The sequence below is a fragment of the Peptoniphilus sp. SGI.035 genome, from assembly GCF_050315115.1.
In the GTDB taxonomy this organism is placed as follows: Bacteria; Bacillota; Clostridia; order Tissierellales; family Peptoniphilaceae; genus Peptoniphilus_A.
The window spans coordinates 57,672-115,342 of sequence record NZ_JBNPOJ010000003.1; the positions used below are offsets into that span (position 1 = coordinate 57,672).

Below are 57,671 nucleotides of genomic sequence, written 5' to 3' on the forward strand. Positions count from 1 at the left end.
TCAAGCACGTAAATAACTCCTACGAGCTGTGAACCAATTTGTGTTGCTAGCCTAATTCTTTGAGCTTCTCCTCCAGAAAGAGTTCCTGCCATTCGTGAAAGTGATAAATATTCAAGACCAACATTTATCAAAAATTCAAGTCGTGATTTTATCTCCTTCAATAATTCTTCGGCAATAATCATTTCGTTTTTTGTGAGTTTTATATTTTCGAAAAATTGCAATGCTTTGTCAATAGAAAGTTCTGTAAGTTCAAAAATATTTAATCCGCCAACTTTTATGGCAAGAGAAGAAGCTTTAAGTCTTGTTCCATGGCATTTTGGACAAGGCACTTCTTCCAAAAATTCATCTATTCTATCGAGCATTTTGTCCGAACTTGACTCCGTATATCTCCTCTTTAAATTTTTTAAAATTCCTTCAAAACCTCCAGAGTATTTCTTTTCTCCCGAAAAAAATGAATTAAAAGAAAAGCTCAATTTACCACTATAACCATTAAATATTGCATCTAAAAATTCTTCTGGTGCATTTTTTATTGGTTCCTTCGTTGAAAATTTAAACTTCTTTGCAATTCCAGAAATTATTTCATAATAATAAGTTCCCTTGGAGTTTGAATAACAAGCAATGGCTCCTTCATCTATTGAAAGTTCCTTATTGGGAATTACTAAGTCCCTTGAAACTTCCTTAGAAAATCCAAGCCCTTTACACTCGTCACAAGCACCAAGAGGCGAGTTAAAGGAAAAGGACCTTGGAGTAACTTCTTCTATTATAATATTGCAGTGGGGGCAGGCAAATTTTGTTGAGAAAATTAAATCTTCCCCATCAATTACATTTATTTTTGCAATGCCGTCGCTTAAATTTGTTGCAATTTCAAGTGAATCCGCAAGTCTGGACTCAATTTTTTCCTTTATAATAATTCTATCGACAACAATTTCTATGTCGTGGTTTTTATTTTTATCCAATTCAAATTCTTCAGAAATATCATACATTTCTCCATCGACAATTACTCTTAAAAAGCCTTCTTTTTTTATCTTTTCAAAAACTTTTTTGTGTTGTCCCTTTCTATGCCTTACAACTGGTGAAAGAATTTGAATTTTAGTTCTTTCATCTAATTTCATAATTTCATCAACCATTTGGTCAATTGTATAGGAGGAAATTTCCTTGCCACATTCAGGACAATAGGCATGTCCTACTCTTGCATAGAGCAATCTTAGGTAATCGTAAATTTCTGTAACTGTACCCACAGTTGACCTTGGGTTTTTTGATGTAGTCTTTTGGTCAATGGAAATTGATGGACTCATTCCCTCTATATAGTCCACTTCTGGTTTATCCATTTGTCCCAAAAATTGTCTCGCATAGGAAGACAATGACTCAATATATCTCCTCTGACCTTCAGCATAAATTGTGTCAAAGGCAAGTGATGACTTCCCTGAGCCAGAAAGTCCAGTGAAAACTACAAACTTATTTCTTGGGATCTTCAAATCAACATTTTTTAAATTGTTGACTCTCGCTCCCTTTACTATTATTTCATCTTTCAATATAACACCTCATTAAAGAAGGGCAGTCTTTTTCTTTTCTCTTAAATCTTTTATCTTATCCCTTATTTCAGCGGCTTTTTCAAAGTCTAATTCCTCTGCCGCCCTATACATTTCAGGCTTTAAAGCATTGATCATTCCATCAATTTCATCTTTTGTAAATTCATCTTCTTGATCTTTAATATTTTTAAAGTCCACAACATCTTCTGCTGCAATAGTTGTATTTATTACTTCACGCACACTTTTTACTATTGTCTTTGGAGTTATGTTATGCTCCTTGTTGTACTCTTCTTGGATTTTTCTCCTTCTAGAAGTTTCATCTATTGTTATCCTCATTGATTGGGTAATATTATCGGCATACATTATAACTTTTCCACCTGCATTTCTTGCAGCTCGACCTGTTGTCTGAATAAGAGAAGTTACAGAACGAAGGAAACCTTCCTTATCTGCGTCAAGTATACAAACTCTTGAAACTTCTGGGAGGTCAAGCCCTTCTCTAAGAAGATTAATCCCAACAAGGACGTCCACTTTTCCAAGTCTTAAATCTCTAATAATTTTCATTCTCTCTAAAGTATCAATATCAGAGTGCATGTAGGTTACATTATACCCAATTTCTTTTAAATGTCTCGATAAATCTTCGGACATTCTCTTAGTGAGAGTTGTAATTAAAACTCTTTCCTTTCTCTCGATAGCTTCATTTATTTCATTTATTATGTCATCAATTTGATTTTTTATTGGTCTAACTTCAATTAACGGATCAAGAAGTCCAGTAGGTCTAATAATTTGTTCTACTTGTTGCTCAGTATGTTCAAGCTCATAGGGTCCTGGAGTTGCAGAAACATAAACGCATTGGTGCATCATCTCTTCAAATTCCTCAAACCTAAGAGGTCTGTTGTCAAGAGCAGAAGGAAGTCTAAATCCATATTCTACAAGAGTTTCTTTACGAGATCTGTCCCCGTTAAACATTCCTCTAATTTGAGGAATAGTTTGGTGAGATTCATCTATTATGGTCAAAAAATCCTTTGGAAAATAGTCTATTAAAGTGTAAGGTCTTGAACCTGGAGCTCTTCCAGAAAGATGTCTAGAATAATTTTCTATTCCCGAGCAAAATCCCATTTCAGAAAGCATCTCCAAATCGTATCTAGTTCTTTGTTCAAGTCTTTGTGCTTCCAAAAGTTTTTCTTGATCCTTTAAAACCTTTAATCTTTCTTCAAGCTCCTCTTCTATTGTTACAATTGCCTTTTTTACCTTTTCTTCTGAAGTTGCAAAGTGAGATGCAGGAGTGATATAGGCGTGATTTAAGTATGCAATTACTTGACCAGTTAGAGCATTTACTTCCGTAATTCTATCTATTTCATCTCCAAAAAATTCAACACGAATTGAATTTTCAGATGAAGCTGCCGGAAAAATGTCTAAAATATCTCCACGAACCCTAAAAGTTCCACGCTTAAATTCATAATCATTTCTTACATATTGAATATCGACGAGTTTACTCATTACATCATTTCTATCTTTTATCATTCCCGGTCTAAGTGAAATGGCAAGTTTTTCGTAATCAATTGGATCTCCCAAACCATAAATGCAGGAAACTGACGCAACAATAATTACATCTTTTCTCTCGAAAAGTGCCATAGTTGCAGAGTGGCGAAGTTTATCTATCTCATCGTTTATAGAAGAATCCTTCTCTATAAAAGTATCTGTACCCGGCACATAAGCCTCTGGCTGATAATAGTCATAGTAGGATACGAAAAATTCCACAGCATTTTCCGGAAAAAATTCCTTTAATTCAGAACAAAGTTGGGAGGCAAGAGTTTTATTATGTGCAATGACAAGAGTTGGTTTTTGCACTCTTTCAATTACATTTGCCATGGTAAAAGTCTTGCCAGACCCAGTAACTCCCAAAAGATTTTGGTGCTTATATCCCCTTTTTATACCTTCAACTAATTTATCTATCGCCTGAGGCTGATCTCCCGTTGGCTTATAATCCGAATGAATTTTAAATTTCACTTAATCACCTTCTAAAAAGCAAAAATATTGGAGTCCGTCCTTTTTTCTGTTCCACCAATATATACATCATCTTTTTTCAAAATAATTTGTCCACGACCCATGTCTTTAAAATCGCTTACTACATTCACATCATGTCCTAGTTTCTTTAGACCATCAATTATATCACTATCAAAGTCGCATTCAACATCAATTTTTTTATCATTAATCCACATAATTCTCGGTGCATCAAGTGCAGCTTGTGGATTTAAGTCAAAATCAATCATATTCATAAGAACTTGTACATGAGCTTGTGGCTGCATAAAAGCTCCCATTATCCCAAAAGCTCCAAGAGCTTTACCATCCTTTGTCAAAAATCCTGGAATAATTGTATGATAAGGAAGCTTTCCTCCTTCAAGAGAATTTGCAAGTCCTTCTTCAAAATAAAAATTTTCCAGGCGATTATTTAGTGCAATGCCAGTTTTTGGCACAACTATTCCTGAACCAAAGTCCGAATAATTTGACTGAATCATGGAGACCATGTTTCCAAATTTATCCGCAGTTGCAAAATATACTGTATCCGATGATTTTATTGCATAGGATTTTGGCAAAATTGCAAAATCTTCTATATCCTTTCGCCTTTTTCCTGCATATTCATCTGATAAAAGCTCTTCTATTTTTATCTTCATAAAATCTTTATCTGCCACAAAAGTTTTTGCATCAGTTAAAGATATCTTTATAGCCTCAATAATTTTGTGAATAGTTGACACATCACTTCTATCTTTTATTTCCATTTTACTTAAAATATTTAGTGCCATTAAAACAGAAATTCCATGACCATTTGGAGGTATCTCCCATACATCTATTCCCCTGTAATTTGTTGAAATTGGATCCACATATTTAGGCTCAAAATTTTTTAAGTCCTCTGCACTTAAAAAACCTCCAAGCCTTTCTACTTCTTTTGAAATTTTTTCCGCAATACTTCCCCTATAAAAAGAATCTCCCTTTGTGTCACGGATTTCTCTTAAAGTCTCTGCCATTTCTGGACATTTAAAAACTTCTCCAGCCCTTGGCGCTCTTTTATCAATCGTAAAAGTTTTAAAAAATTCCTTGAACTCATCTCTATCTAATTTTTTATATTTTTCTACGCTTTCTTTCCAAAGCTTTGCAATTTGTGGAGTTACTGCAAATCCCTCTTCCGCATAAGAAATTCCAGGTTCAAAAATTTTTTCAATTGGCATTGTTGCAAAGTCACTATAAAGTTTCATTGCTCCGCCAATTAGTCCCGGTGTGTTAATTACATTTACACCACAGTTTGGCATCTTGCTATGTCCTTTATTTTTCAACGCATTAATAGAAATACTCTTTGGACTTCTACCACTTGCATTCATTGCATAAAGTTTCCCTTCAAAGTAAATAATTGCAAACATATCAGAACCAAGACCATTTCCAGTTGGTTCAACAACTGGTAGCGTCATGGAAATTGCTAAAGCAGCATCAATTGCATTCCCACCATCAAGTAAAATTTTTGCGCCTGCACTTGTTGCATAGGGAGATGATGTAGCAACCATTCCATTTTTCCCAAAAATCACTCTTCTCGTTGAAGGGTGAGGATAATCATTATAATCAAAATTCATTTTTTTACCTCAAATATTCTATAACAAATAAAATTTGTAGCTTCCAACTTATATTATTTAACTAAAGATAATTCTATAATTAATCGTAAAATAATTCAACTTTTACATATTTACAAAAGAATAAATAATTAATAAAAAAAGTGATGAACAAAATAGAATTCTATTTTGCAACATCACTTTTAATCTTTAATAGTTAATAATAAGGAAGTTAATTCCCTAAAAATTTAATTTTATGATAGTACTACTGCGCCAATAACTCCGCCAATAACTAGGAATATGTCAAAGGCTATAAATGTTGGAACGCAAGTGTCCCAAATGTGATCATGTTGACCATCCGCATTAAGTCCTGAAGTAGGTCCCATAGTTGAATCTGAAGCTGGTGAACCTGCATCTCCAAGAGCTGCCGCTATACCTATTAATAAAATAATAGCTGCCTTACTAAATCCTAATTGTTGTGCTAATGGAACATAAATTGCAGCAACTACAGGAATAGTTCCAAAGGAAGTACCTATTCCCATTGTAATTACAAGACCAATTGCTAAAAGAACAATTGCTGAAACTACAAGAGATGCACCATCCATTAGTGCAGCTGTATCATTTACCAAGTGAACTACTGCGCCTGATGTATTAAGAACATTTGCATATCCACCTGCAATTAACATTACAAAAGCAATAAATGCCATTAAATCAAGTCCACCATCGACCATTTCGTCAATCTCTTTCCATTTAATAGAACGAGTGATTAGCAAGAAAATAATACCAACTAAAGCTGAGAATGGTAAACTTTTAGTTATGATTTGTGCAATAAGCATTGCAAGAGCTGCTACAAGAGCACCCCAAGCTTGCGGTGTCATGTGAACTTCTGCATCTAGCGGAACAACACCTGGGATTTCTACGTCTTTATATTCTCTGTCCTTTCCATAGAGAACAAATACAACAAAGATTAAACCAATTAACATGGAAAGTCCACCAATCCACATTACCTTTTGTGTGTCTGCCACAGTTGTAGGCATGCCTGCATCTGTCATATTTGACGCGATGATTTTGTGGAATATAAGTCCGAATCCTGCTGGGATAGAAATATAAGGTGCTTTTAATCCAAAGCAAAGAGCTGAGGCAACAGCACGTCTATCAATCTTTAACTTATTCATAAGTCCTAGAAGTGGTGGAATTAGAATAGGTATAAAGGAAATATGCACTGGTAAAAGGTTTTGAGAAAATATAGATATAAATGCTATTAAGAAAATTAAATAAAATTTATTTTTTCCTACAATTTTAGAAATTTTTTGAGCAAGTATAGTTATAAGTCCTGATTTACCAATTGCATAAGCGAACATACCAATTAATATATAGGCAAGCGCTGTTTCTGCCATTGTGCCCATGCCGCCGATTATAGTTGATATAATTCCGTCGCCTTCAGTGCCAAATCCTGGCAAATTACCTAAAATATTTGCTTGCCAAGTTCCTTGTTCAAAAACCCATATTGGCATTCCTGCAACAAGACCTGCAACAAGACCTGCAACAAGTAAAGAAAGTAGTACATTTAATTTAAACATACATAATACTACAAGTAGTAATACGGATACTACTACGGGGTTAAATAATAACATATTATTCCTCCTTTATGAAAATGTTTTCTTAATTATCTCATAATAATTTATTTTTGTCAATGAGTTATTGTAAGAATATAAAATATATTCTATGATACCAAAAATACTAAATATCTATTTACCATGATAAATCGTTACTTTGTATGTTGTTTTCCCAATTTTATTATTTGCAACTTTCTCTGTAAATCTCTACTTTTATAAATAAATATATTTGTGGAATAAATTAAGTATATATAATTATTAATAATGTCCTTTAATATTATCTTTAAAGTTCAATCTTTATTGCGACTTTTTAAATTTTTAAGAAAACTTAAATTTAGACAAAAAAAAGACAAGATTTACTCTCGTCTTTTGATTTTAAATATTTGGGAAATAAAAACTATTTCTTTTTATTTTTGCGACTTATTCTGTTAGAAATTTTCATTTCTTTTTTAAATTTCTTGAGATTTTGTTTGTATTCCCAAGCATCGTAAATTTTTATCTTTTTATTGTGTTTGCGAGCTAGTTCAAAAACTCTTTCTTTATCTTCTTCAGAAAAGAAAAATCTTTTTGTAACATCTCCCTTTGTGAAATACAAAAGTATCAAATTAGGCTGTTCATGTTTTTTCTCATAAGTAATTGCCTCAATTTCTGACCAATCCCAAATGTTATAGGTCTTTGTAATCTTCATATCTGTGTACATTTCAAGTCCCTTTGCACTTGCTGCCACATATCTTTTAGTTAGCAACGATAAAAGTAGAAGTGCCGCAAGAACAACTGTAAGCCTATACTTTGTGAAAATACCTAACAAAATCAAAATAGAAGTGATTATGTAGGCATATTTTTCAGAAAACTTTTTTCTAGGATTAACATATACATATTTAATTGCTTCGCTGTCATCATCCCAAGGTAATTTTATATCTGACACATAATCACTTCTTTCTAAATTTTTAATCTATTAATTTTTATTAGCTAATTAAGCTGTAACCTTTGGTGCTTTTCCTTCAGTCCTTAATTTTTCAAGTTGAGAAACAGCATATTTATGTGCTTCTTCAGGAGCTGCAGCAGCTTTCTTCATAACAGTTTTGCCAAAAATATTTGTGTAAGCACCGTCAGCCCAGAAGATATTTCTGCCCATATATGCAGTTACGCAAGCATAAATTGGGTTTAGTAAGTTAACAAATGCAAATCTGAAATATACAAATGGATTCATTCCAAGTACGCCACTTTGGTAAGCTCCACAAGCTGTCCAAGGGAACATACACGCCCAAAGTGTACCAGCGTCTTCAAGTGTTCTTGAAAGCATATTTCTTGCAAGTCCAAGTTCATCATATTTGTCATCATAAAGTGGAGCAGGAACGCCAATTCCTAAGAATTGATCACACATTGCTGCATCACAGAAAATGGATGTAAGCATTGTAGCCAAAACAAGTCCTCCAACAGAATTGATTTTATGTTTAATGTTTCCAAAGATTCTTTCAACAGTACCACATTTTTCAAGAGCACCACCGAAGGACACTGCAAGTAAAATTAAGTTGATTGTCCACATTTGATGGTCCATGCCGCCCTTAGCAAGAGCCTTATCTACAAATTCGTTTCCAGTTTCAATAGATGGTCCATAGTGAAGAATACTAAAGATATCTGCAACATTATGTTGTCCTTGGAAAATAACTGCAAATATTACACCAGTTATAACTGAGATAATAACTCCTGGAAGTCCAGGAACTCTTAGAATACATACTACAACAATTACGATTATTGGTAGAAGTACAAGTGGGTTTAAGTTAAAGTTAGCTGCAAGTGCCTCTTCAATACCTTGTGCAATTGTAGGGTCATAATTTACAACATTAATTCTTGATCCAAGAATTGCGTATATAATAAGTGAAATTAAAAATACAGGTCCCGTAGTAGAAACCATAGCCGTTACGTGATCAAATAATCCAGTATTTGAAACACCAGCTGCAAGGTTTGTAGTATCAGATAGTGGAGAGAATTTATCTCCAACATATGCTCCAGAAATTACCATACCAGCTGTAAGTGCAGGGTTAATTCCTAGGCCAACGCCTATTGTCATAAAAGCAATACCAATTGTACCCGTTGCTGTCCATGATGAACCACAAGCTAGTGAAACAATTGCTATAAGTATACAACCTACAGGTAGAAATAATTGTGGTGTAAGTAATCTCAATCCATAATAAATAACTGCAGGGATTGTTCCTGAAATCATGAAAGATGAAATTAAAAGACCTACTGTAAGTAAAATTAAAATTGCTTCAAGAGTAGCTGTAAGTCTTTCGATCATGCCTTCTAGCATTTCAGAAAAACTGCGTCCACATGCTGCTCCAACTCCACATGCAACACAAATTGCAATGATTAGTGGCATATGAGCTGCGTCATATTTTTCGTCACTAAAGTTGAAAACATATACCATTAAACAAACCATTGTAATGATTGGCAAGAATGCCTCAACAAAACTAGGTAGTCTAACAGTCTTTTGACCATCGTTCTTCATATAAATACCTCCTCGACATATCATTAAAGCATATTAACTTTGCATAAAAATTTTTAATATGCCTACGATACAATCTTTAAAAATTTTTGTATCGTTGAAAATGTTTTCTAAGTGAATTTTAACTCTGATTAATAAACAAGTCAATCAATTAATTAAAAAAACGGCATAATTACTAAAAAAAATACAATTTATTAATATCGTTACATGATAACTCATTACCATATGCAATAATTTTGTTTGTGAAAAATTGTTTTATTTACGTTCCCTAACGCTTTGATTAAAAGTATTAAATAATTGAATTTTTATAATGATTTTTGAGAAAATAAAATTTCAGACAACATATTTATAAATTTTAGAAAAATTTGAATTTCTATCTTATTAAATGAAAAATGCAAGTAGAATTTTCCACCTGCATTTTATAAATTATACTTCTACAAGAATTATTTAACTAATTTTCTATCTTCTACTACAAGTTCTCCATCTATATAAACTTGTTTACACAAATTTGTCGCAAAGAAGTAAAGTGTATAGTCAATATTATGAGCATCAAAAATTGTTATATTTGCTCTCTTTCCCTTGTCAAAAGAGCCAATAGTCTTTGCTCTATCAACTGAATATGCAGCATTAATAGTTACTGCGTTAAATACTTCAATTGGAGTTAATTTCATTTCTAGGCAACCAAGTTGCATAATGAATTGTAAATTTGCCGTAGGACAAGATCCTGGATTTGAGTCTGTACAAAGTGTAATAGCCATTCCCTTGTCGAGCATTTTTCTTGCCGGAGCATAAGTGTCAAGCATTAGTGAGAAAGTTGTTCCTGGAAGCAAGTTTCCAATTACATTTGCTTTTGAAAGTGTTTCAATTTCTTTTTCATCTACTACCATTAAATGTTCAGCAGAAACAGCTCCAACTTTTGCAGCAACATCTACTCCACCAATATTTTCAATTTCATCAGAGTGAATTCTTAATTTAAAACCTTGTTTTTTTGCAGCTTCTAAAATTCTTTCAGATTGCTTAGCAGTGAATACTCCCTTTTCACAAAATACATCACAAAATTCTGCAAGATTTCTTTTTGCAACTTCTGGCATCATGTCTATTACAACGTCAACATATTCGTCAGAATTGTCTTTATATTTTTCATGAATTACGTGAGCTGCCATAAAAGTTCTCACAAGTTCTATTGGGAAGTCTTTGTTTAGCTTTTCAAGAACTTCAAGTTCTTTAAGCTCAGTTTCAAGAGTAATTCCATATCCACTTTTTGCTTCAACAGTAGTTACTCCGTGAACTAGCATATGTTCAAGTAAGTCTCTTGTCTTGTCATAAAGTTCATCAAAACTTGCAGATTCAGTTGCCTTTAATGTAGAAAGAATACCACCACCTGCTTCAAGAATTTCAAGATATTCCATTCCATTAAGCTTCATTGCAAATTCATTTTCACGACTTCCGCCATATACTAAGTGAGTGTGAGCGTCAATAAGACCTGGAGTTGCAACTTTTCCTTTAAGATCAATTATTTCCGTATTGTCGTCTTTTAGTTTCTCGTAGCCCTTGCCTTCGCCAACTTCTAAGATTTTCCCATCTTTAATTGCAATATAAGCATTTTCCAAAATATCAGCTTCATTCATTTCTTCGCCTCTTAAAGGTCTGCCAATATCCTTAGGCGAAAAAACTTGATTTAGATTAATTAATAATTTATCCGCTTTCATAAATCCTCCTTTTATTTTACAAACATCGTATTTTTATTATACCCTAGTTAATTTTAAAATAAAGAAAAACTATTTCTCAAAATTTTATGAACTTTAAAATTTAAAATGTTTGTATTTTAACTTTAATATATTTTATTATAAATCAATATAATCAATCGTCAAATTCTTGCAAAGGTTTTATTTTTTTGATTTATCTTGATAAACTTGTCCATTGTTAATTTAGTTTTTAGTTGCTCTATATGCTTTAAATAATAAATTTCTCTATTTTTATTGAATTTATTAGTAATTTTTATTTTTTTAGGAAATTAATTTCCCTATGTATTTACATTTTAAAAGTTTTAATTTATAATGACTTATAAATGGAGGTTGATAAAAGTGATAAATAATCATAACGCAGAAGTTCAAAAGATCATGAAGGTACAAATTACAAACCTTCCAGAAAAAAAATCTTTTGAACAAGGAATTAGGAGAGCTCCCGATAGAGGATTTAGACTTTCAAAGGACCAAACTAAAATTGCCCTTAGAAATGCCCTAAGATATATCCCAGAAGAATATCACGAAGAACTAATTCCTGAATTTTTAGAGGAACTTACTACTAGAGGAAGAATCTACGGATACAGATTTAGACCAGAAGGAAGAATTTACGGTAAACCAATTGACGAATATAAAGGAAATTGCTTAGCTGGAAAAGCTTTCCAAGTAATGATTGATAACAACCTAGACTTTGATGTTGCCCTTTATCCATACGAACTTGTTACTTATGGAGAAACTGGTTCAGTTTGTCACGACTGGATGCAATATAATTTAATTAAGCAATATCTTGAAATTATGCACGATGACGAAACTCTTGTAATGGAATCTGGACACCCACTTGGGCTATTTAAATCAAGAAAAAATTCTCCAAGAGTTATAATCACTAATGGACTTATGGTTGGTGAATATGACAATCTTGACGATTGGGAAATTGCAGAAGAAATGGGCGTTGCTAACTACGGACAAATGACTGCTGGTGGTTGGATGTACATTGGACCACAAGGTATTGTTCACGGAACTTACAACACTATATTAAACGCTGGTAGACTAAAATTAGGTCTTAGCGAAAAAGATAACTTAGCTGGAAAATTATTCGTTTCATCTGGACTTGGTGGAATGAGTGGTGCTCAAGGTAAAGCTGGAGACATCGCTGGTGCTGTTTCTATAATAGCTGAAGTTGACATTTCAAGAATAGAAACTAGACTTGAACAAGGATGGATTAAGAAGCTCGCTGAATCTCCTGAAGAAGCTTGCGAACTTGCTAAAGCCGCTCTTGAAAAGAAAGAAGCTCTTTCAATTGCCTTCCACGGAAATATTGTTGATCTTCTTCACTATATGGATAAAAATAACATCCACATTGACCTACTTTCTGACCAAACTTCTTGCCATAATGTATACAATGGCGGATATTGTCCAGTAGGTATTACTTTTGAAGAAAGAACTGAATTATTAAGAACTGACATCAAAAAATTCCGCGAACTTGTTGATAAGACTCTTAAAGAACACTTTGAAGTTATTAAAAATCTTACTGATAAGGGAACTTACTTCTTTGATTATGGTAACTCTTTCTTAAAAGCTATTTACGATTCTGGAGTTAAAGAAATTTCTAAAAATGGCAAAGATGACAAAGACGGATTTATTTGGCCTTCTTATGTAGAAGACATTATGGGACCACTTCTATTTGACTATGGATATGGACCATTTAGATGGGTTTGCCTAAGTGGTAAACACGAAGACTTAATTGCAACTGACCACGCTGCAATGGAATGTATAGATAAAGACAGAAGATATCAAGATATGGATAACTACATCTGGATTAGAGATGCTGAAAAGAACCAATTAGTAGTTGGAACTCAAGCAAGAATCCTTTACCAAGATGCTAAGGGTAGAGTTGACATTGCTCTTAAATTCAACGAACTTGTTAGAGAAGGAAAAATTGGTCCTGTTATGATGGGTCGTGACCACCACGATGTATCTGGTACAGACTCTCCATTTAGAGAAACTTCTAATATCAAAGACGGTTCAAATGTAATGGCTGACATGGCTACTCAATGTTTTGCAGGAAACTGTGCTAGAGGTATGTCACTTGTTGCTCTTCATAACGGTGGTGGAGTTGGTATTGGTAAATCAATCAATGGTGGATTTGGTCTAGTTCTTGACGGATCTGAAATGGTTGACGAAATCATCAAGCTTTCACTTACTTGGGACGTAATGAGTGGTGTTGCTAGACGTAACTGGGCTAGAAATGATCACGCAATCGAAGTAACTAAAGAATTTAATAAAGACAATAAATACGGACACATTACAATTCCTTATCTTGTAAAAGATGAATTAATTGACAATGCTGTTGACGCACTTAACATTGACTAAATTTAAATAAAAATGGGATATTGCAAAAGTCCCAAATAAAAAAAGGCGAGGATAATAAAAACCTCGTCTTTTTTTGCATATTAAAATTTTCTTGATTATTATCTATTATAGTAATAACTCTTCATACATAAACTATTTTACAGACAATTCATATATTTAAGAAAAAGTGATGAACAAAATATGATAATCTATTTTGCATCATCACCCTTAAACTATTTTATATTTGTCTTTTACATTTAGTAATTTTATAATAATATGCTCTTAAAACTTAATTATTAATTTCAAAATCTTTTAAAATAACTTCGTTATAAGCATTAATTACTTTAAAAAAAGATAAAATGTCATTTTTACTAACTTTTTTTTGCAAGCTATTTAATGTTTTAGAGACATCAACTATATCAAATTTTCTATGTTCGTCATTAACCTTCTTCCCTTTTTCCGTAACATATAGTAATTTAAAGCGTTTATTTTCAATAGATGCTTCTTTTCTAATAAGATTATGTTCTTCTAATCGTTTTAATATTTGAGAAATAGAACTTTTACTCTTGTGCCAATATTCAACTAATTCTGTAGAAGTAATTCCAGGATTATCTTCAATATATGTCAAAGTATGAACTTCAATCATTGAAAATTTGATATCTACTCCATAAGAATGAGTTGAAAATATATAATCATTATATAAAAGAACAAATTTATACATTTCTGAATAGACATTATTTATAGAGTGGAAAACTTCATTGATATTAAAATCACTAAATTCAAATTTTTTGGAGTTAATGTCCGAAATATTATTAAATAATATTTTTAATAATTCATTAAATTTATCATTATCCATAAACTGCCCACTTTCTAAGTATTATAAGAATATTTAAGTAATTTAACATGGATATAAATAAAAGTCAAGGAAAAGAAAATAAGCATTGACAAAATAAAAAGATTTGTTAAAATTAAACCATAGTATAGTTTATTAACTAAACTATTATAAGGAGGTTTATATGAAAAAATATAATTTTGACGAAATAATTGACAGAAGAGGAACAAGTTCTTTAAAATACGATTTTGGTATGCAGAGAAAAGGAAGAGATGATTTACTACCTTTGTGGGTTGCTGATATGGATTTTAAACTTCCCACTGCTATTTTGGATGATCTACATAAAAGAATTTCCCACGGAATCTTTGGCTATACAGATCCAAATGAAGAATATTTTGAAGCTCTAAATTATTGGTTTAAAAAATATCATAATTATACTGTTGATCCAAATACAGTTACACTAGGATGTGGTATTGTATATGGAATTGCAACCGCTGTAAAATCGTTTACAAATAAAGGTGATTCTATTATTATTCAACAGCCTGTATACTATCCTTTTAGAGAGTGTATAGAAGACAATGATAGATTGTTTATCAATAATCAATTAGTATTAGAGAATAATAGATATAAAATTGATTTTGAGGATTTTGAAAAAAAAATTATAGATAATAATGTTAAGATGTTTATCTTATGCAACCCTCATAATCCTGTTGGTAGAGTTTGGAGTAGAGATGAATTAACAAAATTACTTGATATTTGTTACAAGTATAAAGTTATTGTTGTCTCTGATGAAATTCATTGTGATTTAATATACAAGGGAAATAAATTTACTTCAGTATTTAATTTAGAGGATAAATATAGAGAAATACTTGTTTTAATGACGTCTCCTTCAAAAACTTTCAACATTGCAGGATTTCAACCATCTAATATAATTATCCCCAATGAAAATTTAAGGATGAAATTCCGCAAAGAAAAAGCTAAAACAGGATACAGTCAAGGTTCTCTTATGGGCCAAGTAGCATTAACTACTTGCTATAAAAATGGTGAGGATTGGTACTTAGAGTTACTTGATTATTTAGAAGATAATTTGAATTATTTTAGAAAATTTATTAAAGAAAAATTACCTATGGCAAATCTAATTGAACCAGAAGGCACTTATTTATTATGGGTGGACTTTTCAAACTATAATTTTACTGCCGATGAATTAGATGACATTATAATTAATGATGCTAAATTATGGCTAGATTCTGGGAAAGTTTTTGGATCTGAATCCGAGAAATTTCAACGCTTTAATATCGCTTGTCCTCGTTCTATTCTCGAGGATGCACTTGAAAGACTTCAAATTGCAATTAATAAAAAAAATAATATTTAATTATGTTTTAGGAGATAAAAAATGAAAAAAATATGGAGTGTATATGGTTCTTCGTTAATTTTACTCTTTTCAATGGTATTTGGAGGTATTATTGGATATTTTGTTGGTCCAGAGATAAAATTTCTACAACCATTTGCTGATATTTTTCTTAATTTATTATATGTAAGTGTAGTACCACTTATCTTTTTTTCTTTGACAACTTCTATTGCAAAGATGACAGATATGTCAAAATTGAGAAAAATACTAGTCTATTTTATTATAGGTGTATTCATTACAGGAATATGTGCTTGTTTGTCAATGATTATTCCAATGATGTTTATAGATCCTGTTGGGAATGCTGAAATCTCATTAACTCAAAATAACATTGATTTAAATGCTTCATTTAACGTATTATCAATGTTTACCGTTAATGATTTTCCATTACTTTTTTCAAAAAATAATTTAATGGCGTTAATTGTATTTTCAGTAATTTTATCTTTTTCATTAATACGTTCTGGAGATAGAGGGAAAAAAATTATTGCATTATTTGATGATGCAACTGAAATAATTTCACAATTCATAAGCATTATAATGAAAATAGCTCCAATAGGATTAGGATCATATTTTGCAATATTAATAGGAGAAAACGGATCAAAATTAATTGGTCCTATGACAAAGGCTATTTTAATTTATTCAGTAGTTGTTATTATATATTATATAATTTCTCAAACATTATATGCCTATATTGGTGCTGGTTCTGAGGGAGTCAAAGCTTGGTGGAAAACTGGAATTACACCTACATTAACAGCACTTGGAACTTGTTCCTCTGCTGCAACATTACCATCTAATTTAAATCAAGCACGACAACTTGAAATCCCTGATGAAATAGCAGATTTAGTTGTTCCACTAGGAGCTAACCTTCATAAAGATGGTGCTTGCATTATACAAATTTTAAAAGTTGCATTTCTCTGCTCATTATTTGGTGTTAATTTTGTTACAATTGACAATATTCTTTTATCTATATTAGTAGCTGTTATTGCATCCATTGTAATGGGAGGAATACCTGCTGGAGGTTATGTAGCAGAAATATTTATTATATCAGCTTTTGGATTTCCACAATCTGCAATACCGATTATGGTATTAATTGGAACGATAACAGATGCCCCAGCAACAGTTATAAATGTAACAGGCGATACAGGCTTAGCAATGGTAATAGCAAGATTAGTTGACGGTAAAGACTGGTTTTCAAAAAATTATGATAATAAAAAACTATAAACTTTATATAATATGTACCCTTTTTACTGGATAAACCAGTAAGAAGGGTGCTTTGTTTTACAAAAATTTTTTATCAGTTAACTTTTTTCTTTATTTTTTTATTTTTTCAATTATTTCTCTCACATTTTTTCTACTTCATTTTCATTTATAGAAAAAATCCCCTTAGACATACAAAGTCCAACTGGAATATTTACAAAGGAAAAAACAATTCCAATAGCAACAAAAAGAGCTGTCGAGGAAGCTCTATACTCTCTCGGCTTAACTTTATCAAGGGCAATGTCAAACATTCCTTCCCAATCAATTTTTGCTACTTTCACTTAAGTAGATTACTTCATAAATAAAAAACCTACTATAAAATTATAGGAGTAGAATTACTTTTCCCTGTCAAGGCATTATCCTAACAGGTAGAAAGGTCGAGTCTAAACTCCTCTCAGCAATTTACTCCCATAAGTTTAATTATAAAATTATTATATCATAGTGAATTTTCAAATCAAATATATCCAATAATTTTCAAATTGAAATTATGCCTCAATATTTTATAATTGATTCCACTCTTGTGCCTTTTAGAGCTTCTCTTCCATTTAAATCTACTAGCTCAATTAAGAAAATTACAGAAGACACTTCGCCCTTTAATCTTTTTACAAGATCTATACATGCCTTAGATGTTCCGCCAGTTGCAAGAAGGTCATCTATTATTACAATTTTTTCTCCTGGCAAAATTGCATCCTTGTGAATTTCAATAGAATCTTCTCCATATTCAAGTTTATAGGATTCTATCAGTTTATCATAGGGAAGTTTGCCTGGCTTTCTAGCTGGCACAAAACCTTTATTTAATTTATAGGCAAGTGCTGCACCAAAAATAAATCCCCTTGCTTCCACACCAATAATTTTATCCACATCTTTGTCAATTTTTGCTGCCATTTCATCAACTGCTTTTTTAAAAGCATCTTTGTCCTTTAAAAGAGTGGTAATATCCCTAAAGACGATTCCCTCTTTTGGATAATTTTCTATTGCACGAATTGTATCTTTTAATTCCATAATTTCCTCCATTCTTTTATAGTATAACATCTTTATTAATTAACTAAAACTTTTATTATTTTTATTTTAATGATATAATATGTTAAATTTTTGAATTGTACACGAGGTGTTAAATGGATAATAAAAATATAAAAAAATACGATAAATATATTAGAAAAGCAAATTTTGGCGAAGCAATTTTTACTTTTCTTTCTCTTGTAATAATTATGTTTATAAGTATTATAAAATACAAAGAAAGCCCTCATATTCCTATGTTAATTGGTGTTTTAATAGCATCCCTTGTTGCATTAAAAATTGGTTATAGCTGGAAATTTATTGAAAATGCAATGATAAAGGGAATCTCTCAAGCTATGCAATCCATTATAATTTTGGCAATCATTGGAGTCCTAATTGGAGTTTGGATTTTAGCTGGCGTCGTTCCAACTATGATTTATTACGGACTTTTAATTTTAAAACCATCAATTTTTCTTGTGGCTACAGTTTTAATAACTTCTATAACTTCACTTGCTACGGGAACTAGTTGGGGAACTGCTGGCACAATGGGCATTGCCCTTATGGGAATTGCAAATGGTCTAGGCATACCTGCTCCAATAACTGCAGGTGCAGTTTTATCTGGTTCTTACTTTGGCGATAAAATGAGTCCCCTATCTGACACTACAAATCTTGCACCAGCAATGGCGGGCACTGATGTATTTACACACATCAAGGCAATGTTTAAGCCAACTATTATAACATATTTCTTAACACTTGCAATATTCGGATTTTTATCAATGAAATACAGTGGAAGTTCTGCTGATTTATCCAGCGTAACTGTAATTACCAATGGTTTAAAAAATAATTTTAATATATCTCCAGTGTTATTAATTGCACCTCTAATTGTAATACTTTCCATTGCAAAAAAGGTGCCTGCAGTCCCTGGAATAAGCCTTGGCATAATTGCAGCTGCTATCTTAGGACCAATCTATCAAAATATAAACTTTGGCGATATTTTGTCTGCTGCCTTAAATGGATTTGTTTCAGAAACTGGAGTTGAGTCAGTGGATAAACTTTTAACAACTGGCGGACTTAACAACATGATGTCTTCAATTTCACTTACTATTATCGCCATGATGTTTGGTGGTATTGCTGAAGAAACTGGAATACTTGAAGCCATAGTAAAAAAATTCCTTCACAAGATAAAGTCAACTGTTGGAATAGTAACAGCTACGATTTTAACTTGCTTTTTTACAAATGCAACTATGCCCGAGCAGTACATCTCCATAGTTGTACCAGGAAGAATGTTTAAGAATGAATATAGAGATAGAAATTTAGATCCAAAACTTTTATCTTCAACTCTTGAATCAGGTGGAACTGTTACATCTGCCATGATACCATGGAACACTTGCGGCACTTATATGACATCTGTACTTGGAGTTTCAACAGTGCATTATCTTCCTTTTTTGTTCTTCAATCTACTAATGCCAATTGTGCAAATAATAATTACAGCGATTGACGCAAAGAAATTCAAACTTCCTGATGATAAAGATACTTTCACCAATTGAAAAACCGCCTCTTTTTGATATAATGTTTAGTGAAATTAAAAAAGAGGTGTAAAATGTATAAAGATATAATAACTGGACTTACAAATTCTGCAAACACGAAGAAAAACTTACTTGAAGACTCCTTCTTTAAGTACATAGTATCTTCAATGCTTGCAGGATTTTTTATTGGAATGGGAATACTCATAATGGTATTATCGACAAATGTGTTTTCTCCACTTCCAATTGCAGCTGTAAAATTTATTAACGGCTTTTTCTTCTCTCTTGCATTATCCTTTGTAGTTTTTGCTGGAGGCGAACTCTTCACTGGAAATGTCCTCATAACAACTGTGGGAAGGCTAAATAAAAAAATTGAAACAGCTACACTTTTAAAAATTTTAATATTTTCTTATTTTGGAAATCTTTTAGGCTCAATTTTAATCGCATACTTATTTAAAATGACTGGCGTATCTCCTGAATATAATGAAACTCTATTAAAACTTGCAACTGGAAAAACAAATTTTGACTTCACTGCACTTTTATTTAAGGGAATTATGTGTAATATCTTAGTATGTACAGCAGTTTTAATGTCCTCAAGAAAAATTTCAGATTCAGCAAAATTAATTTTAATTTTTTGGTGTATCCTAGCCTTTGTAAGTCTTGGCTTCGAACATAGCATTGCAAATATGACTTGCTTTGCCCTTACAAAAATATTAAATCCAGAATTTAGCTTTGCACTAATTCTCAAAAATTTAATACCAGTTACAATTGGAAATATTATTGGCGGTGTACTAATTGCAGTAACTTATAATACTCTAGGTAAGGACAAATAAATAAAGAAAGACAGGATTTTTGTTATCCTGTCTTATTTTTGTATCTTTAATCTTAAAATTAATTTGTAAATAAAAAAGGTCATAACCATTACAAATATTGTAACTATAAAAAGCCCCAAAATATAATTTGGAAAAACATTTTTTATCACTTCAAGAGGAGAACCAATATAAGGTTCTTCAATAAAAAAGTAATTTGCACTTAGCTTTTTATTTAAAACTTTTATAATAGGCAATATGACAATAATAAAAATTACTGGATAAATAATATCCTTAAGACTTGGTTTGTATTCCTTTGAAATCACGAGATATATGGGATAAAAGGAGTTAACGCCGTGAATTATCCACGAAACAATCGCAACATAGGAATACTTATTTACATTATTCCACCCTGGTGTAATTAGACTTAAAATACCAGCAGGCATAAACAAAAAGAAAAGCGATGCCTTTATAAATTTGCTTTCAAAAAAGACATCTAACGCCATAAACTGTGCCCCAAACAAACAAAGGTGAAAAGGCAAATAAGAGCTGTCGTAATGTCCCGTTATTAAAACCATAATAAGCCTTATAATCTCCAGTGCAATTGGCATAATGGCAAAAACTTTTCTAAAATTTTTATTGTTATTCCATGGTTTATATAAAATTATTGCAAAAATAAAAATAATAAATATGCAGGCGAAGTGATACCTTCCATAAAACTCAAAGCCAACTTCACCATAATTTAAATCCCAAAAATTTCTCATAAAATTAAAATCCTTTATCTTTTTCTTTAAAATATTTTATCATAATAAATTATATAATTAAATGCTATATACAGAAAACACTATAAATTCATTTAAGTGTTTTATATAAATATTTGTTATATTATTCTTTTAAAACAATAAATAATAATAATAATAATAATAATAAATTATGTATCATATAGCATTCGTTTAAATCCTTGAGTAAATATTATTTGTAATACATAACTTAAAGTTTGCGTTAAAAATGATAAAAAGGTCATATACAAAACAGTATTGTACATAACCCTTTGAATTTTTTTGCTTTCAATCTTTATTTTTATTTTACCCTATTATTAAATCAGCTAATCTTAGAATAATCGGCATAGTGACTAAAGATAAAACAGTGCTAACACTAACTAACTCAACTGAATATATATAGTCTTTATCTAGCTTTTGAGCATATACAGCCAAATTAGAACCCACAGGAGCACTTACACAAATAATTAGTGGTAAAATTATCTCTTTACTAACATTTAACAATTTAAAAATGAATATTGTTATGATTGGTATAATTACCAATCTAACCATTGAACTAATTACTAGATTTTTATTCAAAAATGAGCTTACTCCTCGCACTTGAGCTATATATGCACCTAATAGAATCATAGCTAGCGGTGAATTAATACTAGCTAATGATTTACTAAGCGAGTTAAAAACATCAGGTACTTGATATTGGAAAACATATATTATAACACCCAAGAAAAAACTTATAACTAAAGGATTCTTAATTATATCCCATTTGTTTTTTAAAATAGTCTCTCCTAATAATAATTTTTGTCCATAAAAATACTGTAAAATATTTAATAAAGCAATATAGCTAGCGGCATAAATTAGATACTTTTCATCTAAAACAGATGTTATTATTGGTATTCCCATAAATCCTGCATTTGAAAATGAAACACCAAAATTATCAATTGCTTTATTTTTAAACAATAAAGAAGATATAGATATTGAAATCATTAAACATAATAATGACAGTGCTATTGAACCTAAAAATAATTTAGATGGTATTTCCATATTGTTATTAATAAAAGATGTTAAAATCGAACAAGGCAATACAATGTATATTAATAAGTTAGCAATACTTTTTGATCCATCATTATCTATTTTTTTATTTTTATATAATAAAAATCCCAGTAGCATAAACAAGAACATTATTAACAGTTGTTTCAGTATTATATACAAATTACTCATTTTATATTATATTTCCTTTAATATCTTTTCTAAATATTTTTCGAATTTGATTACAGATACATAATCTAATACTTCACTCGGTGTATGATAATACAATCTTGTAGGTCCAATTGCTATTGCATCCTCTAAATTTAACAAGTCTTTCAAGATAGCTACTTCGTTACCAGAATGAGATGCAGTTATAATTGGATTTTCATTATAAATACTCTTAAAAATTTCTTTAACTTTGCATGAAAGCTTAGAACTTTTATCTGAAGTCCAACCAGGATATTTGCTATGCACTCTTATATCACAGTTATAAATATCTGATAATATTTTAATTTTTTCTAAGATCATTTCTCCTGATTCTTTATAAGCACTTCTTATCTCTTCTGTAAGTATAACCTTGTCGTCTTGAGTTTTTACAACACCTAGATTTGATGAACTTTCTACTAAACCATTAAACTTGTTATCCATCTCAAATATACCATTAGGAATCAAACTGATGAGATTAATTATTCTTAATTCATCAATTTCACTAAAAACTAAACAATCATCAATTTCACTCAATGATAAATTTAACTTTTTCTCCATTATGTTATATTTTTTAGATAAAAAATATAAATATTTATTAATAATATCTTTGCAGTATTCTGCAGTATTTTTATTACTTAGTCCAAATTTTATAGATGCCTCTCTTGGTATAGCAAGTCTAGAATTCCCTCCATCTATAGAACTAAGGCTACATTCTATACCTGATTTTTTTAAAATTTTATATAAATAAACTAATAGTATTAATGGATTTCCATATCCTTTATTTATATCATTCCCAGAGTGACCACCATGCATATTAGTTAGTTTTAATTCAAAAAATTTTCCATCATACTTAACAAAATTTACTTTGAGGCTAACTTCACAAGCAAAACCACCAGAGGATCCTACTAGAATTTTATTTTCTGGGCTAATATCTAAATTTATCATTCTTTTTGCACTTAATAATCTTTTATTTATATTATATGCTCCAGCCATGTCAGTTTCCTCTCTTGTTGTTAAAATTGCCTCTATTGGTGGAAACTGATCATCATTAATGTCTAACATAGCCATTATTAGAGCTACACCTATACCACAGTCAGCACCTAATGTTGTACCATCTTTTGATTTTATAAATCCATCAGCTATCTCCCATTCAATAGGATCAGTTAAGAAATTATGATTAGATTCAGGCGTTTTTTCACAGACCATATCTAAATGAGCCTGCAAAATAATAGAATCCTTAGATTTATTATTATCCTTTTTTATAATTAAATTATGATACTTATCATCTTTAACTGTATACCCTCTTTTAATAGCCCAATTATATATATATTTACTTACTTTTTCTTCATTTCCGCTTCCCCTAGGTATTTTAGATATCTCGTTAAAATAAAACAAAGTATTATTTTTTAATAACTCTTCTTTTTTCATGAATTTTTAATTCCCCTTGTCATTAAATTTGTTGTTTAAAATGGTCCATAATTTATATATTGCGCAAACATTGCCGCAGCTACACCTATAGTTAGTAAAACTAAATATATTTTAATAATAAATTTAAACCAGTTAATATAATTAATTTCTCCTATACCTAGTCCAATCATAAGTGTTCCGCATGTTACCCATAACATATTTGAAAGTCCATCTCCCAATTGAAAAGCCAAAACAGCAACTTGCTGATTTACACCTAAAACTTGAGCTAGTGGTGATATAATAGGCATTGTAATAGCGGCTTGAGTTGATCCTGAATTTACAAAGAAATTAATTAACGTTTGAACGATAACCATTCCACCTGCTGATATAATTGGTGGTAAATTTTTAAGTGGCAATGATAAATAATAAACTATTGAATCTAAAATTTTAGCAGAATCTAAGATTGTCGTAATAGACATAGCGAATCCAATTATTAAACAAGGAACAGCCATATCTTTTGCTCCCCTACTAAATTCTTGAAAAATTTTATTTAAATTATATTTGTTAACTATACCACTTAATAATCCAATAGTTAAAAAAATGGTAGCACACTCAGATAAATAAAAACCTTTCATAGTTGCACCATAAATTAAAAATGCTAAACCTGATACAAATATAAGCCATACCAGTTTATGGGATGTACTCATTTTATTAATATTTTCGAATTTGTTTTTACTCTTAAATTCTTCTGGTATATTAGGGCTAATACTTAAACTAAAATCCCTTTCAACTTTATTTGCATAATTTATCATATATCTAACTGCTACTATATATAAAATTAAACTTAAAATTATTCTAAACTCTAAACCTGATGGATAAGGTAACCCTGCAATATCTTGAGCTACCGCCAAGTTAAATGGATTTAAAAATCCTGAACCATATCCTATAGCATATCCTAATATCATAGTTCCTATAGCAGTTATAGTGTCAAACCCTAAAGACACCATCAATATTATTATAAAAGGTGCAAAAGCCATCATTTCTTGACCCATTCCAAAGCTTGATGAGCAAAACAAGAAAAAAAACATGGTAATAGCTATAATTATTTTTTTCTTTTTTTCATTATTAAACTTTTTTACTAAAACATTCAATAATGATTCTATTGCTCCAGTAGATGTAATAACTCCTAATGATCCCCCAATTAGAAGTAGAAAAGAAATTATAGGTGCAGCCTTCTGAATCCCTGCGTCAAAAGATAGTAACATAGTGGTTATACTTGCTTTATCTGCTTCAACAAATTTAAAAGTATCTGCTACTACAACTGTTTTTCCTGTTACTTCATCTAATACTCTGTCATATTCCCCAGATGGAATAAAATGTGTCAAAATTGAAACTATTACTACTATCACAAAAAGCAAAGTTAACGGATTCACATTTGAAAAAATACTAGATAAACTTAATTTTTTATTCTTTTTCATAATACCCTCCTATAAAAACGTTTTACTTAATTTTGATTTTATACCTTAATTCTTATAAAGTACAATTCAATAAAAAAATATGCCCCATACATTTTTTATATGTTCTTTTTTGATAGATTTGTTTTACTAATTTGTTATAATTATTACGAGGTGAATATTTTGGAATTAAGACAGTTAGAATATTTTATTACTATTGTTCAAGAAGGTTCTATTACAAAGGCTGCAAAAAAATTACATATGACTCAACCTCCTCTAAGCCACCAAATTAAAAAATTAGAAGAAGATTTGGGAGAAGTTTTGTTTTATAGAAAGAATAACAAAATGTACCTTACAGAAGTTGGAGAATTTTTCTTATTAAAATCAAAGGAAATTGTTTCTTTATCAAAGAATATAAAAAAAGAAATTAAGGAATTTGATGATCAGAATATAGGGAGTATATTAATTGGAATAACTCCCACTTCTATACCCTTAATTTTCAACAATGAATTAAAATCTTTTTTGAAAGATAATCCTAGAATAGTCTTTGATATATATGAAGGAGACACTCCTTTCATATATAATCTCCTAAATAAAGGAGTAATTAACATTGGTATCGTAAGATCCCCTTTCAAAAAAGATAATGTTAATACTATAATTAAAAATCCAGAAAACATGTGCGTAGCCATGATTGATTGTTTTAATTGGAGCAAAAAAAAGGATTGCTCAATAGAAGATTTAGATGGTAAAAAAATAATAATTTATCATAGATATCAAAAGGATTTAGAGAATTCTTTTTTTAAAAATAATGTTAATCCTAATATAGTATGTGTCTGTAATAGTTCAAGCACTACGTTAAGATTAGCAGAACTAGGAATGGGAATAGCTATTCTTCCTAAAAGTGCTATTAAACAATCAAATGAACATATTGTATATAAAGAAATACTAGATGATAATTTAACATCTTCTACTATGGCAATTTGGATAAAAAATAACTACTTGTCTAAAGCTGAAAAGTCTTTTTTAGAGTTCTTTACTAAATTATAATTTTGCAAATTAATTAAAACAAAAATTTTTAGTTTTTGACATTTATCATTTTTCAATAAGATTATGTCATTGTTCTAAAAATTCTTTTCCAATAATTTCAATTTCATCTACAACAAAAAACGTGAAACTTCCTCTTGCAATTATTTTGTCCTTGCACATGGCGACAACTTCAATGACTTCTGTACTCTTTCCCATGTGAATTATCTTTGTATTGGAGTAAATTTCTTCTCCATAGCTTGTAGATGAAATGAAATTGATGCTAGAATTTAAGGTAACAGCTTTTTTCCCATTTATAATAGAAAGGCAACCTGCAGCTGTATCCATTAGTGCAAAAATTTCTGCTCCGTGAAGTATATTATATGCATTAAATTGATTTTTCTCTGGTTTCATTTTTAAAACTAAATTGTCGCCATCTAGCTTAAAAAATTTCATATTGCTTTTTTTAACATATTCATCATCTTCAAATAAATTTTTTAAATTAATTTTTTCCATTTTTCCTCCCATTAAAAAAAGAAAGTTGTCTTATATTTAGATCAACTAAATTTGAAACAGTGATGCCAATAAGCCTTAGCTTCTCGCCTTCATAGGCTTCATCAAAAATTTCAATACTTTTATTTAATATATCTTCTTCTTCATAAATTGCATTGTCATAAGTTTTTGACCTAGTCTTAACTTTAAATTTTTCATTTTTCATCTTTAAAGTCAGAGTGTAGCCAGAAATTTCCTTTACAACTAAGTCTTCCGAAACTTCCTTGGCAAATTCTTTTAGATAATTTATGAGTTCATTTTTATTTTTTGTAGCTTCAAAGGTTGACTCTGTGCCAAGACTTTTTCTCATAGTGTTTGGCGTTACTTCTCTGTTGTCCACTCCACGAATCCTGTTGTAAATTTCTTCGCCACTTTTCTTAAACATATTTGCCAAAAATTCATAGGAAAGTCCATAAAGATCCTCCACTTTATTTATGCCAATGTTGCGCAGTTTTTCTTCGGATTTTCTTCCAATACCGTGAACCTTTCGTATGTCTAGCGGAAATAAAATTTCTGGGATGTCAGACTCTCTAATAATCATTACTCCATTAGGTTTGTTCCAGTCGCTTGCAAGTTTTGCCAAAAATTTATTATAACTAAGACCAACACTAACACTTAGTCCCGTTTTATTAAAAATATTTTTTTGAAGCTCGTAGACAATATTTTCGTCGTAACCAAGTCCCGTTACATCGAGATAGGACTCATCTATGGAAACTTTTTCGATTTTGTCTGTATAAGTCTTTAAAACTTCAAATACTTCGCGTGATTTTTCCAAATACCTATCTCTTCTCATGGGCTTAATTATCAAGTGATCGCAAAGATTTTTTGCCATATACATGGGCATGGCAGAATGAATTCCATATTTTCTTGCAACATAATTAGCCGTCGTTACAACTCCATGATTGGACTTGCCGCCTACCACTACTGGCTTTCCTATTATTCTATTGTCGTCAAGTTCTTCTACTGATGCATAGAAGGCATCAATGTCAACATGTATAATAATTCCCATAAATATCACTACTTTAGTATATCATATTAACTTTTTATAATGAAGAAAATTTGATATAATTCTATTGAGGTGAAATCTTGAAAAGAAAAGTTGCACTATACGATTTTGACAAAACTATTGTTGACTGTGAGTCCATATTTGAGCTTTATAAATACGCATTTAAAAATAGAAAAATAAATATTTTTAAAACTCTTTGGAGTTTAAGTTTTGCATATATCAAGTCAAAAATTAATTCCGACTTTGAAATAATGAAAAATGAAATGGTTTCTGTCATAAAATATTTTTCAGAAGAAGAACTCCAAAACTTCGTTACAAATTTTCTCTATCCCAAATTTTTCTTTAGAGAATTTGAAAGTGAATTTAATTCCTATGACGAAGACACTATTAAAATCCTCTGTTCTGCTTCTGCCACAAATTATTTAATATATGTGGGCGAACTCTTCTGCTTCGACTACATCATTGGAACGGATTTAGACGATGATTATAAACTAATCCATGGCAATAACAAAAAGCAAATCAAGGTAAAAAATATTAATGAAATTTTAAAGAGAGAGGGAATAGAAATTGATTACGAAAATTCCCTTGGTTACTCCGATTCTTATAATGACGATAAATATATGCTCAGGCTTGTAAAAAATAGGTTTTTAATAAATTCTAAGGTAAAGAAAAAGGGCTATACAAATTTAACTTGGCATAAAAAAACTGAGGGAATTTAATCCTCAGTTTTTTAAATTTCTAAAATATATTTTTCGATTAATTCAGCAATTTCGTCATAGGATTTTTCTCCAGTGAACTCGTGAACCTTTTCGCCGTCTTTATAGAAGGAAACTCTTGGTAATTGGAAGATTTCGTATTTTTCTGCAAAGTCTTTATTTTTGTCGAGATCCATATAGTAACAGCTAACCTCTTTGAACTCTTCTTCGAGGAGCACTTGCATTACTTCCATAAGTGGTTCGCAATGAGAACATCTATCTGCACCAAAGATAATTATGGCTGCTTTTTGTGATTTTATCGTGTCGTCGAAATAATTTTGCATTACATATTTTATTACTGATTCATTTCTCTTGATTACTCTCTTGTTTTCTTCAAGGTCAACAACTGATTCAGATTCTTGTGAAAGTGGGTCTATATCGTTATTTAATTCACTTCCATTTACATTTGTAACATCAACAGACTTGAAACTTCCCGCTCCTTTTAACTTGAAATAAGAAGCATCTTCAATCTCTTCAATTTCATTTTCACTGTCATCTACGCCGAGATAATCGTAGGGATATCTATAAACTCTGTAAATCATGTTATTTTTCAAGACATTTTCCGTAGTCGTCCTATAAGGGCAAGTCCATTGCCAAACTATTTCCTTTGAACGTGTAATTTCAATAACCATACCCTCTGTCGCAAGAGTTATTAGAGTATTGCCATTGGGAAGTCTTTGAAGATTTCCACCATAAGGCGAATAAAATTTGTAGCCATTCATTGGAATTGAAAAACCAAAATCCCTTGGATCTACGGACCAATTTACAGAAAGTGTAACAGGATTTATCTCTAGGATTCTCGAATAATTTCTAACAAAGGGAAGTAATCCTGAAGGAGAAGTTAGAGTTGGCGAACCGTAGCCGCATCTTCCTCCATTGTCAAAAATCAAGAGATTGCCCTCGCCTTCTAAACCCTTTGGAATTATACTTGCAAAGGCAGAGCCAACTACTGGATCTACTTTTTTAAAGTCAGAAAAATTTGGTCCCAACTTGTAACAAATTCGCGACCTCTTTTTGTCAATTATGCCAATAATATTTGCTGCTCTCGCAGTAAACAAAATATTTTCGGGATGAAATCGTGGATCGCCTTGATCATACCACTTGTTTTCGCCAATTGTGGAAATTGATGTTACGTCTAAATAATTTCCAAGAGGTCTTTCTGTAATCCTAAGATTTGGATTTCTGTATAAAACATTTTTTGCCTCTTCTGAAAATCCAAGTTGGTCAAAGTGTTCACTAAAGGAGAACTTCCAAATAATATTTCCACTTTTGTCTACTTCTAAGATTACATCGTCAAGCAATGTCTTGTCAGAAATCCTATTATCCACAATTTCATCGTGAACTAATATAAGGGTGTTGCCACCTTTGATAATTTTTTCGCTAGGATAATAATATCCAAGTGAGTTTCCCTCTCTTTGAAAATCAGAATGCGCCCTCGCCATCCACTTTGGTCTATAACCTCTGTCCTCTGTAAACTTAAATTTGTCGAAGTCAAATACAACTTTCCCATCCTTGTCAAATTCAAGTAATTTTATACCATCGCTAACTCCAAAATCTGATGACCTAAAAGAAGAAATACTCATAATGTTTTTATTTGGCAACATCTTAGCTGGCATTGGGTTCACAGAAAACCTTTTAAGTTCAGTACCGTCCATTTTTGTAATGAGTGCTCCGTCCTTTGCTGTTGAAATTAAATTTATGCCATTATATGCCTTTTCTTTATTGTAGACTACAGTTCCTCTTGGATAAACTCTCATCTTACACCTCTATTTCTAATGTATCTCTCTGCATAAACAGTAGCCACAGCACCATCATTTGCTGCTGTAACAATTTGTCTGAGAGGTTTTTTTCTTATATCTCCTGCAGCATAAATTCCTTCCACAGATGTCCTCATGCAGTCGTCTGTTATGATAAAACCAAAATCATCTAAATCTAAATAATCCCTTACAAATTTTGAATTGGGACTCATTCCCGCAAAAATAAAAATTCCATCAGAAGTAACTCTAGTATTTGTATTGTCAGATAAATCTAAAATATCCAAACTATTTACTCTGTCGTCGCCGTAAATTCCCTCGAGTTTTGAGTGCCAAGTGTAAGAAATTTTTGGATTCTCTTTAATTTTTTTAACTTCCAGTTCATTTCCATCGAAATTTCCTTCTTCGTGAATAATAATCATGTTAATTGAGTTTGCAAAATTAGATAGATAATCTGCCTCTTCTAAAGCAAGATCTCCTGAACCCAAGATATGTATGTCTTTGCCCTTAAAATAATCAGCATCGCAAGTTGAGCAGTAAGACACACCACGACCAGCAAATTCAGTTTCGCCGGGAACATTTATCATCTTAGCATAAGTTCCCGTTGCAATAATAATTGCCTTTGCAAAAAATTCCCTTCGCCTCAAAGTAATAAGTTTAAAACCATTATTCACTTTTTCGATTTTTGAAACAGTTCCGTAAGCAAATTCATTAGTATTAAAACTTTCTGCTTGCTTTCTAAATTCATTTATCAAATCTCTACCAGAGATTTCTTTAAATCCTGGATAATTAATAATCTTAGGAGTGTCGTTAACTCTACCACCAAAGGAAAATTTTTCGATTACTAAAGTGTTTAAAAGAGATCTCCCCGCATAAATGGCAGCACTCAAACCAGCTACACCTGCACCAATTATAACTAAATCATAACTTTTCATTTAATCACCTCAAATAGAATCCACAGGATTTTGTGGCGCCTTTTTTATAATTTCAAACTTGCCATTGTGATAATCAGCTATGTTAAACTCGCCATTTCTCCTAACCCTATTTATCCAAAAATTTTCCATGGGAATATTCTCCATAATAGAAAACATAGCTACAATAGTAACTCCGTGAGCCACGACTAAAATAGTGTTGTCAAGTTCTGGATAAATAGCAAGCTCAAAGAATTTTTCCACACGTTTTCTAAGATCGTATAAACTTTCACCATCAATGCGGTTGTATCTATGTGGCTTATTAAAATAAAGTTTGTGAAGCCATCTATCACTGTCTTTAACATCCTTAATGTTTTTGCCTGACCAATAACCCACATCAATTTCGCGAAGGAGTGAGGTCTTTATAATATGCCTGTTGGGACAAATTAATTTTGCAGTATCATAGGCACGACCAAGGTCAGAAGAATAAATCTTATCGAAGTGAATATTCTTTGACTTATCGTGAAGCGCCTTTCCCATCTCAATACCTTCTTTAGTAAGTGGCGAATCATCTTGCCCTTGAATTATATTAAGCTTGTTCCATTCAGTCTCACCATGTCTTGTAAAATAAATCCTCATACTACCCTCACAATCTGTATAAAAAAATATATTCTTAATAATATTATATATTATTAAGAATAACAATTAAAGAAAGAAAAAATTACTCCTTAAAGAAACCACTGAATAAAGCAGTCTATCTGTTTTCCATTTCCTTTGAAAGAATTCTTGCCTCATTGATTATTTCTTCTGGATAGTTTAGGCTATCCAAAATTGCTATGGCATTTCTCGTAGTTGCAGGTCCATCTTTTATTAAATAATCAAACTTTATGTCGCCATCTTCTATTTTTTCTTCAAAGTGTTTGTTGTTAAAATAATCTTTCAATAAAATTGTAAGCTCGATGTCATGAGTTGCTGCCACAACGTGATTTTTCTTTGCCAAATATTTTAATGTCGATGTAGCAGATGCAATTCTATCAATAGTGTTAGTTCCTCTAAAAATCTCGTCTAGCAAAATTAACTTTTCTTCATCATCTTCTATCATCTCTATAATTGCCTTGGACTCTGCCATAAAATAGGAAAGATTTTTCATTATTGAGTCGCTAATGTCAATAGCCGATGTTACTTTAAGTGGCTTTATTTCAAATTTTTCACCAAAGAAAATGCCAAAACTAAGTGCAAAAACTGCATTTATGCCAATGGTTCTAAGATATGTCGACTTGCCAGATGCGTTAGAACCCGTTAAAATTATTGATTTTTCCAAATCCAAATCATTGGGCACAGCATCTTTTAATAATGGATTGTACAAATTTTTGCCACAAATTTTTTCACTAAAAATTGCATCTCCTGTATTATATGCTTTTTCAATGGAAATAATTCCTATTTCACAATCGATTTTTCCCAATAGATAATATAGTCTAAAAATTTCATCTTTATACTCTTTAAAGTATTTTTGCGACTTTGAAAATTTTCTAGCTTCCGATAAAAATAATACATTTTTGTAAGTTTCTGCAAAATCCATTTCCGCATTGCCAGTCAAAAATCCAAAGGACTTTAAAGTTTTCTTTAGTGGAGAAATTCTTTTTAAAATATTTTCCATCTCTTCTAATTCTTCTGTAAATACTTGCCCTTTATTTTTCATCAAATTTTCTGAAACAAATAAAATACTTTTAAACCTAACTAAAGTTTCTAATTTGCCAAGAGTTATGTTGTTAAATTTTTTATAAATGTAAATATTTATTCCAAGTAGGACAAGAATAAATAGCACTGACCCAGCTCTTAAAAAGATAAAAAGAATTAAAATATAAAGTGCTGTAAAAGAAAAAATATTCGCCCCAATTTCAAGCTCTTTGTCTATTTTAACTTCTTCCTCTACTAAACTTAATACATCTTCTTTAAAAAATCCAATTTTACCAAGTTGAAACTGAAGGTCTAATAGCTCATCTTCATGTTTTTTATAAATATTTCTATTGTTTTGGGACTTTATCAACTCATCCTTATCTAAAATTAAATTTCTAAGTCTGTAATAAAAATATTCAAATCCAAGCCTTGACACATTGTGATTAATTTTCTCTATAATTTTGTCAAAATTCAAATCATTGGCTGTAATTTCTGTTAAATTGCCGCCAATCCTTTTATGTAATCCGTCGATTTTTCCCTTAAATTTTTTTGAGTGAACCTTTCCAAATTCTTTTATGATTTCTTCTCTTAAAATTTTTTCATTTCTCACTTTTATATAATAATTGTAGAGAAAAATTATTGCAGAAAATACAAATAGTAAAATAATTGGTGCATAATAATCCTTCATATCAACCTCCCTCTTTAATATATTATAAAAAATCTTTAAGTGCAATTACATTCTGCATAAAAAAACTGCCCACAATGTGAGCAGTAATTTTAATTAATTTTAGTCTAAACTCTATATGCTACCTTAAATTAGCTATTATATTCTTATTTTCCGAAAAGTTCGTCAAAGTTTTTTAGAATTACATGACCAATATCGTCTTGAGCATCGATAGTAGAACCACCAATATGTGGTGTTACATAAAGTCTATCTAGTTCAAATAACTTATTTTCAACTGGAACATCTTGAGTGTCAAGTCCGCCAGAGCCAAGTTCATTAGAAAGTGTATCTAAGTTTGCTCCTCCTAATTTACCATTTTTAATGTAATCATAAAGTGCATCTTCATTAACAATTCCACCACGTGCAGCGTTGATTATGCAAGCTCCATCTTTCATTTTTTCGAATTCATCACTAGAAAATAAATCCTTAGTGTCTGGAGTAAGTGGCATATGAAGAGTGATAATATCAGATTCTTTTACTATTCTATCAAAGTCAACAAGTTCAACATAATCTACTTTAATATCTTCTGGCTTTAAGAATGGATCGTAAGCAAGAACACTCATGTGGAATACATTAGCGATTTCTGCAACTCTTCTACCAATTGCACCAAAACCACAAATTCCTAAAGTTTTATTTCTAAGTTCTCTACCAATCCATCTGTATTTATTCCAAATTCCGCTCTTAACTTCATTTTGAGCTTGTACAGAATTTCTATAAAGGTCTAACATTTTTGCAAAAACAAGTTCAGCAACTGCGTTTGCATTTTGTCCTGGAGAGTTCTTAACTGGAATATTTTTTTCCTTTGCATAGTTAAGGTCAATGTGGTTAGTTCCTGTTGAACCAACAAAAATTGCCTTTAAATTTTTAGCAGCATCAAGAACTTCTTTGTTGATGAATGGGTCAACTCTCATAAATAAGAAATCATAAGGTTCAATAATTTCTGCTAATTTTTCAGAAGTTGGAAGCATAACCTTGTCAAGTTCAATACCTCTTTCTTCAAGTCCTTTGTCAATAACATCTGACATATAATCTACCATTAACGCTTTCATTTGCATCCTCCTTAAAATTTTATGTACTTAGTTACATTTATATTGTAGTTGAAATCAAAATCTTTTTCAAGTTCATTTGTAGCCTTAATATAATTAATACTTTTTTTCAAAAAAACCCTTGCAAAATCACTGTATATTTACTTTAAGTTAATTTTTTTGTCATAGGCTTTTTTATTTTTTATATAATTTTAGATTTTCAATAAGGATAAACAAAACTAATTCGGAGAAATTTTTAAAGTTTGTAAATTTAAGTCAAGCTATATTTCTTTAAAAAAAGAACCATTAATACATAAAAAGTATCAACCCTTACCCTTTTTAGGATTTAGGTTGATACACAAAAATTTTTTCAGAACCATTTCGACCCTACTATAATGTCAATGTCTTTTCTCTTTTTTTACATAAGCAATCATTTTAAAGAACACTAAAAACATGGCAATCCAACCAACAACTGTAACAGCATAAATTGCATACTTTAAATATGGAACTTCACTTTTCTGTTCAACTTGTGTAGTTACATTGGCTTTCTTTTCCACAACTCTTTCTGCGTTAATTAATAACCTCTTTGGTCTAGGTGGTCTCTTTGGATGGCAAGTTAGTAATGTAATCATGTCCCTGCCTTCAATAGGGAGAATACTTTCCCAATCACTTGGATCTATAATCTCTTGACCAGTAACTTTGTATTTCAAAAGTCCGCTGCGTCCATCAATTAAAATTTCATCTCCAACTTCAAGCTTGTCGATGTTGTAAAACATTAGATCTCCCCACCAGCCTCTATGACCAGCGATGACAGATCTCATAGACTTTCCACCAAGAGGAATACTCGTTCCCTCTACTTGTGCAACTCCCCAGTCCAAATGGTCGTAAGTTGCATCGAGATAAATCGGCTTTTTCATGTCAAGCTTAGGAATAATAAGATAAGCAAAAACTTCGTCCTTGTCAATGCCCTTGATATCGTAATAACCTTTATAATCTTCGTTGTCAAAGGGGTCGATAATATTGTTGCCGCTCTTTTTTACCTCTTCATTGTATTTTTTAAGTGCATCAGTTACACGAGCATCTTTCTCCTTAAAAGAAGCATACCTTTTGTCCGCCATGACTTCTCTAAAGGACATAGAAGTAAAGGCAAGAAGGGGCATAAATATCCCCACCAAGATAAACAAATATCCAATTATGACCCTAGTCTTAGCCTTCATAGTCTCCTCCTGCGTCTTCTAATATAAATATATATAACGAGCATAACAAAAGCCAAAATAGCAATTACACATATCAATGACCTGTGATTGAACTTAGCCTTATTTTCCTCAGTTTCTTTTTCCTTTGGCACATAAGGAATCCTATGTCCTCGCACCAAAAGTCTGTGGGAATTAATCATATAAGGCGTGCAAGTTAAAAGAGTCATGTAGTCCATGCCGTCAACGACGAGAACATAATCAAAATTCCACGGCTCAATAACTACGATTTGGTCCACTTGATAAGCTAAAGTTTCCTTGATATTTGTATAATAAAACACATCCCCTACTTCCATTTTGTCAAGATCTCTAAAAAGTTTGACTTGCGGAAGACCTCTATGAGCTGTGATGACAGAGTGAGTAGACTTGCCGCCAACAGGAAGGGAAGTCCCTTCCAAATGACCACAAACGTGTTGCAAAACATCTTCAGAAGTTCCGGCAAAAACAGGAATATTTTGGTTTATCTTTGGAATATCTATATAGCCAATTTTTTCCCTCGCTTCAATCATCCTCGCATAATTTGCCACGCCTTCCTTTTCCCTATCAGTATAGGGGTCAGCAAGCTTTGAAGGGTCTAGAGTTTCATTATACGCACGGGCAAGATCCATTCTTTTATTTATCTCTTCCTCTGACATTTCGGAAACAGCTTCCTTAAATTCTGTAATTTGGTTGCTATTGTCCATAGTGTAATAATAATTTGAAATAATAGGATAAGTGGCAATGAGAAGACCCGATAAAAATAATAGGATAACCTTCCAATTATTTTTAAACTTCTCCTTCACTGTCATCACCCCTATCATTATTACTTAAATCACTATTTTTAGTCGCATCTATCTTAGCCATCTCAATATTTTTTGCCTTTTCAGCTTCTCTTTTTTTCGCTAACTTTTTATTTCTCTTAGATTGAATAAATCTAGCTAATATAATTATAGCAAAAATTAAAAGAATGATAAGCCTTTTATCTATACCTAAATTGCCACCCTTATCTTCTCTAATCTTTTCATCTTTCTCAGGCACATAAGGAATCCTATGACCACGGACAATGAGCCTGTGTGTATTAATCATAATAGGAGTGCAAGTAAGTAAAGTTGCATAATCTTTTCCCGGCACCACAATAAGCTGAGAAAAATCAGAAGGATCTATGACGTCAATGTGATCAACTTCATATGCCAAAACACCGCCAATGTTGTTGATGTAAAACTTATCTCCAAGCTTTATCTTTTCAAGATCGGTAAAAAGCCTAGCAGAAGGAAGACCAGAGTGAGCAGTGATGACAGTGTGAGTAGACTCTCCACCAATAGGAAGAGAAGTACCCTCTAAGTGTCCGCAACCTTTTTGCAAAATTTCCTCATTAGTACCAGCGTAAATTGGCAGATCCACGTCAATAGAAGGTATCTCAATGGTACCAATTTTAGTCCTAAGCTCAAGCATCTTTGCATAATTTTCTATCGCCCTATGTTTTTCTTCCTCACTATAAGGATCCTTTGGGACTACATTGCCTAAATCGTCGTTATAAATCTTGGCTAACCTAAGACGTCTATCTATCTCCTCTTGACTCAATAGATCCCTTGCCTCTTTAAAATCAGCAACTTGATTATTTGCCTCAATCCTATAATACCAGTTAGAAATCATGGGGTAAGAAAGTATCCCAAGACCTAATATAAAAATGAAAATAAATAACTTATTGGATTTTTTCTTTTTTTTGCTCATTTTTTCTCCATAAAAAAGAGGCTCCAAGGAGCCTCACTTTACTTTTTGTCCTTGATCATAAACCTGCCTAGACCAATCATTATAGCACCAGCGATGACAAGTACAATTAGCGTAATGTCGCCAGTCTTAGGAATAGGTGGCTTTTTAGTATTTTCAATAATTAGGACTTTTTCAAAAGAATTGTCGTCAACTTCAAATTTCAAACTGCCCTGTAAAAGAGTGTAGCCACTAGGAGCCTTAGTTTCCCAGATATAATAAGTTCCATAAGGGAGATCCCTCACAAAAAACTTGCCATCTTCGCCAGAACTAAGAACTAGATCCTTGCCATTGCGCTTTAACCTTTGGTCTTTGCCATCAACTTGACGAGTGATGACAAACTCAGCACCAGAAAGACCCCTTTCTCTTGACTCATCAGTCTTGAAGAAATTATAAGAACCAAGCTTTTTCTTGTTCATAACAGTGAGCTTTGCCTTGTCCCCAGAGAATATTGAAAATTGACTTTCTGCCGTAACAATCTCATAACCCTTAGGTGCCTCGATTTCTTTGAAAAAATATACACCAGGGTCAAGGTCTTTTATTAAAATATAACCCTTATCATCAGTCTCGAAGACTTCTTCCTTGCCCTTATCATTCATAGAAAAATTGCTAGTCCTTACTACCTCGCCATTATCGCGAATAAGTTGGAACTTTGCACCTTTTAATGCCCTTCCTTCATCATCAGTCTTAAAAAGCAAAACTGAATTAGGAGGAGTTGGCGGTACATCAGGAGGTACGTGCGGTGGATTTTCTGGAGGATTTTGTGGAGGCTTATGAGGTGGATTTTCTGGCGGAGGAGTTTCCCTTCCTCCCCACTTTAATTTAACAATATTTGTTTCCTCAGGAGAAAAAACTGCAGATTCAATAAAAGTTTTTCTATCCTTGCCACCTAACTCCCTAATATAATAAGTGCCTCTTTCAAGTTCAAGAGTAAATTTGTAGTCGTCCTTCTCCTTAGGACTAATGACCCACTTGTCCTTTTTATCAGCAAGTTGCTTGTCAAGGTCATCTTCACTTAACTTGTCTAATATAGAAACAAGTTTAGTCTTATCCATATTAGTATCAATAAATTTATCGTTGATTTTCCAAATACCGAGAGTCCTACCTTCCAAATCCTCTCTAGTCAAAGTTTCCCTTGTATTAATTTCCATGGTAACAGAAGATGCTCCCAAAACATTAAGAGGTAGGAAGACCACAGTTATCATCATGTATAAAATTATTAAATCTTTAATTTTCTTCTTCATCTCTACCTCACAATCATAATATGTAAGGAAGGGGAAATCCCCTCCCATAGATTTAAAAAATTGTTTCTTGCGTTAATAATTTTGTATAAAATCTCAAGATATTATCTCAAAAATATCCATCTCAATCAATAGATTGATTAAGCTTCTTCTTTATTTCTTCTCATTGCTATAACAGCACCAGCCATTAAGCCAATACCAACAACAGTGAATATGACAGTACCAATACCACCAGTTTGTGGAATAGTTAAATTTTTATTCTTAACTTCTTTAGCATCATATTTAGGTTTACCATCAGTTATTTCAATAGTATATTCAATATCTCCATTTTTAGTATAACTATTTTCATCTACTGTAAATTCTACATCACTTTCTAGCTTAGCAAAACCTTGAGGAGCTTTAATTTCTTCTAATTTATAATTTCCATAGGAAAGACCTGTGATTTCAAAACGTCCTTGTGCATCAGATACTAAAACTAATGCTTCATCCCTATTATCTCCCCAGTCATAAGCAGTTGCAGCATCTTTTACTGCTTTATTATAAGCATCTTGTGCTTCATCTACAACTTTCTTTGCTTGGTCATCTTGTTGATCTTCAGGAAGTTTATTATATGTTTCAACAGCTTGGTCTAAATTTTCCTTTGCCTTTTTTACTGTTTGTTCTTCCTTAGCAATTTTAGACTCTGCTAGTGCTTTAAGATATTTTCCTGCGTCATTTTTTATAACAAATTCTGCACCTGCTAGACGATTTGTTGTAATTGCATCAGTTATTCTATCAGGCTCTCCATTAGTCTTAACGAATTTCTTACCGCCTACAACTACTTGTGGAGGTGTTGGAGTAATAGTGTTTGGATTTTCTTTATTCTCAATTATATTAGCAGCAGTGTATTTTGGATCGTATCCATTGGCAAATTCTTCTACTACATATTGATGCTCATTATTAAGTCCTGTAAAAGTTACATTATATCCATCTACTTCTATATCCATACCTTCGTTTACACTTTTAGATACAATATTAGCAGAACCATATAAAGTAACTGTTGCAACATTTGTATTAGTTGTTTTGTCAATTAACATATAGGTAATAAGAACAGGCTTAGATTCTTCTAGATTTTTATCCCAGCTCTTAGTTACACTTATCTTGCCTTCAGATGGATTAATAGGATTTTGATCATTCTTATGAGTTGGTTCTCCCGGAGTGAAAGTAATATTATTTGATTCAGGACTATCTACTACTGCAAGTTTTGTTACAATTGCAGTATAATTTAGTACAACTTCTACATCTCCAGCTTCTAATTTTTCATTAATCTTTTTTATAGCTTCCGTATTTTCAATAACTAAGTCAAATCCCATGCCATTAGCAAGTGAAGTTACTGTATATTCACTTGAGCTTAATTCTTCTCCACCTACAGTAACCTTTAAAGAACCTTCATTATATTTTAAACCATCAGTCATTATATCTGACCATGAAAGTTTCTTATATATTTGACCTTGTTTTAAAGAAGTCTTAGATTCAAAAGGTACAGTAGAACCAATACGTGCATCAATTTTTGCTTTATCATTTAAATAATTTTCATATTTAGGACCATAAGTTTCTTGCCAAACTTTTAGCATTGAAGAATCTATACCTTCCTTACTCTTTCCAAATCCCTTGTCAAGTTGTACCTTTTTAGTTAAATTCTTAGGATATACATGTACATTTTTTAAATATACAGTACCTGGAGCATGTTTTTCAACTGTAACTTGGTTCATAAGAGGTAGAGTAATACCAAAAGGTACGGCTACTGCCTCAGTAATATTTGTTGGACGATCAGTTTCAATAAACCAATAATTTCCATCTGCTAATGCTACTTCAGCTACTCCTCCATTTTTAGTTACAACAGTACCAGTAGCTTGAGCTTCTAAATGTTCTTCTACTGCTTCTTTTGAGGCATATGCTGCTGGATAATTTACCATTTCTTTGAACTTTTTAGCATCTTCTACTTTATAGTAAGTAAATGTAACTCCATCTAAGCCCTTTACATTAGTTCCTAATTTACCTAATTGACCTTCTTCTAATTTTCCTCCATTATGATCTACTGGAACTCCTAGATTATATTCATCTGCTACTAACTTATGAACGAATAAATTAGTTTGTTGTGGTTTTGTTTCTTGTACATCATCTTTTGTAAAACTGCCAACCACTTCTTCCTTTTGAACACTTCCTAGATCAGTAACTGCCAATACTGGACTAACTATACCTATTAACAAAAATATAGAAAGCAGTAGTGACAATAAATTTTTATTTTTTTTCATTTTTGTCTCCTTTTTTTAATTTTTAGTTTTTCTTACCTTCATGCTACTTAAAGTAAAGTGGGATTTCTAACCCCTAAGGTGAATTGATATTTCCTTATCATTTATTTAATCACCTTCTTTCTTCTATATCCTATAAAGGCAGCTGCCATTATGGTTACACCTGCAATAGTAAAGATTAAACTTCCTATTCCACCTGTTTTTGGGAATAGTCCTTTTTCATTGACTATCTTTAGAGAATTTAAGGTCATAACTTGTCCATTTTTAGAATAAAGAATGTTATTTCCTGATTTTATGGACTTTTCCTCTTGGTTGATAGTTATATTATAATCTTCTGTTCCCTTTTTATATCCAGCAGGTGCCTTACTTTCTGTAAGTGTATAATTTCCACTTGGCCAGTCATCAGGAACGATGATTTTAATACCTTTGTTTTTATCATCTTGAGAACCTATTATTTTTTCATAAGCATTTTCTAAATCAATTTCTAAAGTAATGCTTTTTCTATCATCAGAAATTGATTTTATCTTATATTTTCTATCATTAATTTGTGCATTTTTCTCATCTACTTTTACTCCATCAGGAAATACTTTACCTTCTGGTGCTTTTAAAGTAAGTTCCAATGTTCCCTTAGTTATAGAACGTTCTTGAGCTTCATCGTCCTTCCAAATCTTATTAAGATAGAAAAACATATTTGTTTCATTTGGAATTGCAATATTGTCATTTAAAATATTGACAATATTTCCCTTATTATCTACCTTAAAACTTGATACAAAGGTTTTAGGTGTAATATAACCTTTCGGTGCCTCAATTTCCCAAACTTGATATTCCCCTTGTGGAAGACCTTCCCAAGAGAATCTACCTTGAGAATCTGATTTTACAACGTCATTATAATAAGACCATACGTTGCCATCCTTCTTCTTTAACCTGAATGTTGCACCTTCAAGATAGATTGGCAATTTATTTTGATGACTTCCAGCTGCTGAATCACCTGAAGGATTTTCATTTTTAGGAATATTATCAGCACTTTTCCCTTCTATTTTGATAAACTCAATCTTGTTTTTCTCATTTTTAAGATTAAATACAACTTCACCTTGTGCAGTGCTTTCTGGCTTGTAGTATTTTATATATGTTTGCCAATAGCTACATCTATTTTCATAAAAACTTTGTCCGTAGATATCTTCGCTAATATATGTTGTTCTGTTGTATTGAGTATTTGTTGTAATTTCCCTTCCATTAATCTCAGCTTGACCGTCAATTTTTATAACATAGGCATTGTTAGAAAGTTCATTTCCAAGATAAAATCTCAAAATTTTACCATCAATTAGATTAAAGTTAACGGGCAATCTATTTAGTTTTCTATAGTCAACACCATATGACCATGGAAGATTTTCCACTCCAGCAGTTGCAGAAAACATTTTAATCTCCCATCTTCTCAATCCATCTATCCTAAAATCTACTATACGATTATAATCATAATCCCCTTGTGGATTGACATATATTATAGCTGTAAACTTTCCTGTTTTATCGTCAAATTTAGTAACATATGTCTTAACTCTATTAGGATCTGAAACATAGTTTTCGTAGCTCACATTAAGATTTTTGGAGAATTTTTCCCTGCCAATTTCTAAAGAAAACTCTACATCATTTTCATTATTCAATATTAATTCCCTATTGATAAAAACAGGAATATTAATATTGAATTCTGATACTTCATGATATTTTACATAATCTGTAAAAGTATACTCTATACTTCTTCTGTCCTCTGCTATTTTTGCCACAGCAAGCTTTCCAGAAGGAGTCATTATATCAAAGTCCTTATCTTCTACTTTCACTGTAGTACCATCTAGGTCTAAATTTTGACTCAATCGAAGAGTAAAAGTATCGCCCGGATTTATATTTGGTGCATTACGCGGCTTATTAATTACACAATTAATTCTTGCCACAAGTCCCTCTGCCTTGTTTGGATAAACAGTATTTTTCCCTGAAGTTGAAACAATATCATTATTTTCTGATTGTTTTATTGAAATATAATCGTCCCAATTTTTTGGATTTTCTGGATATCTTGGAGCTTCCCAGTCTTTGCCCAGGAATACTGGTATAGGGTTAGGATCTAAAACATAACCCTTCACAGTTTTAAATTCTCTTAACCAATATTTGCCATATTGTAAATTTTCAAATACAACCTTTCCGTCTTCATTTGTCGTTCCAGTGTTTACAACAGTCCCATTAGAACCTATTAGTTGAAATACTACATCTTTAAGTTTTTCTCCCTGTGGACCTTTTTTATATATTGTAATTTTTTCTGTTCCACTTTTATAGTTTATTATCTTCTTATTTTCATCATTTATAGGGTGATAGTTATCATCTGCATCTTTTATTTCTACATTGCCATTCCAAGCAATTTTAAATGCCTTTACACTTCCCTTTTTAGGTTCATATCCATCTGGTATATAAACTTCGTGAAGCTCATATTCTCCTACTCCAAGACCTTTTATTTTAATTGAGCCGTCTTTTTCTGATATAGCTCTAATACCATAGTCAACAAAATTGCCCTCCGAATCTTTTTTATATAATTTAAATTCTACATTTGCAAGAGGAATATCTTGAGAGGAATCATCGGGATTATTTCTGCCTACTTTCAAAAATTCTGCTTCATATAGCTTTTCTTTATTTGTTATTTCATAATAGAATGTATTACCACCTGAACCAATAGTCCGTAAATCTTTTGTTTCGCCTGTAACTTCATATTTTATTGGAGATGCAGTAGGATAAGTGGATTCTTCCAATTTTATATTTTTGTATGTCAATTCTTCAATTGGACTTCGTGGGTAAGTCTTACTAAGGTCTTTCCATTTTACAGTAAAATTGATTTCTCCACTTGGATTTCCACTACCTGATAAGAGTTGATTCATATACTCTCCATTAACAGTATTACCATCATGGTCTAATATTGTAAAATTTTTAGTATCAAATACAATTTCTATAGGATAAGATATATTGCCATATAAATCTTGCCCCTTGTACAAGATTTTTAAATTAAGACTATCTCCTCCAGAATTTTGACTTAAGAGTGCCTGTACATCCATTAGACTATAATAATATCCAGAGATGTATTCATATATCCTTTTTCCCTTAAAGTTTTGAATTTTATAATCTACTTTTTTCTCCTTCTTACTAGGAGTTGCTGTAACTTTACAGTCCTCAGTTACTACAATCTTCCAATATCCATCAAATCTTTCATATCCCACAGGTCCCAAAGTTTCTGTAAGGGTATATTCTCCCGGTTTTAAATCAACAAACATTAGAATTCCATCTTTATCTCTGGTTCCGTTAGATTCATATTCATCTCCATCTGTTGATGTTCCTGTCAATTTAAATTCTGCATCCAGTAGATTTCCTTGCACATTCTTCTTGTAGATTAAAAGATTTACGGCTTTTTTCTTTATATTTGTTACAGTAATACTTGGAATTTCATCACTGATTGTGCCGCTTCCACTTGCCTTGCTATAATTTAGTGCAATTGAATTAGCTCTTTTCACTCCTGCTCCACCATTAGTTAATTCTATCCATTGATCAAGGGTAGTCCTTTCACCCGAATTTTCCTCTGGAAATTTCATTTCGCTCTCAACCTTTATTAAATAAGTTGATGTTCCAATATTATTGAGCTTAACTTGTGCTAGGTTTACATCCTCTCCATCTTTTTTTTCTGTAATAAAGGAAAGTGTATATTCACTTGGGTCAACTAAATCTAATTTAGATTCTTCAAAAATTACAGCATCAGGTATCCAGTACCTTTGGTCTATAAATTTATATAATTTAATTTTTGTCTTGCCATCTTTTATATCTGCCATATTGAAATTAAGTTTAGTGGAAGCAGGATATATATTGATGTTACACTCTCCTCTTATATCTTTTTTCAAAGGGTTGATATATGCTATTTGAGTGTATCTTCCACTTTGATCATTGGTATATAGATAATTTGTATCAATATTTAAATTTCTGCTTTCTTCTTCCTGTGGATTTTTATATAAGACAACAAAATTTTTAGTTATTTTTTGATTACCCAAAGATACATAATATTCTTCCTCCCAAGAATGTCGCACAAAGTTTTGATTAACAGAATGATTCCAAGTTACATCCATTTCAAGATTTTTCATACCAACTACATTATCTGTAAATACATAGCTTATTTCTTTTCCGGAACCATTTCTTATATTAAAATTTACTCCATAGGTTGGATAGGCTAGAATCCTTCCTTCTTTATCCACAATTGATGGATAGTTCATCTTATCAGGTTGTAACATATTGTAGTGAAGAGTGTCGGACTCTTTAATAGTAAAGTAATCTCCCGGATTTACAGAATCATTTATTACCATATGCATATTTATTGCAATATTATTTTCCTCTGTTCCCACGTCAAGTTTACGGTTACCTGAAATATCATTAAAACTCAAATCCCCTGAAAATATTACTCTACTTGTTACATCATTTTGGTCATTTCTCAAAGTACCTATGTCGCCAATTTCCTGTATAAAGGTTTTTCCTTCTGAATTTACATATACAGACCATTTTTTATTTGATAATTCATATCCTGCTGGTGCATACTCTTCCCTTAGTTCATATAGTCCGGGACTTATATTATCAAATAAGATTTTGCCATCTTTTGGTGAGATTCTACTTGAGCCTAAATTATTGTAATCGACGGATTCTAATTTAAATACTGCTCTTCCTAATCCAGCTCCATTTTCATCTTTCTTTATAAGCTCAAGTTTTCCCTTTGCCTCTGTTACTGTCTTTTTGGTATTTTCTACGGTTATACTTGGCATTTTAGTGATTTCTTTTGCACTTTCATCACTATACTCTACTGGAACTTCATAAGTTTGTTTAAATTCTAGAGATGGACCAGCTTTTACTTTGAACCTGTGAGCAAGAATAGTTTCTTTTTGGGGGTCTTCTTTTGGAAACTTCATATCACCATCAATCTTTATCAAATAAGTTGCCCCTGGATCATTATCAAATTTAACTTTTTTTGCATATACATCAAATGCATCTTCTGACATGAATAGATCAACTTTATAAGGAACTTTTTCTAATTTAGATTCATCAAAAATTACAGCTTTCGGTATAGGCTCTTTATCTTTAAACTTATATACTGAAATTCGTGTCCTACCATCTTGTACATTACCGTTTGGATAAACATCTAGCATATCTCCCACATTTAACTTATTATTATTAAATTCAATTTCAGGACATATCTCCACAGTATATTGATCTCTTGTTATATTTTTTTTCATTGGATTGATATAGGCAATCAAAGTATATCTTCCAGTTTGCTCATTTGTATATATATAATCTGCATCCATATTCAAATCATTAGCTGGTGCTTTGTCAGGTTCTTTATTATAAAGTACGTTTATCTTTTTTGATATAGTATCATGTTCTCCCACAGATACAGAAAAATCATAAATTCCAGAATTTGGTACATAATTTAGATTTACAGAATGTTTCCAAGTCATTTCCATATCTAAGTTTGTCCTGCCGGCTACATCTTTTGTAAAGACATAAACTATTTCTTTTCCAGAACCATCTTCTATATTAAAACTTGGTCCATAGGTTGGATAGGCTAGAACCCTTCCCTCTTTATCTACAATTGATGGATAGTCCATATAATCAGGTCGTGTCATATTGTAGTGAAGAGTGTTAGATTCTTTAATACTAAAGTAATCTCCCGGATTTACAGAACCATTTACATGAATATTCATATCTATCTTAATATGCTCTTCTTCCGTTCCCATGTCTAATTTATTGTTAGCTGAATAATCTGTAAAATCTATTGCCCCTGTTAGCAACACATTATTTGTTACATCATTTCCCTTACTTTTACCATAATGTCTTTCGCCAATTTCATGTATATAGGCTCTTCCTTCTGAACTTACATATATAGACCATTCTTTTTTTGACAATTCATATCCTTCTGGTGCCCTTAATTCACTTAATATATATAATCCCAAAAGACGTGTAACAATTGTTTCCCCTCTATCACTTATATTATGAAAAGATTCATATTTTCTATTGACATCATAAAGCTTGAAGGTAGCACCATTTAGTGGTTTTCCATCCTCAGAGTCTACTTTTTTTATAAGAAAATCTCCTCTAATTTCTGAAGGAGGAATTATAGGAATAAGAACAACAGTAGGTAAGAGTAAACTATTGCCGGAGTTGACAATTATATTTTTAACTTCTTCTTTTATCTCATCATTGTCTAAAACTTTGACCTTTATATCTACTAAAAGTTTAGAGTCTATTGTATCCTTTCCAATATTTGTATTTTCAATTATTTCATTATTAATTTTTAGATTGCTTTCTTTATTATTAATCTCTTTGTTTATTATTTCTTTATTATTGCTTTCTTTGTTTATTATCTCATCCTTAGCTTTTATATCCTTATTTATTGTTTCTTCCTTAGCTTTTTGTTTTACTTTTATAAAAAATACGTATTTATTTCCTGCTTCTAAATTTTTAGAAAAACTCAAAGGATTGTTAATATTAAATTTTGGCAATTCTTGGCTAATATCTTCTCCAGCTAAGTGTTTTTGCCTTAATTCTTCAGGGATATTTCTAAGTTCAATATCTCTTAGGCTGATATCCTCCTCATCTAAGCCATTAGTTTTAACTATCCTATCAATGGTGATATTAGATTTTTCTTTATTTATTGATTCAGAAAATTCTATCTCAGCTTCTTTTATATCTGCTAAGCTATTTACATCTAATGTTTCTACATATATGCTTTGGTCGTCTAAATTTAATGCCCAGCTTAAAAGGTTTAAATCTCCCTTACTATCTAAAGGAGTAATTAGAGAATCATTATTTACAATGGTTATTGGAAGGTATAACTCTCCAAAATTCTCCCCTTCTATTTTTATTGAAGTCTGAATTGGTTCTCTGCTATCTACTATTGTAGTTAAGTCTTTGAAAATTCCACTGGCTAATATATTTTGTATGTTTTCCTTTTTGTCATTTCTTACTCCTTCAAGGATTTTTTCAATATCTTGCTTGTTCTGTGTCAGAACTCCTTCCTTTTCTTCCATTTTTGATTTTTGAATTAATAAACTTTGAATAGAACTAAATTTTAAGGTGTCTACTTTAAAATTAGAATTATTTAAAATTTCACTGCCAGTAATTATAGATAGATTTCCATCTTTATCTTTTAAAAGTATTTTTAAAGAATCTAGGTTAATCTCCTCGCCTATCCTATAAGTTAATTTATCAATATTTAAAAGCATCATAGAAGAATTTTTTAATTTTAGTGCATTAAATAATTCTAATGGGCTTAAATGTAGTTGATCTTCTTCTATGGTTAAAGGAATTTGTATCTCTTCACAACCAGGGATATTGATAGTTATTTGATTAACGGGTTCTTTAAAATCCTCTAGTGGATGTTTTTCTATGTAATTAGCTATTTCTTTTTTTACACTTTCAGATTCCTTAGATAAGTAAGTAGGATCTTTTAATTTACTATAATAACTTGCTCCTATTGTTTCTCCTTGTTTTGGGTTTATAGAAATATCTTCTCTCGAAAGCAATTCCTCTAGGGTATAAAGTTTTGCTTGTCCATCTGCATTTTTTGTCAAAATCTCTATGCCCTTTAAATCTAATCTTTCCCCATTGTGATAATTTGTCTTAGGGCTGGATAGAATTTTACTTTGACCGGGAGATAGACTATCTGCCATTGGCAAAGACTCAGGACCTACTTTAGGAAGCTCTTCAGAAGCTGAATTAAGTTTAGGTTCAGAAAGTGTAATATCTTTTTTATCTTTAAATGCTTTATCTTTTGGAGAGTTTTTAGAAGTGCTATCCCTTTGTCCATTTAATATTTCCAAACTTTCAGGAGAAGTTTCAATTATGGTTTCACTTTTCTTTTTTGGCTGAGAAGTATTCTCTTCAAATATGCTTTCACTCTTCTTTTTTGGCTGAGAAGTATTCTCTTCAAATATGCTTTCACTTTTCTTTTTTGGCTGAGAAGTATTCTCTTCAAATATGCTTTCACTTTTCTTTTTTGGCTGAGAAGCATCTGTTTCAATAACTTTATTTTTTTTCGAATGTTCACCATCTAGCTCAAGAGGCACTCCCGAATACTTTTCTGCTTTTAAAGCCATTATTGAATCTGGAAATATAGGAATTAATATGGCTATTATAAGTAATATTATTATAATTTTTTGCTTTCTATCCTTCATTTTTACTTTCCTTTCTAAAGTTTTATATTCTATATAATTTTCCTTAGTTCTTTTGTAATGTAAGGTCTTGTATTAATTAATTTTTATTTATGTATTTAAAAAAGCTTATGTTTAGTTTACAAAATACTTTTCTTTAGTATAAGATTGTATAATTTTGTATATTTTTTCACAAATTCTAATACACATCTATATTTTTTATTATATGAAACTGACTGTATCCCTTTGTTTATAGGACTACCATCCAGTATTGCGAACCTTTCGCATCAATTTTTATATTATTTTTAATTCGTCTATATAAAAATCTATTTCAATATAAAATATACCTAAATAGTATAATATAATATATTGATTTTTAAATAAAATACTGATTACATATCGCTAAATTCAATTGATATTATATATTAATAATAATTCTAAGCAAACTATCTGTAAATACTATTAATTGATTTTTTACTATTATTTTTATATTTATTTATTCATCTATCTTTTAGTTACCTCTTAGTTACTGTTTATCTCATTTTGTTTTTTTTTTTTTTCTTTTAGTGCACAAATAATTTGCTTTAGCCCTTCTATTTACTCGTCGTACATTCTTTCTTGTAAAATAAATATACATACAAAAAGACAAACCTTTAGAAATCTTCTAAGGGTTTGCCTTTTTTAATAAGTTGAAACTTCATTTCTTATTTATTTTTATTTTCTAAAAATGTCTTTCTAACTTGTGGGAATAAAGCATATGTTAATAAATTTTCATATAGCTTTTCTTGTTTAGCAGTACTTAGCTGAGAATATAAGTTTAGAAGCATTCCTCCCAGCACTTGATAGAAAAGCAAAATTTTTATAAATCTTTTTGTTATTGTATCCTCTGTACTTTCTATGCTTATATTATAAATCTTCAAAATTTATTCATATCTAAGGGCTTCTATTGGGTCAAGTTTTGCTGCTTTGTTAGCTGGATAGTAACCAAAGAAAATTCCTATTAGCATAGAAAATCCAACTGCTACTACAATGGAACCAATTGATGGAAGTGATGGCGCCTTCAAAAGTTTAGACCCCACAAGTCCGATTATTGACCCTAAGATTATGCCGAAAATTCCTCCAATTATACAAATTATCACAGATTCTATTATAAATTGTTTTCGTATGTCTCCCCTAGTTGCCCCAAGTGCCTTTCTTATTCCAATTTCTCTCGTTCTCTCTGTTACTGAAACTAGAAGAATGTTCATTACTCCAATTCCACCAACTAAAAGGGATATGGCTGCGATTGCTCCAATTGCTAATTGAATTGAACCCATGGCGCCATTTACTTGTGAAATTTCGCTTTTTGCTGAATAATATTTCACCTCTGCTCTAGGATTGTTGGCGTAAAATTTTGCGTTTAAGTCGTCGACAATTGATTGTGCATCTTCTTCTATTGTATCGGAATTTTTTAAAGTCATTGTTACGTCATAATAAAAAGTTCTTGGCTCTGTCAAAAATTCTCTATCTCCCGTCGTCCTTGGAATGTATATTGTGGAACTAGATCCGTTGAAGGATTGTCCCATTACGGATATCTCTTCGTACTTGTAGACGCCAATAATCATGGCAACTATTAGCTTGCCATTGCTTTCGATTTTTGCTTCTCTGCCAAGTACTTCTGGTGCCGAAGTTTTATATACTTTTTCCAAAACCTTGTCGGATATTACTACAACTGACTTGCCTCTCTTTACATCTTCTTCATTTAAAAACCTGCCGGCAAGCATTTTTATTTTGAAAATATTTTTTTCATCCTGTGATGTCGCCGATATTGTAACTTGTTCTTTATTTCTTCCTTCTTTTACAAAGCCGTTTCCACCAGCTCCATTGTAGATGAGTTTGTCTATCTTCCTGCCCTTTTGTGCTTCTAAATAATTTATTATATTTTCCGTTAAAAAATCACCTTCGCTAAGTTCGCTATTATCGTAATCAGATTTTTTTGACTGCACATAAATTTGGACTGCTGTATTAGCTATGGAGTCAAAGGCTTTATTTACGGATTTTGTAAGTGCGTTGCCTATTGTCGTGATGCCAATTACTGAACCTATGCCGATTATAATGCCAAGCATGGTCAAAAAGGACCTTAGCTTATTGGATCTCAATCCTTCCAAGGAGAGTTTTATTGTTTCTAATAAATCCATTAAATCTCCTCCAACATTCCATCGTTCATTTTGTAAATTCGAGTGGCTTCCTCTGCAAGTTCAAGGTTGTGAGTGATGATGATTATTGTCCTCTTCTCCACTTCGTTTAGCTTGTGAAAGAGATCCATTACATTTCTTCCCGTTTTGGAGTCCAATGCTCCCGTAGGTTCATCTGCTAGGATTATGTCGGGATTATTTGCCATAGACCTTGCTATTGCCACCCTCTGCTTTTGTCCTCCAGATAATTCGTTGGGGAGGTGTTTCATCCTGTCCTTCATATCCACAATTTCTAAAAGTCTTTCTGCTCGCTCTGTCCTCTCTTTTTTTGAAATTCCTGCATATGTCATGGGTAGTTCCACATTTTTAAGTGCATTTGATCTTGGAATTAGATTGAAATTTTGAAATACAAAGCCAATTTTTTTGGAACGATAACTAGAAAGTTCGCTGTCCTTTAACGAGGAAATGTCTACTTTATTAAGTTCATAATATCCCGATGTCTGTCTGTCTAAAAGTCCAATTATATTCATTAAAGTTGACTTTCCTGAACCGGACTGTCCCACTACTGAAACGAAGTCGCCCTCATTTACGTCAAAATCTATGCCGTGAAGTATTTCCAATTCGTTTTCTTTTCCAATGTTAAAGGACTTTTTTATGTCCCGCATTTTTATGAAATTATTTTTCATCTTCTTTTCCAGCCTTTTCCTCTAGCATAGGTGTATCTAAAATTTTTACAATACTTCCCTCGCCATAGCCTCCTGATGTTGCAAGAACTTTATCTTTTTCCTTTAAGTTTTTGGATTTTATTGCAGTTTCTGCATCATTAGCAAGCCCTAAGGTTACTTCAACTTTTTCAATTTGATATTTATCCTTGCCCTTTTCCCTTAGTGCAAGTACATATTTTTTGCCATCTCTATCGAAAATTGCATCTGTGGGTACTTTGAAAGTGTTTTTTTCTTCGCTCAAAATATACTTAACTCTAAGGCTCATGCCTGGTGCAAGTTCATTTTCTTGTCCACTATTAATTTCTATTACTGTCTTGTATAATACTTCGCTAGTTTTATTTTCCTCTGACGCTTTCATTGGCACTGGCTCTATGGAAATTACTTTGCCCTTGTAGTTTTTGCCCATGACTGCATCTGATGTAATTTCTACTTCTGTCCCAACGGATACAGAATTTTTGTCGTATTCTTTTACTTGTGATTCAATTCTCAATGTTTCTATGGTTTCAATTTTGGCAACAGATGCTGCTGGTGTTTGCCCTTCTTTTGCATTTAACTCTGTAACAGTTCCGTCAGCTGGTGCTTTTATCATTACTTTTTCTAATTCTTCTGTTAGATTTTCAATTTCTACGCTGTCTAAATTGTTTGCGCCTGCCTTTGCAGTTTTTAAATTGTCAGAAAGTCCAGAAATTTCATTTGCCACTTGGGTTTTTGTAGATTCAAGATTTTTCTTTGCACTTTCATAATTATTCTTTGCAGTTTCTACACTTTGTGCCAAAGTTTTTAACTCGTCTTCACGTGCTTTTTGTGATTTTAAAGCTTTGTCGGAATTTAGATTGACATCATCTTTTGCTTTTTGCACTTCAAGTTTTGTTGCGTCCACTTGTTTCTTTTGTGCTTCTATTTCTTTTTCCAGTGCATCTGCTTCTAATGTGTATTTTTGTTCGTCAGCTTTGGCATTTCCAAGTTCTTCCGTAATTCTATTTACTTCGATTTCGACTTCGTTTTGCCTTCTTGTAAGACTGTTTATATTTTCATTTGCCGATTTTTTTATTTCATCGAAGTTAATTGCATCAAGGGCTGATTTTTTATCTATAATATCTTTATCACATTGTCCTATTTGTTCTACTACTCTATCTAGTTCTCTTAAAACTTTATCTAATTCTTTTTTTGCTTCATTTGAAGTTGATGTCAATAGACTTTCTTTATCTTTTTCTAGTTTTTGTTTTTTTGCTTCTAATTGATTTTTTTGTGCTTGTAGTCCACTTATTTCTGTTTGATAATTAGAAACTTGTCCTTGAGCTTCAGTTAATCTTTCCTGTTCTTCTTTTATGGAAATCCCTATCTCAGTTGATCTTCTCTTTTCATTTTCAAGTGAATTTTGCAAATAGCTAGTTTTCTTAGACTTGTCTGATGCAATAGCTCTGTTTTCAGAAATTTTATTGGCATTTTTATTCATATCATCTTGAAGTTGTTTGTATTTTAAACTTGCCGCTTCTTCTTGGTAAGCAAGATTTTCCTTTGTATCGCCCTCTGCAACTATCCCTTGATTGTATTTCTCGTCAATGCTTCTCTTAAAATCGTCATAGGCTTTTTGCGCAGCTAAATACTGATCCATTGCTTGTGTAATAGAAGTTTCAGCAGCTACAATTGCTGCGTTTTTCCCTGAATCTCTGCCACTAATTGCTTCTGATAATCTCTTTTTTGCCGCAGAAATTTGTGCAGAAACATTTTTATCTGTGGCTGACTTTTGTGCACGCCTTGACTTTAATTGTTGCTCAATAGAAGATGAATCCAATTCTGCAATTACATCGCCCTTTTTAACTTTATCGCCCACTTTTACATTTACGTGAGTAACTGGAAGTGGCTTTTCTGCATAGACTTCAACAGAATTTGAAGGTACAACTTTTCCCTTTTCTGTAACGGAATTTGTAACACTTCCCCTCTCCAATGTAACCACTTGGTTTTGTGAAACTCCTTCGCCATCTCCACCTTTTAGTTTTCCCGAAATTATTTTAAATATTAAAAATACAATTAAAAATAATAGCAATAATGCAATTATCTTGGTTTTCTTATTTTTAAAAATTAAATTCTTTGCCTTTATGTATAAATTTTTCATACTAACCTCCAAGAATATTATCAAAAGTATTATATAGTATGATTATCTGAATTTGCAATAGTTAAACACTGCAATATATTTATTTAAGCAATTTTTAATTTTAAATTAATTTTTTTGTAATAACTTTCCCAATATTCTTTATAATATATTTTATATAAAATTAAGATATAATAATTAGGGGTGATTTGATGTTCGAAATATGTATATTAATTTTATTCATATTGAATTTATTTGTGGCAATAATTTTTAAAATACCACTAACTTTTGCACTTTTCTTAAATTTAATTCTCTTATCTTTTTATGCCTACATAAAAAAATTTAGCTTAAAAGAAATCTCTACAATGGTATATACTGGCATAAAAAGCACAAAAACTATCCTAATAGTATTTTCTCTCATTGGAATGATTACAGGAATTTGGCGACTTTCCGGCACTATCGCTTATATAATTTATCACGGAACAAGCTTAATCAATCCAAGATTCTTTTACGTTGGTATTTTTATTTTTAACGCTACTATTTCTTTTCTTACGGGTACAAGTTTTGGCACTGCATCAACAGCTGGCATAATTTCCATGTCGATTTCAAATGCAATGAGTTTTAATCCCCTTATAAGTGGCGGTGCAATTTTATCTGGTTGTTTTTTTGGCGACAGATCATCGCCAATGTCAACATCGGCATTACTTGTCGCAACTTTGACAAAAACTGACCTCTACAAAAATTTAAAAAATATGTTTAGGACTTGCATTTTGCCCCTTGTCCTCACAATTATAACTTACCAAATTTTTAATCTTGGCATTGACGCAAAAATTGACAATAGAGGAATAAATTTAATAAAAGAAATTTTTAACTTCAACTTGCTTTTAATAGTTCCACCACTTTCTATAATCTTGCTTTCAATTTTTAAAGTTGATTTAAAAATAAATATGCTTATTTCCATTTTGCTTTCAATATTTTTTGCAGCTATATTTCAAAATAAAAATGCGCTGGAAATATTTAGGGCATTGATTTTTGGTTTTCACGTAAATTCAGATGCTGGCAAACTAATTAATGGTGGTGGATTTATTTCAATGCTAAAAATGCTTTTAATAGTTGGAATTTCATCGGGATACTTTGGATTTTTTAAGGAAACTCAGCTTTTAGTCGGCGTTAAAAAAATCATAAAAAAATTATTTTCAAGGCTCCCCGACATGATCATAATGTCAGTAATGTCCATTTTGATTTCAGTTTTTAGCTCAAATCAAACACTCTCCATAATGTTAACTTATGAAATGGCACGTGAAAGTTATAAAGATAATGAAAAATTAGCACTTGACCTAGAAAATACAGCAGTCATGACGGCAGCCTACATCCCCTGGAATATAGCAGGACGTACACCCCTTGAAATGTTTGGTGCACCAATAATGTCCTTGTATTTTTCCTTTTACCACCATTATATAGTCCTAATTAATACCCTAGCTTCTGTAATAGAATTTAGAAAAACAAAAAACACGAAAAAAATATAGAAAAATTTTATTACACTTTCACATTAATAAAATTTTGCAAAATAAAAACTCAGAGCTAAGGTAGTTCTGAGTTTTATTTTGATTATTCTATTTTTTATTCTTAAAAAATTATTTTGAAAGTCATATTTAATTGTTTTAAACTTCATCAAATTCAATTAATGGTGCTGGTTTTCCTCCTGATGCTAAATCTATCTTTGTTACTATAAATATTACAACAAATGCTACTACTGCACCTGGAACTATTGCACTAAGCCCCCATGGACTCTTTAATACAAAAATCCAAATAGCCGATACTATTGTTCCTGCAAGTATTGCTATAAATCCTGCCTTTTGAGTTACGTCTTTCCAAAAAAGTCCACAAACAAAGGCAGCAAAAGGTCCTGCTGAACGCAATGCAAAGGCAGACATCATTACACTAATTATGTTTGAGTTAGATAATGCTACTCCTAGTCCAAAAAGTCCTGCCAAAGTCATTACAATTCTTGATACTAGTACTTCCTTTTTTGGATCTGCATTGTTATTTGTGATATATGGCTTATATATGTCATTTGAAAACATTGTTGCTGTTCCAATCATATTTCCTGATGCACTTGATATTGTTGCGGCAACTACTGCAGCAAGTACTATTCCAGAAACCAATGGTGGTGCAAATCTAACTGTAGCATCTGCTAAAGCTGATTTAGATATTCCATTTGCTGTGTATCCATCAATATAAGAATAAGCCATAAGTCCTATAAGAGCTGGGACTATTGCATAAGCTGCTGATAAAAGTCCTGCTATTATTGAACCCGTCTTTGCTGCTGAACCAGTTTTTGCTGACGAGAATGTTTGCACAATCTCTTGCCCAGTCGGAAATGTCATACAATACATCGCAATATATCCCAGTACTGTTGGAAATCCAATTTTTGTCATGCTCATTAAGTCAACTTCTCCATTAGATGCAATAGATACTTCTCTAGCCTTTTCAAATAGATTTGCAAACCCTCCAATTGCTTTATTTTCAACCATTACAAAAAGAGCAATTGTCATTCCAATAGTTATAAAGAACACATGCATCATATTAGCTGATGCAACTGATGCAAATCCTCCAATCATAGTATATGCAATTACGACTATTGTTGTTATAATTGCGGCCTTATTAAAGTCAAGACCAGTTAATACATTTATTATTGATGCTGTAGCTATTATTTGAGCACCCGTTGCCATAAATAGTGCTAAAATTGATGTTATTGCTGTTATTATATGTGATGGCTTGCCGAATCTCATTCCAATAATTTGAGGAACCGTATTTGCTGATGATCTTCTAAAGTAAGATGCAACAAAAGATACTAATACAAAACCTATTCCGGCTGCTATAACATACCATGCTGCTGAAATCCCATAGCTATATACATTTGTAGCTATTCCTGTTGTTGACGCTCCACCTGTGTTAGCTGCAAAAAGTGTTCCAGCTAACACAAATGGACCGAGAGATTTTCCTGCCATCAAGAAATCTTCATTTGCATTTTTTGATTGCGACTTTTTCTTTTGTCTATAGGATGCAAATAAGCCAATTGCTACTGTTGCAATCATATAGATTATTATTATTGTTAATGTTGTTCTTTGAGTAGCATTCATATTTATCTCCCTTTAAATCTTAATACTTTACCTGCTTTTTTAGGAGTTGCTTTTCCTTCATCTATTAAAATATTTCCATTAACTATAGAGTAGTCTATTCCTGTAGCTAATTGCTTAGGATTTGTATAATCTCCATTATCTTTAATGTTATCAAAATCTATTACTAATATATCTGCTGCATATCCATCTTTTAAATAGCCTCTATCTTTAAGCCCTATTGTGTCAGCAGCTTTACCAGTCATCTTTCTTATAGCAACTTCAACAGGGAATACTTTTTCATCTCTACAATATTTTCCAAGAACTCTTGCAAAAGAGCCATAAAGTCTTGGATGTGGT

41 protein-coding genes (2 of these 41 cut by a window edge) are annotated in these 57,671 nt (G+C 31.5%); 8 read left to right on the top strand and 33 right to left on the bottom strand.

From position 1 onward, the window contains the following. The 7 genes from uvrA to hutI all read right to left on the bottom strand — a co-directional run. Positions 1 to 1,532: the 5' portion of an excinuclease ABC subunit UvrA gene (gene uvrA, locus ACQRC6_RS02495; protein WP_427847584.1), read on the bottom strand. The gene continues 1,285 nt to the left of window position 1, outside the view; only the first 1,532 of its 2,817 coding nucleotides appear in the window; its start codon is at positions 1,530 to 1,532; its stop codon lies off the left edge, out of view. Positions 1,533 to 1,544: 12 nt separating this feature from the next. Then, positions 1,545 to 3,536: an excinuclease ABC subunit UvrB gene (gene uvrB / locus ACQRC6_RS02500; RefSeq protein WP_427847585.1), complete on the bottom strand. Its 1,992-nt coding sequence runs from the start codon at positions 3,534 to 3,536 to the stop codon at positions 1,545 to 1,547. An 11-nt stretch (positions 3,537 to 3,547) separates the two neighbouring features. Then, the gene (locus ACQRC6_RS02505; protein WP_427847586.1) at positions 3,548 to 5,149 is read right to left on the bottom strand and encodes a gamma-glutamyltransferase family protein; all 1,602 of its coding nucleotides are present in this window, start codon (positions 5,147 to 5,149) and stop codon (positions 3,548 to 3,550) included. A gap of 230 nt (positions 5,150 to 5,379) precedes the next feature. Continuing rightward, a complete protein-coding gene (locus tag ACQRC6_RS02510; RefSeq protein WP_427847587.1) occupies positions 5,380 to 6,759 on the bottom strand; it encodes a Na+/H+ antiporter family protein in 1,380 nt (459 codons plus the stop codon). A gap of 379 nt (positions 6,760 to 7,138) precedes the next feature. Then, positions 7,139 to 7,666, bottom strand: a complete 528-nt coding sequence (locus ACQRC6_RS02515) for a hypothetical protein (RefSeq protein ID WP_427847588.1) — start codon at positions 7,664 to 7,666, stop codon at positions 7,139 to 7,141. 48 nt (positions 7,667 to 7,714) lie between these two features. Next, positions 7,715 to 9,250 (bottom strand): Na+/H+ antiporter NhaC, encoded by a 1,536-nt coding sequence (gene nhaC, locus ACQRC6_RS02520; RefSeq protein WP_427847589.1) that lies wholly within the window; start codon positions 9,248 to 9,250, stop codon positions 7,715 to 7,717. A 440-nt stretch (positions 9,251 to 9,690) separates the two neighbouring features. Continuing rightward, the gene (hutI, locus tag ACQRC6_RS02525; protein WP_427847590.1) at positions 9,691 to 10,956 is read right to left on the bottom strand and encodes an imidazolonepropionase; all 1,266 of its coding nucleotides are present in this window, start codon (positions 10,954 to 10,956) and stop codon (positions 9,691 to 9,693) included. A 411-nt stretch (positions 10,957 to 11,367) separates the two neighbouring features. Between hutI and ACQRC6_RS02530 the strand changes: the two genes are divergently transcribed. Next, positions 11,368 to 13,359, top strand: a complete 1,992-nt coding sequence (locus ACQRC6_RS02530) for a urocanate hydratase (protein WP_427847665.1) — start codon at positions 11,368 to 11,370, stop codon at positions 13,357 to 13,359. Between the two features lie 268 nt (positions 13,360 to 13,627). On the opposite strand, the gene ACQRC6_RS02535 is transcribed toward ACQRC6_RS02530, so the two are convergent. Further along, positions 13,628 to 14,194: a MarR family transcriptional regulator gene (locus ACQRC6_RS02535; RefSeq protein ID WP_427847591.1), complete on the bottom strand. Its 567-nt coding sequence runs from the start codon at positions 14,192 to 14,194 to the stop codon at positions 13,628 to 13,630. 160 nt (positions 14,195 to 14,354) lie between these two features. Here ACQRC6_RS02535 and ACQRC6_RS02540 point away from each other — a divergent pair, with 160 nt between their 5' ends. Together ACQRC6_RS02540 and ACQRC6_RS02545 are read left to right on the top strand one after the other, a co-directional pair. After that, the gene (locus ACQRC6_RS02540) at positions 14,355 to 15,542 is read left to right on the top strand and encodes a MalY/PatB family protein (RefSeq protein ID WP_427847592.1); all 1,188 of its coding nucleotides are present in this window, start codon (positions 14,355 to 14,357) and stop codon (positions 15,540 to 15,542) included. A 21-nt stretch (positions 15,543 to 15,563) separates the two neighbouring features. Beyond that, positions 15,564 to 16,796: a dicarboxylate/amino acid:cation symporter gene (locus ACQRC6_RS02545; RefSeq protein WP_427847593.1), complete on the top strand. Its 1,233-nt coding sequence runs from the start codon at positions 15,564 to 15,566 to the stop codon at positions 16,794 to 16,796. 119 nt (positions 16,797 to 16,915) lie between these two features. Here ACQRC6_RS02545 and ACQRC6_RS02550 read toward each other — a convergent pair whose 3' ends face one another. Then, positions 16,916 to 17,113 (bottom strand): hypothetical protein, encoded by a 198-nt coding sequence (locus ACQRC6_RS02550; RefSeq protein ID WP_427847594.1) that lies wholly within the window; start codon positions 17,111 to 17,113, stop codon positions 16,916 to 16,918. A gap of 211 nt (positions 17,114 to 17,324) precedes the next feature. Further along, on the bottom strand, positions 17,325 to 17,834 hold the full coding sequence (locus ACQRC6_RS02555; RefSeq protein ID WP_427847595.1) for an adenine phosphoribosyltransferase: 510 nt from the start codon (positions 17,832 to 17,834) through the stop codon (positions 17,325 to 17,327). Between the two features lie 113 nt (positions 17,835 to 17,947). On the opposite strand from ACQRC6_RS02555, the gene nhaC (ACQRC6_RS02560) reads away from it, so the two are divergent. Then, positions 17,948 to 19,375 carry a Na+/H+ antiporter NhaC gene (gene nhaC / locus ACQRC6_RS02560; protein ID WP_427847596.1) on the top strand — a complete coding sequence of 476 codons (1,428 nt, stop codon included), beginning with the start codon at positions 17,948 to 17,950 and terminating at the stop codon, positions 19,373 to 19,375. A gap of 53 nt (positions 19,376 to 19,428) precedes the next feature. Beyond that, a complete protein-coding gene (locus ACQRC6_RS02565) occupies positions 19,429 to 20,184 on the top strand; it encodes a formate/nitrite transporter family protein (protein WP_427847597.1) in 756 nt (251 codons plus the stop codon). Positions 20,185 to 20,216: 32 nt separating this feature from the next. On the opposite strand, the gene ACQRC6_RS02570 is transcribed toward ACQRC6_RS02565, so the two are convergent. The 4 genes from ACQRC6_RS02570 to ACQRC6_RS02585 all read right to left on the bottom strand — a co-directional run bounded on the left by ACQRC6_RS02570 (position 20,217) and on the right by ACQRC6_RS02585 (position 25,057). Beyond that, entirely contained in the window at positions 20,217 to 20,924 is a 708-nt protein-coding gene (locus tag ACQRC6_RS02570; RefSeq protein WP_427847598.1) for a TIGR02206 family membrane protein, read from the bottom strand. A gap of 321 nt (positions 20,925 to 21,245) precedes the next feature. Further along, positions 21,246 to 22,157: an AEC family transporter gene (locus tag ACQRC6_RS02575; RefSeq protein ID WP_427847599.1), complete on the bottom strand. Its 912-nt coding sequence runs from the start codon at positions 22,155 to 22,157 to the stop codon at positions 21,246 to 21,248. A 6-nt stretch (positions 22,158 to 22,163) separates the two neighbouring features. Beyond that, the gene (pepD, locus tag ACQRC6_RS02580) at positions 22,164 to 23,600 is read right to left on the bottom strand and encodes a beta-Ala-His dipeptidase (RefSeq protein ID WP_427847600.1); all 1,437 of its coding nucleotides are present in this window, start codon (positions 23,598 to 23,600) and stop codon (positions 22,164 to 22,166) included. 35 nt (positions 23,601 to 23,635) lie between these two features. Beyond that, positions 23,636 to 25,057, bottom strand: coding sequence for a YfcC family protein (locus tag ACQRC6_RS02585; protein WP_427847601.1), 1,422 nt, complete (start codon positions 25,055 to 25,057; stop codon positions 23,636 to 23,638). A gap of 159 nt (positions 25,058 to 25,216) precedes the next feature. Between ACQRC6_RS02585 and ACQRC6_RS02590 the strand changes: the two genes are divergently transcribed. After that, positions 25,217 to 26,080 (top strand): LysR family transcriptional regulator, encoded by an 864-nt coding sequence (locus ACQRC6_RS02590; RefSeq protein ID WP_427847602.1) that lies wholly within the window; start codon positions 25,217 to 25,219, stop codon positions 26,078 to 26,080. A 66-nt stretch (positions 26,081 to 26,146) separates the two neighbouring features. On the opposite strand, the gene ACQRC6_RS02595 is transcribed toward ACQRC6_RS02590, so the two are convergent. Next, positions 26,147 to 26,572 carry a PaaI family thioesterase gene (locus ACQRC6_RS02595; RefSeq protein WP_427847603.1) on the bottom strand — a complete coding sequence of 142 codons (426 nt, stop codon included), beginning with the start codon at positions 26,570 to 26,572 and terminating at the stop codon, positions 26,147 to 26,149. Then, positions 26,559 to 27,617, bottom strand: a complete 1,059-nt coding sequence (locus ACQRC6_RS02600; protein WP_427847604.1) for a DNA polymerase IV — start codon at positions 27,615 to 27,617, stop codon at positions 26,559 to 26,561. Before ACQRC6_RS02600 ends, ACQRC6_RS02595 begins: the two co-directional genes overlap by 14 nt. Positions 27,618 to 27,694: 77 nt before the next feature. Here ACQRC6_RS02600 and ACQRC6_RS02605 point away from each other — a divergent pair, with 77 nt between their 5' ends. Beyond that, the gene (locus ACQRC6_RS02605; RefSeq protein WP_427847605.1) at positions 27,695 to 28,333 is read left to right on the top strand and encodes an HAD family hydrolase; all 639 of its coding nucleotides are present in this window, start codon (positions 27,695 to 27,697) and stop codon (positions 28,331 to 28,333) included. Between the two features lie 11 nt (positions 28,334 to 28,344). Here ACQRC6_RS02605 and ACQRC6_RS02610 read toward each other — a convergent pair whose 3' ends face one another. The 15 genes from ACQRC6_RS02610 to ACQRC6_RS02680 all read right to left on the bottom strand — a co-directional run bounded on the left by ACQRC6_RS02610 (position 28,345) and on the right by ACQRC6_RS02680 (position 54,216). Next, positions 28,345 to 30,126 carry a thioredoxin domain-containing protein gene (locus tag ACQRC6_RS02610; RefSeq protein ID WP_427847606.1) on the bottom strand — a complete coding sequence of 594 codons (1,782 nt, stop codon included), beginning with the start codon at positions 30,124 to 30,126 and terminating at the stop codon, positions 28,345 to 28,347. Beyond that, on the bottom strand, positions 30,123 to 31,058 hold the full coding sequence (locus ACQRC6_RS02615; RefSeq protein ID WP_293557654.1) for an NAD(P)/FAD-dependent oxidoreductase: 936 nt from the start codon (positions 31,056 to 31,058) through the stop codon (positions 30,123 to 30,125). Before ACQRC6_RS02615 ends, ACQRC6_RS02610 begins: the two co-directional genes overlap by 4 nt. Before the next feature lie 9 nt (positions 31,059 to 31,067). Next, positions 31,068 to 31,673: a histidine phosphatase family protein gene (locus tag ACQRC6_RS02620; RefSeq protein WP_427847607.1), complete on the bottom strand. Its 606-nt coding sequence runs from the start codon at positions 31,671 to 31,673 to the stop codon at positions 31,068 to 31,070. A gap of 115 nt (positions 31,674 to 31,788) precedes the next feature. Next, entirely contained in the window at positions 31,789 to 33,399 is a 1,611-nt protein-coding gene (locus ACQRC6_RS02625; RefSeq protein WP_427847608.1) for a MutS-related protein, read from the bottom strand. 143 nt (positions 33,400 to 33,542) lie between these two features. Next, complete coding sequence (locus tag ACQRC6_RS02630) at positions 33,543 to 34,484, bottom strand: D-2-hydroxyacid dehydrogenase (RefSeq protein ID WP_427847609.1); 942 nt, start codon at positions 34,482 to 34,484, stop codon at positions 33,543 to 33,545. Positions 34,485 to 34,858: 374 nt separating this feature from the next. Next, on the bottom strand, positions 34,859 to 35,677 hold the full coding sequence (locus ACQRC6_RS02635; protein ID WP_427847610.1) for a class C sortase: 819 nt from the start codon (positions 35,675 to 35,677) through the stop codon (positions 34,859 to 34,861). After that, on the bottom strand, positions 35,674 to 36,495 hold the full coding sequence (locus tag ACQRC6_RS02640; RefSeq protein WP_427847611.1) for a class C sortase: 822 nt from the start codon (positions 36,493 to 36,495) through the stop codon (positions 35,674 to 35,676). The genes ACQRC6_RS02635 and ACQRC6_RS02640 overlap by 4 nt, the downstream gene beginning before the upstream one ends. Continuing rightward, entirely contained in the window at positions 36,479 to 37,423 is a 945-nt protein-coding gene (locus tag ACQRC6_RS02645) for a class C sortase (protein WP_427847612.1), read from the bottom strand. The genes ACQRC6_RS02640 and ACQRC6_RS02645 overlap by 17 nt, the downstream gene beginning before the upstream one ends. A gap of 38 nt (positions 37,424 to 37,461) precedes the next feature. After that, positions 37,462 to 38,703 (bottom strand): MSCRAMM family protein, encoded by a 1,242-nt coding sequence (locus ACQRC6_RS02650; protein ID WP_427847613.1) that lies wholly within the window; start codon positions 38,701 to 38,703, stop codon positions 37,462 to 37,464. Between the two features lie 137 nt (positions 38,704 to 38,840). Beyond that, the gene (locus tag ACQRC6_RS02655; protein WP_427847614.1) at positions 38,841 to 40,994 is read right to left on the bottom strand and encodes a pilin N-terminal domain-containing protein; all 2,154 of its coding nucleotides are present in this window, start codon (positions 40,992 to 40,994) and stop codon (positions 38,841 to 38,843) included. A 101-nt stretch (positions 40,995 to 41,095) separates the two neighbouring features. After that, complete coding sequence (locus ACQRC6_RS02660; RefSeq protein ID WP_427847615.1) at positions 41,096 to 49,225, bottom strand: SpaA isopeptide-forming pilin-related protein; 8,130 nt, start codon at positions 49,223 to 49,225, stop codon at positions 41,096 to 41,098. Positions 49,226 to 49,905: 680 nt separating this feature from the next. Beyond that, positions 49,906 to 50,121 (bottom strand): hypothetical protein, encoded by a 216-nt coding sequence (locus ACQRC6_RS02665; protein ID WP_427847616.1) that lies wholly within the window; start codon positions 50,119 to 50,121, stop codon positions 49,906 to 49,908. Positions 50,122 to 50,124: 3 nt separating this feature from the next. Next, a complete protein-coding gene (locus tag ACQRC6_RS02670; RefSeq protein WP_427847617.1) occupies positions 50,125 to 51,378 on the bottom strand; it encodes an ABC transporter permease in 1,254 nt (417 codons plus the stop codon). Next, positions 51,378 to 52,061 carry an ABC transporter ATP-binding protein gene (locus tag ACQRC6_RS02675; protein ID WP_427847618.1) on the bottom strand — a complete coding sequence of 228 codons (684 nt, stop codon included), beginning with the start codon at positions 52,059 to 52,061 and terminating at the stop codon, positions 51,378 to 51,380. The genes ACQRC6_RS02670 and ACQRC6_RS02675 overlap by 1 nt, the downstream gene beginning before the upstream one ends. Continuing rightward, entirely contained in the window at positions 52,051 to 54,216 is a 2,166-nt protein-coding gene (locus ACQRC6_RS02680) for an efflux RND transporter periplasmic adaptor subunit (RefSeq protein ID WP_427847619.1), read from the bottom strand. Before ACQRC6_RS02680 ends, ACQRC6_RS02675 begins: the two co-directional genes overlap by 11 nt. Before the next feature lie 233 nt (positions 54,217 to 54,449). Here ACQRC6_RS02680 and ACQRC6_RS02685 point away from each other — a divergent pair, with 233 nt between their 5' ends. Continuing rightward, positions 54,450 to 55,718 (top strand): Na+/H+ antiporter NhaC family protein, encoded by a 1,269-nt coding sequence (locus ACQRC6_RS02685; protein ID WP_427847620.1) that lies wholly within the window; start codon positions 54,450 to 54,452, stop codon positions 55,716 to 55,718. 135 nt (positions 55,719 to 55,853) lie between these two features. On the opposite strand, the gene ACQRC6_RS02690 is transcribed toward ACQRC6_RS02685, so the two are convergent. Next, the gene (locus ACQRC6_RS02690) at positions 55,854 to 57,335 is read right to left on the bottom strand and encodes a sodium:solute symporter family protein (RefSeq protein WP_427847621.1); all 1,482 of its coding nucleotides are present in this window, start codon (positions 57,333 to 57,335) and stop codon (positions 55,854 to 55,856) included. Between the two features lie 2 nt (positions 57,336 to 57,337). After that, on the bottom strand, positions 57,338 to 57,671 hold the final stretch of the coding sequence (locus ACQRC6_RS02695; RefSeq protein ID WP_427847622.1) for an N-acyl-D-amino-acid deacylase family protein. 1,253 nt of this gene lie beyond the right edge of the window; only the last 334 of its 1,587 coding nucleotides appear in the window; its start codon lies beyond the right edge, outside the window; the stop codon is at positions 57,338 to 57,340.

Coding starts and splice junctions, on each gene's coding strand:
- ACQRC6_RS02505 (WP_427847586.1), bottom strand. CDS start 5,149: ATGAATTTTGATTATAATGATTATCCTCACCCTTCAACGAGAAGAGTG.
- ACQRC6_RS02510 (WP_427847587.1), bottom strand. CDS start 6,759: ATGTTATTATTTAACCCCGTAGTAGTATCCGTATTACTACTTGTAGTA.
- nhaC (WP_427847589.1), bottom strand. CDS start 9,250: ATGAAGAACGATGGTCAAAAGACTGTTAGACTACCTAGTTTTGTTGAG.
- hutI (WP_427847590.1), bottom strand. CDS start 10,956: ATGAAAGCGGATAAATTATTAATTAATCTAAATCAAGTTTTTTCGCCT.
- ACQRC6_RS02530 (WP_427847665.1), top strand. CDS start 11,368: ATGAAGGTACAAATTACAAACCTTCCAGAAAAAAAATCTTTTGAACAA.
- ACQRC6_RS02535 (WP_427847591.1), bottom strand. CDS start 14,194: ATGGATAATGATAAATTTAATGAATTATTAAAAATATTATTTAATAAT.
- ACQRC6_RS02540 (WP_427847592.1), top strand. CDS start 14,355: ATGAAAAAATATAATTTTGACGAAATAATTGACAGAAGAGGAACAAGT.
- ACQRC6_RS02545 (WP_427847593.1), top strand. CDS start 15,564: ATGAAAAAAATATGGAGTGTATATGGTTCTTCGTTAATTTTACTCTTT.
- ACQRC6_RS02555 (WP_427847595.1), bottom strand. CDS start 17,834: ATGGAATTAAAAGATACAATTCGTGCAATAGAAAATTATCCAAAAGAG.
- nhaC (WP_427847596.1), top strand. CDS start 17,948: ATGGATAATAAAAATATAAAAAAATACGATAAATATATTAGAAAAGCA.
- ACQRC6_RS02565 (WP_427847597.1), top strand. CDS start 19,429: ATGTATAAAGATATAATAACTGGACTTACAAATTCTGCAAACACGAAG.
- ACQRC6_RS02570 (WP_427847598.1), bottom strand. CDS start 20,924: ATGAGAAATTTTTGGGATTTAAATTATGGTGAAGTTGGCTTTGAGTTT.
- ACQRC6_RS02575 (WP_427847599.1), bottom strand. CDS start 22,157: ATGAGTAATTTGTATATAATACTGAAACAACTGTTAATAATGTTCTTG.
- pepD (WP_427847600.1), bottom strand. CDS start 23,600: ATGAAAAAAGAAGAGTTATTAAAAAATAATACTTTGTTTTATTTTAAC.
- ACQRC6_RS02585 (WP_427847601.1), bottom strand. CDS start 25,057: ATGAAAAAGAATAAAAAATTAAGTTTATCTAGTATTTTTTCAAATGTG.
- ACQRC6_RS02595 (WP_427847603.1), bottom strand. CDS start 26,572: ATGGAAAAAATTAATTTAAAAAATTTATTTGAAGATGATGAATATGTT.
- ACQRC6_RS02600 (WP_427847604.1), bottom strand. CDS start 27,617: ATGGGAATTATTATACATGTTGACATTGATGCCTTCTATGCATCAGTA.
- ACQRC6_RS02610 (WP_427847606.1), bottom strand. CDS start 30,126: ATGAGAGTTTATCCAAGAGGAACTGTAGTCTACAATAAAGAAAAGGCA.
- ACQRC6_RS02615 (WP_293557654.1), bottom strand. CDS start 31,058: ATGAAAAGTTATGATTTAGTTATAATTGGTGCAGGTGTAGCTGGTTTG.
- ACQRC6_RS02620 (WP_427847607.1), bottom strand. CDS start 31,673: ATGAGGATTTATTTTACAAGACATGGTGAGACTGAATGGAACAAGCTT.
- ACQRC6_RS02625 (WP_427847608.1), bottom strand. CDS start 33,399: ATGAAGGATTATTATGCACCAATTATTTTACTATTTGTATTTTCTGCA.
- ACQRC6_RS02630 (WP_427847609.1), bottom strand. CDS start 34,484: ATGAAAGCGTTAATGGTAGATTATATGTCAGATGTTATTGACAAAGGA.
- ACQRC6_RS02635 (WP_427847610.1), bottom strand. CDS start 35,677: ATGAAGGCTAAGACTAGGGTCATAATTGGATATTTGTTTATCTTGGTG.
- ACQRC6_RS02645 (WP_427847612.1), bottom strand. CDS start 37,423: ATGAGCAAAAAAAAGAAAAAATCCAATAAGTTATTTATTTTCATTTTT.
- ACQRC6_RS02650 (WP_427847613.1), bottom strand. CDS start 38,703: ATGAAGAAGAAAATTAAAGATTTAATAATTTTATACATGATGATAACT.
- ACQRC6_RS02655 (WP_427847614.1), bottom strand. CDS start 40,994: ATGAAAAAAAATAAAAATTTATTGTCACTACTGCTTTCTATATTTTTG.
- ACQRC6_RS02660 (WP_427847615.1), bottom strand. CDS start 49,225: ATGAAGGATAGAAAGCAAAAAATTATAATAATATTACTTATAATAGCC.
- ACQRC6_RS02670 (WP_427847617.1), bottom strand. CDS start 51,378: ATGGATTTATTAGAAACAATAAAACTCTCCTTGGAAGGATTGAGATCC.
- ACQRC6_RS02675 (WP_427847618.1), bottom strand. CDS start 52,061: ATGAAAAATAATTTCATAAAAATGCGGGACATAAAAAAGTCCTTTAAC.
- ACQRC6_RS02680 (WP_427847619.1), bottom strand. CDS start 54,216: ATGAAAAATTTATACATAAAGGCAAAGAATTTAATTTTTAAAAATAAG.
- ACQRC6_RS02690 (WP_427847621.1), bottom strand. CDS start 57,335: ATGAATGCTACTCAAAGAACAACATTAACAATAATAATAATCTATATG.